This is a genomic window from Streptomyces sp. NPDC057271, from assembly GCF_042668715.1.
Classification (GTDB): Bacteria; Actinomycetota; Actinomycetes; order Streptomycetales; family Streptomycetaceae; genus Streptomyces.
In genome coordinates this window covers 54,159-107,229 of the sequence record NZ_JBHUYJ010000014.1, presented here as the reverse complement: position 1 = coordinate 107,229, position 53,071 = coordinate 54,159, and the positions used below count along the sequence as shown (strand labels likewise).

39 protein-coding genes and 4 pseudogenes are annotated in these 53,071 nt (G+C 72.2%); 18 read left to right on the top strand and 25 right to left on the bottom strand.

Annotated elements, in window-relative coordinates; genetic code table 11:
* Positions 1-7,911, bottom strand: a 7,911-nt coding sequence (locus ACFUJR_RS10120) for an amino acid adenylation domain-containing protein (RefSeq protein ID WP_383178041.1), incomplete at its 3' end; no start/stop codon positions are given.
* 143 nt (positions 7,912-8,054) lie between these two features.
* Positions 8,055-8,939 carry a sterol desaturase family protein gene (locus ACFUJR_RS10115; protein WP_383178044.1) on the bottom strand — a complete coding sequence of 295 codons (885 nt, stop codon included), beginning with the start codon at positions 8,937-8,939 and terminating at the stop codon, positions 8,055-8,057.
* A 191-nt stretch (positions 8,940-9,130) separates the two neighbouring features.
* On the opposite strand from ACFUJR_RS10115, the gene hppD reads away from it, so the two are divergent.
* The 3 genes from hppD (at position 9,131) to ACFUJR_RS10100 (ending at position 12,656) form a co-directional block, all read left to right on the top strand.
* The gene (hppD, locus tag ACFUJR_RS10110) at positions 9,131-10,243 is read left to right on the top strand and encodes a 4-hydroxyphenylpyruvate dioxygenase (protein WP_383178047.1); all 1,113 of its coding nucleotides are present in this window, start codon (positions 9,131-9,133) and stop codon (positions 10,241-10,243) included.
* Complete coding sequence (locus ACFUJR_RS10105; protein ID WP_383178050.1) at positions 10,240-11,592, top strand: PLP-dependent aminotransferase family protein; 1,353 nt, start codon at positions 10,240-10,242, stop codon at positions 11,590-11,592. The genes hppD and ACFUJR_RS10105 overlap by 4 nt, the downstream gene beginning before the upstream one ends.
* Positions 11,593-12,278: 686 nt before the next feature.
* Positions 12,279-12,656, top strand: coding sequence for a hypothetical protein (locus ACFUJR_RS10100; RefSeq protein ID WP_383178053.1), 378 nt, complete (start codon positions 12,279-12,281; stop codon positions 12,654-12,656).
* Here the strand turns inward: ACFUJR_RS10100 and ACFUJR_RS10095 are convergent.
* Positions 12,653-13,378: an IS630 family transposase gene (locus tag ACFUJR_RS10095; RefSeq protein WP_383450304.1), complete on the bottom strand. Its 726-nt coding sequence runs from the start codon at positions 13,376-13,378 to the stop codon at positions 12,653-12,655. The genes ACFUJR_RS10100 and ACFUJR_RS10095 overlap by 4 nt on opposite strands.
* A 21-nt stretch (positions 13,379-13,399) precedes the next feature.
* Here ACFUJR_RS10095 and ACFUJR_RS10090 point away from each other — a divergent pair.
* Positions 13,400-13,675 (top strand): annotated as a pseudogene (locus ACFUJR_RS10090) (integrase core domain-containing protein); the annotation flags it as partial.
* A 228-nt stretch (positions 13,676-13,903) separates the two neighbouring features.
* Here ACFUJR_RS10090 and ACFUJR_RS10085 read toward each other — a convergent pair.
* Complete coding sequence (locus ACFUJR_RS10085; RefSeq protein WP_383165391.1) at positions 13,904-14,779, bottom strand: undecaprenyl-diphosphate phosphatase; 876 nt, start codon at positions 14,777-14,779, stop codon at positions 13,904-13,906.
* 286 nt (positions 14,780-15,065) lie between these two features.
* Between ACFUJR_RS10085 and ACFUJR_RS10080 the strand changes: the two are divergent.
* Positions 15,066-15,460: pseudogene (locus ACFUJR_RS10080) on the top strand (steroid 3-ketoacyl-CoA thiolase); the annotation flags it as partial.
* 475 nt (positions 15,461-15,935) lie between these two features.
* On the opposite strand, the gene ACFUJR_RS10075 reads toward ACFUJR_RS10080, so the two are convergent.
* Entirely contained in the window at positions 15,936-16,721 is a 786-nt protein-coding gene (locus ACFUJR_RS10075; protein ID WP_383165389.1) for a TVP38/TMEM64 family protein, read from the bottom strand.
* Positions 16,722-16,789: 68 nt separating this feature from the next.
* On the opposite strand from ACFUJR_RS10075, the gene ACFUJR_RS10070 reads away from it, so the two are divergent.
* The 3 genes from ACFUJR_RS10070 to ACFUJR_RS10060 all read left to right on the top strand — a co-directional run bounded on the left by ACFUJR_RS10070 (position 16,790) and on the right by ACFUJR_RS10060 (position 20,102).
* Entirely contained in the window at positions 16,790-17,497 is a 708-nt protein-coding gene (locus ACFUJR_RS10070) for a DNA alkylation repair protein (protein ID WP_383165387.1), read from the top strand.
* A gap of 264 nt (positions 17,498-17,761) precedes the next feature.
* On the top strand, positions 17,762-18,931 hold the full coding sequence (gene tuf, locus ACFUJR_RS10065) for an elongation factor Tu (RefSeq protein ID WP_383165384.1): 1,170 nt from the start codon (positions 17,762-17,764) through the stop codon (positions 18,929-18,931).
* Positions 18,932-19,256: 325 nt separating this feature from the next.
* Positions 19,257-20,102, top strand: a complete 846-nt coding sequence (locus ACFUJR_RS10060; RefSeq protein ID WP_383165381.1) for a spermidine synthase — start codon at positions 19,257-19,259, stop codon at positions 20,100-20,102.
* A gap of 3 nt (positions 20,103-20,105) precedes the next feature.
* Here ACFUJR_RS10060 and ACFUJR_RS10055 read toward each other — a convergent pair whose 3' ends face one another.
* On the bottom strand, positions 20,106-21,458 hold the full coding sequence (locus ACFUJR_RS10055) for an MFS transporter (RefSeq protein ID WP_383165378.1): 1,353 nt from the start codon (positions 21,456-21,458) through the stop codon (positions 20,106-20,108).
* A 168-nt stretch (positions 21,459-21,626) separates the two neighbouring features.
* Positions 21,627-22,715: a hypothetical protein gene (locus tag ACFUJR_RS10050; protein ID WP_383165375.1), complete on the bottom strand. Its 1,089-nt coding sequence runs from the start codon at positions 22,713-22,715 to the stop codon at positions 21,627-21,629.
* Between the two features lie 107 nt (positions 22,716-22,822).
* On the opposite strand from ACFUJR_RS10050, the gene ACFUJR_RS10045 reads away from it, so the two are divergent.
* Positions 22,823-23,284: a DUF4442 domain-containing protein gene (locus ACFUJR_RS10045; protein WP_383165372.1), complete on the top strand. Its 462-nt coding sequence runs from the start codon at positions 22,823-22,825 to the stop codon at positions 23,282-23,284.
* A 48-nt stretch (positions 23,285-23,332) separates the two neighbouring features.
* Here the strand turns inward: ACFUJR_RS10045 and ACFUJR_RS10040 are convergent, their stop codons facing one another.
* The 3 genes and pseudogenes from ACFUJR_RS10040 to ACFUJR_RS10030 all read right to left on the bottom strand — a co-directional run bounded on the left by ACFUJR_RS10040 (position 23,333) and on the right by ACFUJR_RS10030 (position 27,337).
* Positions 23,333-24,604, bottom strand: coding sequence for a VWA-like domain-containing protein (locus ACFUJR_RS10040; RefSeq protein ID WP_383165369.1), 1,272 nt, complete (start codon positions 24,602-24,604; stop codon positions 23,333-23,335).
* Positions 24,601-25,845: an AAA family ATPase gene (locus ACFUJR_RS10035; protein WP_383165444.1), complete on the bottom strand. Its 1,245-nt coding sequence runs from the start codon at positions 25,843-25,845 to the stop codon at positions 24,601-24,603. The genes ACFUJR_RS10040 and ACFUJR_RS10035 overlap by 4 nt, the downstream gene beginning before the upstream one ends.
* Before the next feature lie 78 nt (positions 25,846-25,923).
* Positions 25,924-27,337: pseudogene (locus ACFUJR_RS10030) on the bottom strand (hypothetical protein).
* A gap of 197 nt (positions 27,338-27,534) precedes the next feature.
* On the opposite strand from ACFUJR_RS10030, the gene ACFUJR_RS10025 reads away from it, so the two are divergent.
* Positions 27,535-28,218, top strand: a complete 684-nt coding sequence (locus ACFUJR_RS10025; protein ID WP_383165366.1) for a DedA family protein — start codon at positions 27,535-27,537, stop codon at positions 28,216-28,218.
* A 77-nt stretch (positions 28,219-28,295) separates the two neighbouring features.
* Here the strand turns inward: ACFUJR_RS10025 and ACFUJR_RS10020 are convergent, their stop codons facing one another.
* The gene (locus ACFUJR_RS10020) at positions 28,296-28,823 is read right to left on the bottom strand and encodes a gamma carbonic anhydrase family protein (protein WP_352189481.1); all 528 of its coding nucleotides are present in this window, start codon (positions 28,821-28,823) and stop codon (positions 28,296-28,298) included.
* Between the two features lie 120 nt (positions 28,824-28,943).
* Here ACFUJR_RS10020 and ACFUJR_RS10015 point away from each other — a divergent pair, with 120 nt between their 5' ends.
* Complete coding sequence (locus ACFUJR_RS10015) at positions 28,944-29,687, top strand: acyltransferase (protein ID WP_383165362.1); 744 nt, start codon at positions 28,944-28,946, stop codon at positions 29,685-29,687.
* A gap of 86 nt (positions 29,688-29,773) precedes the next feature.
* Here ACFUJR_RS10015 and ACFUJR_RS10010 read toward each other — a convergent pair whose 3' ends face one another.
* Positions 29,774-30,643 carry an EamA family transporter gene (locus tag ACFUJR_RS10010; protein WP_383165360.1) on the bottom strand — a complete coding sequence of 290 codons (870 nt, stop codon included), beginning with the start codon at positions 30,641-30,643 and terminating at the stop codon, positions 29,774-29,776.
* A 117-nt stretch (positions 30,644-30,760) separates the two neighbouring features.
* Here ACFUJR_RS10010 and ACFUJR_RS10005 point away from each other — a divergent pair, with 117 nt between their 5' ends.
* Together ACFUJR_RS10005 and ACFUJR_RS10000 are read left to right on the top strand one after the other, a co-directional pair.
* Positions 30,761-31,333 (top strand): XRE family transcriptional regulator, encoded by a 573-nt coding sequence (locus ACFUJR_RS10005; RefSeq protein WP_361597495.1) that lies wholly within the window; start codon positions 30,761-30,763, stop codon positions 31,331-31,333.
* A gap of 76 nt (positions 31,334-31,409) precedes the next feature.
* On the top strand, positions 31,410-31,535 hold the full coding sequence (locus tag ACFUJR_RS10000; RefSeq protein WP_383165452.1) for a hypothetical protein: 126 nt from the start codon (positions 31,410-31,412) through the stop codon (positions 31,533-31,535).
* Between the two features lie 7 nt (positions 31,536-31,542).
* On the opposite strand, the gene ACFUJR_RS09995 is transcribed toward ACFUJR_RS10000, so the two are convergent.
* Positions 31,543-31,968 carry a CoA-binding protein gene (locus ACFUJR_RS09995; RefSeq protein ID WP_383165357.1) on the bottom strand — a complete coding sequence of 142 codons (426 nt, stop codon included), beginning with the start codon at positions 31,966-31,968 and terminating at the stop codon, positions 31,543-31,545.
* 205 nt (positions 31,969-32,173) lie between these two features.
* On the opposite strand from ACFUJR_RS09995, the gene ACFUJR_RS09990 reads away from it, so the two are divergent.
* From ACFUJR_RS09990 to ACFUJR_RS09980, 3 genes are all read left to right on the top strand, one after another.
* Positions 32,174-32,800 carry a YigZ family protein gene (locus ACFUJR_RS09990; RefSeq protein WP_383165354.1) on the top strand — a complete coding sequence of 209 codons (627 nt, stop codon included), beginning with the start codon at positions 32,174-32,176 and terminating at the stop codon, positions 32,798-32,800.
* Positions 32,801-32,899: 99 nt separating this feature from the next.
* Positions 32,900-34,078, top strand: coding sequence for an exonuclease SbcCD subunit D (locus ACFUJR_RS09985; protein ID WP_383165352.1), 1,179 nt, complete (start codon positions 32,900-32,902; stop codon positions 34,076-34,078).
* Positions 34,075-37,092, top strand: coding sequence for an AAA family ATPase (locus ACFUJR_RS09980; RefSeq protein WP_383165350.1), 3,018 nt, complete (start codon positions 34,075-34,077; stop codon positions 37,090-37,092). Before ACFUJR_RS09985 ends, ACFUJR_RS09980 begins: the two co-directional genes overlap by 4 nt.
* 6 nt (positions 37,093-37,098) lie before the next feature.
* Here ACFUJR_RS09980 and ACFUJR_RS09975 read toward each other — a convergent pair whose 3' ends face one another.
* From ACFUJR_RS09975 to ACFUJR_RS09930, 10 genes and pseudogenes are all read right to left on the bottom strand, one after another.
* Positions 37,099-37,545 carry an Lrp/AsnC family transcriptional regulator gene (locus ACFUJR_RS09975; RefSeq protein ID WP_383165442.1) on the bottom strand — a complete coding sequence of 149 codons (447 nt, stop codon included), beginning with the start codon at positions 37,543-37,545 and terminating at the stop codon, positions 37,099-37,101.
* Positions 37,546-37,682: 137 nt separating this feature from the next.
* Positions 37,683-39,386 (bottom strand): DUF885 domain-containing protein, encoded by a 1,704-nt coding sequence (locus ACFUJR_RS09970; protein WP_383165347.1) that lies wholly within the window; start codon positions 39,384-39,386, stop codon positions 37,683-37,685.
* Between the two features lie 450 nt (positions 39,387-39,836).
* On the bottom strand, positions 39,837-41,243 hold the full coding sequence (locus ACFUJR_RS09965; RefSeq protein WP_383165344.1) for a GNAT family N-acetyltransferase: 1,407 nt from the start codon (positions 41,241-41,243) through the stop codon (positions 39,837-39,839).
* A 76-nt stretch (positions 41,244-41,319) separates the two neighbouring features.
* Positions 41,320-44,067 (bottom strand): DUF6493 family protein, encoded by a 2,748-nt coding sequence (locus tag ACFUJR_RS09960; RefSeq protein WP_383165341.1) that lies wholly within the window; start codon positions 44,065-44,067, stop codon positions 41,320-41,322.
* A complete protein-coding gene (locus tag ACFUJR_RS09955) occupies positions 44,064-45,512 on the bottom strand; it encodes an SWIM zinc finger family protein (RefSeq protein WP_383165339.1) in 1,449 nt (482 codons plus the stop codon). Before ACFUJR_RS09955 ends, ACFUJR_RS09960 begins: the two co-directional genes overlap by 4 nt.
* Positions 45,513-45,658: 146 nt before the next feature.
* The gene (locus ACFUJR_RS09950) at positions 45,659-47,248 is read right to left on the bottom strand and encodes an alkaline phosphatase D family protein (RefSeq protein ID WP_383165336.1); all 1,590 of its coding nucleotides are present in this window, start codon (positions 47,246-47,248) and stop codon (positions 45,659-45,661) included.
* A 167-nt stretch (positions 47,249-47,415) separates the two neighbouring features.
* Positions 47,416-47,787 (bottom strand): hypothetical protein, encoded by a 372-nt coding sequence (locus tag ACFUJR_RS09945; RefSeq protein WP_383165450.1) that lies wholly within the window; start codon positions 47,785-47,787, stop codon positions 47,416-47,418.
* 214 nt (positions 47,788-48,001) lie between these two features.
* Positions 48,002-48,181 (bottom strand): annotated as a pseudogene (locus ACFUJR_RS09940) (helix-turn-helix domain-containing protein); the annotation flags it as partial.
* A gap of 1,349 nt (positions 48,182-49,530) precedes the next feature.
* On the bottom strand, positions 49,531-49,926 hold the full coding sequence (locus ACFUJR_RS09935; RefSeq protein ID WP_383165334.1) for a hypothetical protein: 396 nt from the start codon (positions 49,924-49,926) through the stop codon (positions 49,531-49,533).
* 186 nt (positions 49,927-50,112) lie between these two features.
* A complete protein-coding gene (locus ACFUJR_RS09930; RefSeq protein WP_383165332.1) occupies positions 50,113-50,244 on the bottom strand; it encodes a hypothetical protein in 132 nt (43 codons plus the stop codon).
* A 59-nt stretch (positions 50,245-50,303) separates the two neighbouring features.
* Here ACFUJR_RS09930 and ACFUJR_RS09925 point away from each other — a divergent pair, with 59 nt between their 5' ends.
* Complete coding sequence (locus ACFUJR_RS09925) at positions 50,304-50,471, top strand: hypothetical protein (protein WP_383165329.1); 168 nt, start codon at positions 50,304-50,306, stop codon at positions 50,469-50,471.
* Between the two features lie 116 nt (positions 50,472-50,587).
* Here the strand turns inward: ACFUJR_RS09925 and ACFUJR_RS09920 are convergent, their stop codons facing one another.
* Together ACFUJR_RS09920 and ACFUJR_RS09915 are read right to left on the bottom strand one after the other, a co-directional pair.
* A complete protein-coding gene (locus ACFUJR_RS09920) occupies positions 50,588-52,021 on the bottom strand; it encodes a PLP-dependent aminotransferase family protein (RefSeq protein WP_383165326.1) in 1,434 nt (477 codons plus the stop codon).
* 71 nt (positions 52,022-52,092) lie between these two features.
* A complete protein-coding gene (locus ACFUJR_RS09915; RefSeq protein ID WP_383165447.1) occupies positions 52,093-52,242 on the bottom strand; it encodes a hypothetical protein in 150 nt (49 codons plus the stop codon).
* On the opposite strand from ACFUJR_RS09915, the gene ACFUJR_RS09910 reads away from it, so the two are divergent.
* The coding region (locus ACFUJR_RS09910) for an EamA family transporter (protein ID WP_383450299.1) at positions 52,241-53,071 on the top strand (831 nt) is incomplete at its 3' end. The two genes, ACFUJR_RS09915 and ACFUJR_RS09910, sit on opposite strands and share 2 nt — an antisense overlap.

The window sequence follows — 53,071 nt, the reverse complement described above, 5'->3', positions numbered from 1 at the left end:
CGGGCCCTCCAGGTCCAGTCGGATCCGTGAGGTGTAGACGTCGGAGACGCCACCGTCGTACAGAGAGTGGAAGAGAATCCCCTCCTGCAGCGGGGCGAGGGAGAGAACATCTTCGGCGTCGGGGTAGCGCTCGAGCAGCGCCTCGAGTTCCGCCTGGTGAAGGCCGGCAAGAGGGAAGTCGGAGGGGGTGTGCCCACCGACCCCGGGCCGGCCCGCTGCGTCCGCGAGGGTGCCCAGGGCCTGGAACCAGGTGTCGGCGAGGCCCCGTACCCACTGCTCCGAGAGTATGCCGTCGGCCCATGTCAAGGTGACCGAGAGCTGCGGCCCGTCTGTGCCCTCGATGGTGATGGCCCTGACTTCCAGGGCATGAGCCAGCGCGGTTCCGGGGTGCGCGTCCGCGGTGAGGGCGCTTCCCTCGGTTGCCAGCGTCCAGCCATGGGTGTCCTGGGGAGTGGTGGCGCGCCCAAGGTAGTTGAAGCTGATCTGCGGCTTGCACGCGTCGGCGAAAAGCTGCGTGGTCTCGGGGTTGAGGTGGCAGAGCAGGCCGTAGCCGACCCCGCTGCCGGGTACGGCCCGCAGCTGTTCCTTGACCCGCTTCACCGCTTCCGTCAGAGCGGCTGGATCGTCGGGACGGACCTCGCCGGGATCAAGGCGTACGGGGTGAACGGCGGTGAACCAGCCCACCGTGCGGGTGAGGTCGAAAGGGCAGTTCTCCTCGTCGCGGCCGTGGCTCTCCAGGTCGAGGAGAAGGCCGTCGCCGCGGGGCTGGAGGTGGTTGACCGCGGTCGCCAGGATGGCGAGCAGGATGTCGGGGGCCGTGCCGTGGAACGCAGCGGGGAGGGCGCCCAGCAACGGTCCGGTGGTCTCGGCGGGCAGGATGCGGTTGAGCGTCCTGACGGTGGCACGGGTGTCGCGCACCGGGTCCAGCAGGCGGCTGCCCAGCGGCGGTTCGCGGCGCTGAAGGAGATCGCTCCAGTAGGGCACTTGCACCAGCAGAGCAGGGTCCTGGGCTTGTTCGTGCAGATGCCCGGCCCAACGGCGGAAAGAAGTGGCGACCGGTTGAAGCCGCGCGGGGCGGCCTGCCCTGGCGGCGTGCCAGGCTTCGGCGAGGTCCGGGAGGAGTATCCGCCAGGACACCCCGTCGACCGCCATGTGGTGGATCGTCAGGAAGAGAAGTCCGGGCCGCTCGGGCCCTGGGTCGAACCACACTGCCTGCAGGACGGCACCGGTCTCGGGGCTGATACGCTGCGCCGCCGCCGAGGCATCGGCGGCCAGGACGGCGTCGAGGGTCTCTGGCGCCAGGGCGGCCACGGACACCCGGCGGACCAGTGCGCGTGCGTCCACCGCGCCTGCCTCCAGTACGTTCAACTCCCCGTCGCCCGCTCGGGAGAGCCGGAGGCGCAGGATGTCGTGATGGTCCAGCAGGGCCTGCACGGCCGTGGTGAGGTTCTCCTCGCCGAGCTCCGCGGGGACGTGCAGGAGCACCGACTGCTGCACCCCGTCCACAGGACCGCCCCGTCGCACCATGGAGCGCATGGCAGGGGTGAGCGGCACGGGTCCGGTGCCTGCGGTGTCATGGGAAGGCGCCGCGCCCTCGCCGCTCTCGCCGCAGGCCTCGGCCAGAGCCGCGACCGTCTGGTGGGCGAACACGTCCTTGGGTGTGAAGACGGCCCCGGCCTGCCGGGCGCGGTTGACCAGCTGGATGGAGGTGATGCTGTCGCCGCCCAGCGCGAAGTAGTTGTCGTCGATCCCGACCTGCGCCACGCCCAGGACCTCGGCGAACAGCCGGCAGAGCAGCTCCTCGCGAGCGTTGCGCGGACCGCGGAACTCAGTTCGCGTGGTGCTCTCGGGGGTGGGCAGCGCTTGACGGTCCAGTTTCCCGTTGCGGGTCAGGGGAAGCGCGTCGAGGGTGATGAGGACGGTGGGCACCATGTACTCGGGCAGCGCCGCCCCCACATGCTTTCGCACGCCGTCGATGTCGGGCTTGCGCCCAGGAGCGGGGACGAGGTAGCCCACCAGTTGCTTGCCTCCCGCGGCAGTGGGCTGAACGACCACCGCGCTGTCCGCGACGTCCGGGTGGTCGCTCAGCACCACCTCGATCTCCATGGGTTCGATACGGAACCCGCGGATCTTGACCTGACCGTCCGCGCGCCCCACATGCTCCAACGTCCCGTCGGCATGCCGGCGGAACAGGTCGCCCGTCCGGTACATCCGGCTGCCGGCCGGACCGTACGGATCGGCGGTGAAGCGCTCGGCGGTCAGCCGGGACATTCCCAGGTACCCCCGGGCCAGACCATGCCCGGCCACATACATCTCACCCACCACGCCAGGGGCCACCGGCTGGAGATGCTCGTCCAGCAGATACATCCGCAGGCCATCGCGCGGCCTGCCCAACGGCGTGGTCGAGCCGGGCGCGTCGTGCGCGGTCATGGTGTTGGCCGTCGCGAACATCGTGGTCTCGGTCGGCCCGTACCCCGCCGTCACCCGCGCCCCGGGAACCTGGGCGAGTACCGCGCACACCGCGGACGGCGGAATGGTGTCCCCACCGGTGAAGACCTCACGCAGCCCCGCCAGACAACCCGGATCCTCCTCCGCGACCGTACGGAACAGACCGGCGGTCAGATGCAGCCGTGTCACGCCGTGCTCCGCCACGGTCCGCCGGATCTCGGCAGGGACGACCTCGCCCGGCCGAGGCAGCACGATGGTGCCCCCGGTCAGCAACGGCACCCAGATCTCACATGTCGAAGCGTCAAAAGCATGCGGGGCGTGGAACAGGATCCGCTCCGGCGACGGACCGCGCCAGCGGCTGTCCAGTGCCAGGCCCAGAACTCCACGATGTGTCGTCGCGATGCCCTTGGGAACACCCGTCGTACCTGACGTGTACATCACGTAGGCCGTCTGCTCCGGGTGCGGCCATGCCGTCGGCGGACGTGGGTCAGCCTGCGACGGCGTGGCCGTCAGGTCCAGGATCTGCACATCGGCCGGGAGCATGCGGGTGTCAGCGGTCGAGTCGGTCAGCACAAGGCGCGCTTCGGCCTGGTCGAGTACGGAGCGGATACGTGCTGCTGGGCTGCGCGCGTCCAGCGGCACGTAGGCGGCACCGGCCCTCAACACCCCGAGCATTGCCACCACCAGCTCGGGTGAACGCTCCATGAGGAGCGCCACATGGTCTTCCGGCAGCACGCCCAGCGCGGTCAGCCTGCCCGCCAGCTGGTCCGACCGCTCCGCCAGCTCAGCGTAGGTGAGTGCGCCGCCGTCCCAGGCGACGGCCGGCTCCCGGGGGTTCCGGGCGGCCTGCGCCGTGAACGCCTCGGACAGGCCGATCTCCGGCAGGTCTCCCTCGGAGGCGCGCCACTCGGCGGACATCCGGCGACGCTCCTCTTCCGAGAGCACGTCCAGCCGGCCGATGGGCGTGGTCGGCTCGCTCGCGGCGGCCGTGAGCAGTCGCACCAGACGCGCCGCGATGGCCTCCGCCGTGTCCGGGTCGAACAGGTCGGTGCTGTACTCCAGCGTCGCGGCGATGCCGGCGGGAACACCGTCGTCCGTGTACCGCTCGGAGACGTGGAACTCCAGATCGAACTTGGCCACGCCGGCGTCGGGGTGCACAACACCCGTCTCAAGGCCGGGGAAAGCCAGGTCTGAGAGCGGCGTGGCCGGCGGCGCGGTGAGGGAGACCTGGAACAGGGGATGGCGGGACAGCGAACGGGCGGCGCCCAGGGCATCGACCAGGCGGTCGAAGGGGTAGTCCTGGTGAGCGTAGGCGGCCAGCGCGGTGTCGCGCGCCCGCTCCAGCAGTTCGGTGAAGGCAGGGTTGCCGCTGGTGTCAGTGCGCAGCACCACGGTGTTGACGAAGAAGCCGACCAGATCCTCCAGCGCCTGGTCCGTGCGTCCCGCGATGGGCGTCCCGAGAGGGATGTCGGTGCCGGCACCGAGCCTGGTGAGCAGAGCCGCCAAGCCGGCCTGTACGGCCATGAACACGCTGGCGCCATGGCTGCGAGCCAGCGTGCCGAGTGCCTCATGGACGGCGGCCGGGATCTCGAACGGCAGGGTGGCGCCGCGGTGGGAGGTCTCGGCGGGCCGCGGACGGTCCGCCGGAAGCGGCAGGACCTCCGGCAGGCCGTGCAGCTGCCGGCGCCAGAAGCCGAGTTGTTCGGCGCCCAGGCTGCTCGGGTCGTCCTCGTCGCCCAGCAGCTGCCGCTGCCACAGGGTGTAGTCGGTGTACTGGATGGGCAGCGGCTCCCATTCGGGGGAGCTGCCCGCCGCCCTCGCCGTGTAGGCCCGCGACAGGTCACGGGCCAGCGGGACGCCTGAGGAGCCGTCGCCCGCGATGTGGTGCACCACTACCAGCAGCACATGTTCCTGGGCGTCGAGCCGGAACAGAACCCCGCGAAGCGGCAGGTCCTGCGCCAGGTCGAAGCCGCGGCGGGCTCCCCGCTCCAGCTCCTCGGCCAGACGACGGCCGTCGGTCTCGACCAGCGGAAGGTCGATCCGGACGGATTCGGCGGCGCGTACCACCTGACACGGTTCCCCGTCCTGCTGTGTGAAGACCGTGCGCAGGCTCTCGTGGCGGCGGGCCAGGTCGGTGAGGGCGGCCTCCAGCGCTTCGCGGTCCAGCGGGCCGGTGAGTCGTAGCCCCAACGGCACGTTGTAGGTGGCGCTGGGTCCCTCGAGCCGGTGGAGGAACCACAGGCGCCGCTGAGCCGGGGAGAGCGGGACGCGTTCGGGCCGGTCCATGGGCGAGACCGGTGGCCGGGGCCGGGTGCCCGGGCCGTCCAGCGCGGCCTGTTCCAGGTGCGGGACCAGGCCGGCGACCGTGGGCGCCTCGAAGAGCGTGCGGATCGGCAGCTCAACACCGAGCAGTGAGCGGAGCCGGCTGATCAGGCGTGCCGCAAGCAGAGAGTGGCCGCCGAGCTCGAAGAAGCTGTCGTCGATGCCGACCTGTGTGCGGCCCAGGATCTCCGCGTACAGCTCGCAGAGCGTTTCCTCGAGCGTGGTCCGCGGACCACGTCCGGTACTGCCGGCTGAGAGGTCGGGGGCGGGCAGAGCCCCGCGGTCGAGCTTGCCGTTGGACGTCACCGGCAGCGCTTCCAGGAAGACGAAGGTCGACGGCACCATGTGGTCGGGAAGGACACATGCGAGATGCGCCTGCAGATCCACCGGCTCCACTGGTGCGGTGGGCTGCTTGCGCACGACATAGGCGACCATACGCTGGTCGCCCGGCCTGTCCTCGCGGGCGACGACGGTCGCGGCGCCCACCGCCGGATGTCCGGCCAGCACCGATTCGACTTCGCCGAGTTCCACCCGGAAGCCGCGGATCTTGACCTGGTGATCCGTGCGCCCCAGGTACTCGATTACGCCGTCGACTCGTTGACGGGCGAGGTCGCCGGTCCGGTACATGCGGCTCCCGGGCGGCCCGTAGGGGTCGGCGACGAACCGCTCGGCGGTCAACGCCGACCGGTCCAGATAGCCGCGGGCCAGCTGGACACCCGACAGATACAGCTCGCCGGCCGTCCCGGACGGTGCCGGCCGCAGCGCGCTGTCGAGAACGTACAGCCGGGTGTTCCACACGGGCCGGCCGATCGGAACCGGACCGCTCACCCCGCGCGCGCATTGCCAGGAGCTGACGTCCACCGCGGCTTCGGTCGGGCCGTAGAGGTTGTGCACGGCGGCGGGCAGCGTGTCGTGGCAGCGTTCAACGAGCTCGCGGGGCAGTGCCTCACCGCTGCACACCACTGCGCGCAGGCTGGTGCACCGCGCGGCCTGCGGCTCCTCGGCGAACACGCGCAGCATCGAGGGGACGAAATGAGCCACGGTCACCCTGTGGCGCTGAATCAGCTCGGCCAGATAGGCCGGGTCCTTGTGCCCCTCGGGTCGGGCCAGTACCAGCGTCGCCCCTGTGAGATGGGCAAGGAACAACTCCCAGACCGATACGTCGAAGCTCACCGGCGTCTTTTGCAGTACCCGGTCTCCGGCTCCCACGCCGAGGGCCTGCTCCATCCACAGCAGACGGTTGACGATCGCTTCATGGGTGACGGCAACGCCTTTGGGACGGCCGGTGGTCCCTGACGTGTAGATCACATAGGCCGGGTGCCCGGGCAGGAGACAGGAGCCGGCTCCGTCAACCGGTGCGGTACCGTCCTGAGGACCATCGTCCGGGGCGTCGAGCAGCACCCGCGGGATCCCGGCGGTGTCCGGAAGCACCTCGGCAACGCCGGAAACCGTCAGCACGCACACCGGAGCGGAGTCGGCGATCATGTACGCGATGCGGTCGGCCGGGTACGAGGGATCCACCGGCACATAGGCAGCCCCGGCCTCCAGCACCGCCCGCACAGCGACCAGCAACTCCACCGAGCGCGGCAGCACCAGCGCCACACGGCGCTCCGGTCCGGCACCCAACGCCACGAGTCGCCGCGCCAGCGCCTCCACCCGCGCCTGCAACTCGGCGTAACTCACTTCGGCGTCCTCGAACACCACGGCCCGGGCGCCGGGAGTGCGCGCCGCCTGGGCACGCAGCAGCTCCGGCAGCGTCGTGGGCGCCGTCTCCACCTCGGTGCGGTTCCACCCGGCCACCGCCCGCTCCCGCTCGCGGGGCGAGACCAGGTCCATCCGTCCGACGGGCGACTCGGGATCGGATGCCACCAAGGCGGTCAGGAAATCCAGGAAACGGTCCTGCAGTGTGGACAGTTGCTCCTCGGTGTAGAGCGCCGGGCTTGCGTCGAAGTCGACCCGCAGCTTCTCCGACTGGCCCGGGCGACCGCCGTAGAAGACCATGTACAGGTCGTCGACCGGCCCGTTGGAGAGGTTGTGCATCGCGCCGGGCACGTCGCCGAACCGCAGATCGTAGTCGAACGGCATGATGTTGACCGTCGGTCCGTACAGCCGCCTGCCGCTGCCGGTGATGCCGAGGTCGTGGCGGAGTTCCTCGTGCCGGTACCGCTGGTGTTTGAGCACGTTCTTGATCTCGGTGGCCGCTTGGCGGGTGAGGTCGAGCACGCTCATGTCGGGAGTCACCGACAGCCGTAGCGGCAGCACGTTGCTGACCATGCCGGGCACGTTCTGCGATGGGCCGCTCAGCCGGGCCGACACGGGGAAGCCGAGCACGATGTCCCGAGCGCCCGTCATACGATGGAGGTATGCGGCGGCTGCGGCGGTGATCACCCTGGGCCAGCTGGAACGGGCCAGACGGGCGATGGCGCGCAGGCCCTTGGTGACGGAGGCGTCCAGGGTCACCGTCCGGCGGTGCATGCGGTGCGCGGCGGGAGCACTCTCCTCGGTGAAGCTCACCGGCTCGGGGCGGTCGGCGAACCGCGCGCGCCAGTATTCCGCGTCCTCGGCGTGGTCAGCCGAGGCGTGGTATTCGGCGTCCTCCTCCAGCAGTACGGACAGCGGCGGCAGGGCTCCCGCTTCGGGGTCGGCGCGCGTCAGCAGCGCCGTGTAGATCTGGGCGACCCGGCGAGCGAAGACGGCGGCACCGAAGGCGTCCGTAGCGATGTGATGGGTCATCAGATAAAGCAGGCACCGGTCCTCGGCCACCCGGAAGAGCCTGAAGGTGGACAACGGAACGCGGTCCATGGCTCTGGGCTCGGTCATGTCGGCATGCATCCACGCGATCGCGGCCGATTCCGGGTCGCGCTCCGCGCACAGGTCGCTGTAGGACAGCGTCCATTCGTCCAGCGGCTCGACGAAGAGTCGGAGTTCGCCGTTCTGCTGTCGCACGCAGCAGCGTGCCGCTTCGCTCTCTTCCATGCACCGGCGGATGGCCAGCTCCAGCAGCTCGCGGTCCAGCAGGCAGGGTATGTCGATGTACACGCCGATGTTGTACGCGGGGCTCCGAGGATCGAGCTGCTGCCCGAACCAGATACCCCGCTGCCCTGCGGTCGGCGCGATCCCTGTGTTGCGGGCGTTCTGCATCGCTACTCCACGGGTGTGTACGAGTGATTCATGGTGGCCCGAAGACTGCTGATGATGTGGTTCTGGGTGGATCTGTGCACGCTCTCCCGCAGCGATTCCTGAAGGCGTGGATCGGCGTGGTCGACGGCCTTACCAGGGCCGAGTCATGTCTCCCGGTCATCGCGAGGGACGACGAAGGCGTCCGTCAGGGCCGGGTATCCCTTGCTGCCCGGGAGATGGACGAAGACCCGGACGCGATGGCGCCAACCACGTGTGGCGGCGATGTCACGCCCGATGGCCACCCACTCGTGGGTGGCGACCCGCCACGGGTTGTATGTGTCGATGTTCTTGCGCAGGCCGTACACCGGGCGGACGGTCTCCGGCGCGAAGCTGCCGAAGACCCGGTCCCAGACGATCAGGATGCCGCCGAAGTTGCGGTCCAGATAACCACCTTGGGAAGCGTGGTGCACGCGGTGGTGCGAGGGAGTGTTGAAGACGTACTCCACCGGGCCCGGGAGTCGGCCGATCCGCTCGGTGTGCAGCCAGAACTGGTAGACGAGGTTGACCGTGGCGCAGAACGCCAAGGCGGCGGGGTGCACTCCGGCCAGGATGATCGGTATGTGGAAGGGGAAGGAGAAAGCGCCGAACCACGGTGACCGCACGGCGGTGGAGAAGTTGAAGTAGCGGCTCGAATGATGCACGACGTGTGTCGCCCAGAGGAAGCGCACGACGTGATGGCTGCGATGCTCCCAGTAGTAGCAGAAGTCCTGTGCCAGCAGGATCAGCGGTAGCGTCGAGCACAGCACCGGCACCCGCAGCGGAGTGACCGTATACAGCGCGGAGTACACCACCAGAGGCGGGATCCTCCACAGCAGTCCGAACGCCAGAGTGCCTGCTCCCATGGTCATGCTGGTCGCCGTGTCCTTGGCGGAGTAGCCCAGTTCCTCGTCATCGGAGTGGAATCGGTAGGAGAGCCACTCCACGACGATGAGCAAGAGGAAGGCCGGTGCGGCCCACACGAGGATCTGAGGCAGCTCGGTTTCGGACACAGAGCACGCTCCTGCGGTTGGCCTGAAGGGTTCCACCGTGGTTCGAGGTCGTTAGTGACTGCACACGCGCTGTTACAGCCATGGGTTCAACAACGCCCAAAGAAGAACGCCCATGTCGTCGAACCAGGTCGTATGACTCGACGTGCAGGAGATCACTGGCTGGAACCCGACGGTACGTGGAGGTGGTAGAGATGCGCGTTCTGTCATCGGAGGGCATCCTGCAGTCGCTGACTTTGAGCCATGCAGAGCTGTATACAGACGACTTGACACGCACGATGGCTCGCTTTGTCGAGGACTACGGCTTCGAGGCCGTCGCTCACCGGGCCCGGACCTCACCGGGCGGTGCGAGATCTGTCGTGCTGTGTCAGGGGAGTGCCACCCTGGTGGTGACCGAGGTGCAGTCGCCCGGCCATCCGGTCGCCGAGTACGTGAACCGCCACGGGGAGGGAGTGGGAGATCTGGCCCTGCGCACGGCTGACGCGCGGGAGGCGTTCCGGGTCGCCGTGGCACGCGGCGCTCGGCCGGTCCACGGCCCCATCGAGCAGGACGGCTTCGTCCTTGCGGCGATCAACGGGTTCGGCGATGTACGGCATACGCTGGTGCAGCCCCCGTCGGGCGGCCGGCATGATGCCCCGCTGCCAGGTTTCATCCCGGTGGCCGGCCAGGGTGCCGCCAGTTCTCCGGGGGAGAGTTCGGGCCTCACCGCCATGGATCACTTCGCGGTATGCGTGCCCCCGGGCACGCTGGACGAGGCCACCGGCTATTACGCTGACGTACTCGGCTTCGTCGCGATCTTCGAGGAGCGCATCGAACGCGGTGACCAGTTGGTGGACTCCCGGGCCATCCGTAACCGGTCTGGCGACTGCACCTTGACCATCCTTTCGCCCAGACCCGGCCACGCCCCCGGCCAGATCGACAGCTTCCTTGAGGCGCACCGGGGCGCCGGGGTCCAGCACATCGCCTTCTCCACGCCGGACATCGTGCGGTCCGTCTCACTGCTGCGCGATCGCGGTACCGAGTTCCTGACCGTACCCAACAGCTACTACGATCTGCTCGGGCAGCGGCTCACAGTGAAGGGCCACACCCTCGACGAATTGCGTGAGCTGAACGTGCTGGCCGACGAGGATCACGACGGGCAGCTGTACCAGCTGTTCAGCAGATCCACGCATGTGCGACGCACTCTGTTCTTCGAGATCATCCAGCGGCTCGGAGCCCGGGGCTTCGGCGGCGGCAACGTCAAGGCCCTCTACGAAGCAGTGGAAACGGATCAGTCGGCCGGCGCACGGGCAGGAGTTACGCGTTGACCACCACGGCATCCGATCGCGAGGCGGCGCTTCTTCAGCTGAACGACCTGCACCCCTCACTCAATGCCCCGGCGCTGTCCGCGATGACCTTCCTCAACGAAGTGGCCGAACGGTTCTCCGGCGCGGTCTCGTTCGCGGCCGGCCGACCGTTCGCGGGCTACTTCGACGTGGAGGACATCCACCGGCATCTGCGCACGTACTGTGAGCACCTGAGATCTGAGCGGGGATTCGGCGAGCAGCAGACTGCCGCCGCCTTGCTCCAGTATGGTCACACCAATGGTTTGATCAACGATGTGATCGCCCGCCATCTGCAGAACGACGAAGGTATCTCGGTCAGTCCCGATGCCATCGTGGTGACCGCGGGGTGCCAGGAGGCGATGTACCTCACGCTGCGCGCGCTCCGCCGCGACGAGCGGGATGTTCTGCTCGCCGTCACCCCGACGTATGTGGGGATCACGGGCGCGGCACGATTGGTCGACATGCCGGTCTTGCCTGTGGCCGACGGCCCGGACGGCCTGGATTTGGCGGATCTGGCCGCTGTGGTGCGGCAGGCCCGTTCCCGGGGGCTGCGGCCCCGCGCCTGTTACCTGGTGCCGGACTTCTCGAACCCCACCGGGGTCAGCCTCTCTCAGGAGACCCGCACGGCACTGCTGTCTCTGGCTGAGCAGGAGGACATCCTGCTCCTCGAGGACAACCCGTACGGACAGTTCACCCTGGACGGCCCACGCCGCCCGACGCTCAAATCCCTGGACACGACTCAGCGTGTGATCTACCTCGGCTCGTTCGCCAAAACCTGCTTCCCCGGCGCGAGAATCGGTTATGCGGTGGCGGATCAGCCGGTCGTCGATCCCGGTTCGGGTATCGGGTGCCTCGCGGACCACCTCTCCAAGATCAAGAGCATGGTCACCGTCAACACCTCGCCCATCACCCAGGCTATCGTCGCGGGCAGACTTCTGGAGAACGGCTACAGCCTGGTGGCGGCCAACCAACGGGAGACCGCGGCCCACCGGGGTAGGCTGCGGCGGCTCCTGCGGGGCTTGGCGGAGCGCTTTCCCGAGCCGGCCGACGGCAGCCCCGCCCAGGTGCGGTGGAACACGCCCGACGGTGGCTTCTTCGTCGTGGTGTCAGTGCCCTTCACGGCGACCGACTCGCTTCTGGAGCACTCCGCCCGAGTGCACCGCGTCCTGTGGACACCGATGCACCACTTCTACGACAACGCGCCCCCCATGCGCAGGCTGCGCCTGTCCTGTTCCGCGCTGTCTCTTGAGCAGATCGACGACGGCCTCGACCGACTCGCGTCCTTCATCCATCAGCACACGCCACGGGAGCAAAAGGAGTCAGACGTCTGACGGCTGGCGGAGCGGGTCGATCAGCAACTGGTGTCCTGAATCAGATATTTGGCGTTGGTCTGGTGGGGTCTCTCCGAGCAGTACGAGCAGAGCCCGGGCTCACTCGGAGCGATGGGCGAGCACCTCATGCAGCTTGAGTCATGGATGCACTCTCGGTGAGCTTTCTTTCATCCTGTGCTGGTGGGTGAAATGGGCTGGTCAGCGGGTGTGGTGACGAGGCAGGGCCCCTCGTCGCTGGCGTGGTGATTTCACTCATCACACCGGCGACGGCTACCGCTACGACCACGCCCACGTCTCCGGCCCCCTCGCCGGGTGCCTGGCCGACTGCCACGAGCCGCGCACCGACGAGGACCGGTTCACCGACCACTCTGCCCTGACGGTTGCCCTGGCGCTCACCGCCACGGCGCCGTTGGACGTGACCGACCCGGCCGCCGTGGATGCCGGCGCTGTTCTGACCCTGCTGCAGGAACCACCCGCGGAGAACGGCATGAAGGATGACACTTGGGACTACGTGACGCGGCTGCGGAAGTGGCTCGACGCGGACGCGGCCCCGACGTCGGTGGAGGGCGCCCGGCTCCTGCGAGTGCTCAAGATCAGTGAGGAACTGGGCGAGGTCGTGGAGGCCCTTCACGGGGCGCTCGGCGCCAACCCGCGCAAGGGCGCGTCGCACGGCTGGGGGGGAGGACGTGGCGAAGGAACTCGCGGACGTCATCGTGACGGCCATGGTCGCCCTGGAAACCGTGAGCGAGAACGGCGCGACCGTGGTGGAGCGGCAACTCCAGGGCCGCGTGGAGGAGGAGATCACGGCGGCCGGGGGCATCCGGCTCCTCCGGGTCCTCGCGATCAGCGGCGACATGGGCGCCATCGCCACCGCCGTGTACGGCGCGCTGGGCACCGGCCCACGCGGTGAGAAGGTCGAGATCACGCACACGTGGGAGGACGTGGAGGCGCGCTTCGGCCGGCTCATCCTCACTGCCGCCGCCGCACTGGACGACGTCACCGGCGATGCCTGGGACACGCTGGACGAGCGGCTGTGTTTCCTCGTGGCGAGGGTCGCGGCCTAGTGACCTGGTTCGGATATCCTGTCGCAGTAGCGGCAGATGCGGTCGAGGATCTGGTCGGCGGTCTTGGTCCATTTGAAGGGCCGGGCCTGGTCGTTCCAGACCTTGATCCAGTCTTCGAGTGCGGTCTTGAGGTCTTCGAGTGAGCAGAACACTCCGCGTTCGAGGCGGCGTCGTTCCAGCTCGGCGAACCACCGCTCGACCTGGTTGATCCACGGCGAGTAGGTGGGAGTGAAGTGCAGCTGGAACCGGGGATGCGCAAGGAGCCACCTGTGCACCACCGGCGCTTTGTGGGCGGAGAGGTTGTCGCAGATGACGTGGACCGCCAGGCCCTTGTCGGTCTGGCGGTCGATCTCGTCGAGGAAGTCGCGGAAGTCCACCGCCCGGTGCTGGGCGGACAGCTTGCTGATGACCTTGCCGGTCGCGGTGTTCAGGGCGGCGAACGGGTCGACGGTGCCGTGGCGGACGTAGTCGAAGCTCCGCCGCTCGGGCACTCCCGGGATCATCGGCAGCACGGGCGCTGTCCGCTGAAGGGCCTGGATCTGGGGTTTCTCGTCGACCGCGAACACCGCCGCGTTCGCCGGCGGGGCGAGATACAGACCGACGACGTCACTGACCTTGTCGATCAGGAACGGGTCGGGGGAGATCTTGAACGTCTCGGTCCGCCACGGCTGCAGGCCGAAGGCGTGCCAGATCCGCAGCACGCTCGCGGGCGAGATGCCCACGACCTTGGCCAGTTCCCGAGCTACCGCTCCCACGACTGGCGCGACCTGCTGGCGGCAGCCGGGATCACCCACAAGCGAACCCGGCCCTACCCGCCCCAGACCAACGGCAAAGTCGAACGGCTGAACCGGACCCTGCTGGACGAATGGGCCTACGCCCGCCCCTACCGGTCAGAACAGGAACGACGCGACGCCTTCCTCGGCTGGCTGCACACCTGCAATCACCACCGCGGACACACCGCGCTCGCAGGCAAACCACCTGCCAGCCGCGTCCCCAACCTCACAGGGCAATACACCTAGACCGGACATGAGCCCCAGCTGACCCGCTGCACCCTCTGCGCGGAAGGGCCCGCACGGCAGCGCGGGCCCTTCCGCGTCATCCCCTACTTTGCGGAGGCACACGTCCTAGTGGGGTGCATTCCGCCTCCCCGGTGGGAGGTGAGTGGGAGACAAGTGGGAGATGATCATGGTGTGGTGCTGCAATCAGGCGCTAGGAAATGCAAATAGCGCCACCTGTGCGGCCCTGGTTCAGCCGCCGGATTCGCCCGCGTGCGGGCTCAGGGTGTCCGTGCCGACCAGGATGAAGATCAGGATGCCGAGTGCGATCCGGTAGATCACGAACGGCATGAAGCTCTTGGTCGTGATGAACTTCATGAACCAGGCGATGACGGCGTAACCGACGACGAACGCGATGATCGTCGCGAAGATCGTCGGACCCCAGGACACATGGCCGCCCTCGGTGGCGTCCTTCAGCTCGAAGAGGCCCGAGGCCAGCACGGCGGGGATGGCGAGCAGGAACGAGTAGCGGGCCGCCGCCTCGCGGGTGTAGCCCATCAGCAGACCGCCGGAGATCGTCGCGCCCGAGCGGGAGACACCGGGGATCAGTGCCATCGCCTGGCAGAATCCGTAGATCAGGCCGTCCCGCACGCCGAGGTCCTTGAGCGTCTTGCGCTCACGGGCCGCACGGTGCCGGCCACCGGCCTCGTCGCGCGCGGCGAGCCGGTCCGCGACACCGAGGACGATGCCCATCACGATGAGCGTCGTGGCGATCAGCCGCAGATCGCGGAACGGGCCCTCGATGTGGTCCTTCAGTGTCACCCCGAGCACGCCGATCGGGATCGAGCCGACGATGACCAGCCAGCCCAACTGCGCGTCGTGGTCGCCGCGCATCGACTTGTCGCGGAGCGAGCGGAACCACGCCGAGACGATCCGGGCGATGTCCTTGCGGAAGTAGATCAGGACCGCCGCCTCCGTACCGACCTGTGTGATCGCGGTGAAGGCCGCTCCGGGATCCTCCCAGCCGGCGAACGCGGCGGTGAGGCGGAGGTGCGCGCTTGAGGAGATGGGAAGGAACTCCGTCAGCCCCTGGACGAGTCCGAGGATGAATGATTCGAACCAACTCATGGGGCTAGGGCCGTCCCGAATGTGCTCGTGCGGTCAGAAGGGGCGGTCGGATCGGAGATCGACCGCCGGTCGTTGCGCAGCGTACCGTCCCTGGGTGAAGCCCTTGATCTCAGGTCTCCACAAGGCCCTTCGTCGTCCGGCCGGGTGACCGCGCATGGGGGGTCAGGCCGGCGGAGTCGGCCTCGTCGCCGCATCGGGCGCAGACGACGCGCGCTCTGAGCGCCTCGCCTCAACTGTGCTCCAGGAGCACCGGGCGGTCCTCGCCGTTCAGGTGGCGATCGCCGCCGGGACCGCCGCGCGCCTCGGCCCGCGGCCGCTCGCCCGGCTCCCCAGCTTCGCCGTGGCCGGTTCCGATCCGCTGCTCATGCTCACCGGCGTCATCCCCGCCGCGGAGAAGGCGCTGCGCCGGGCCGGGCTCGGCCTGGACGAGATCGATCTCTTCGAGATCAACGAGGCGTTCGCCTGCGTCGTGCTCGCCTGGCAGCACGAGATCGGTGCGGACCCGGCCGGGGCGACGTCCACGGCGGCACCATCGCGCTCGGTCACCCGCTCGGCGCGAGCGGCGCCCGCCTGACGGCCACCCTGGTCCACGCCCAGCGCGCGAGGGGCACGCGGTACGGCCTCCAGACGATGTGCGAGGCGGGCGGCCGGACGAACGCGATGATCGCCGAGGCGCTCTGAGGGCGGAGACGTGGGCCGATGGCAGGCACGGGGGCCGACCGAGGCGTGGAGGCGCGGGGAGTCGGCGCCGGGCCCCCGATCCCGGCACGTCCGCGCCCGGGGGGCCTGGCCAGGGAGGGAAGGGTCGGGTCGCCGATCCCGGCACGCCTGCGCCCGGGGGGCCTGGTCGGGGGTGACGGGTCGGGTCCGTGCCCGGTGGGCCTGGTCGGGCGTGGAGGGTCTGGCCGGTGCCGGGGGATTTCGGTCAGGGGCGGAGGGTCTGGTCCGTGCCCGGGGGTCCGGGTCAGGGGTGGAGCGTCTGGTCCGTGCCCGGGGGTCCGGGGCAGGGGCGGAGGGTCTGGTCCGTGCCCGGGGGTCCGGGTCAGGGGTGGAGCGTCTGGTCCGTGCCCGGGTGCCGGTCAGGTGGGCCGGGCCGGGTGTCGTCCGGCGGCGGGTGTGCGCGGCGCGGCCGGCGGCCAGGCCGCGGCTCCCGGCGTCAGCCCGGCTTCCGGGCTCCTGCCGGCTCCAGGGGTCGCTCCCGTGCGGGCACGGCGGGCGACGGCGCGGCTCCCGCCGCCCCCCGGGCCCGCAGACCGTGGCGCTTGCGCCAGGCCACGACCCCGGCGACCAGGCCGGACACGACGATGAAGCCCATCGGGACGAGGAACGCGGGCGACGTCGGCGAACCGGCCTGGCTGCCCGCCATCACGTACGCCGCCGTGTTCGGGATCGATCCGAGCCCGGTGGCCAGTAGGAACGGCGCGTACCCCATGCGGGAGACCGCCGCGCAGTAGTTGGCCGCCGCGAACGGCACCCCGGGGAAGAGCCGGATCGCCAGCATCGAGCGGAACCCGTGCCGGCTCAACTGCCCGTCCGCGGCGGTCAGCCAGCGGCCCCGCAGCAACGGTCGCAGCGCGTCCTGCCCCAACAGCCGCCCGAGCGTGAACGAGATGCCCGCCCCGAGGACCGTCCCGGCCAGCGCGGCCGCCAGACCCGCCTGCGTACCGAACAGCGCGCCCGCCGCCAGGTTCAGGATCGGTCGCGGTACGAAGGCGGCGGTGCACACGCCGTACGCCAGGCCGAACAGCACCACCGCGCCCGCGCCGCTCACCTGCGGCGGCCAGCCGGCCGCGAGCAGCCGCTGTGGCTCGTACAGGACCACGGTGGTCGCCGCGGTGAGGAGCAGCGCCGCGAGCACGGACAGCCGCGACCAGGGCGAGAGCAGAGCCCGGGAGCAGCGCAGAGCGAGGGAGCCCGGCGGCCGGGTGACGGGGTCGAGCATCCGGGGAGAGTAACCGAACCACCGATGTGATCGCCGTGAGGTCCACCCTCCGCCGTACTGTGAGCCGTATGACGTCCGCGCCGCCAGCCGTCCCCGCCAGCGCCCTCGCCGACACCGTGCTCGGGCGCCTCACCGAGGTCTACCCCACCGCCGGTGACCCCTTCCGGGCCCAGGAGATGGTGGCGTACATGAAGGGCGTCGCCCCTTTCCTCGGCATCCGCAGCCCCGAGCGGCGCGCCCTGTCCCGTACCGTCCTGGAGGGCACCCCGCGCCCCGACGAGGCGGACTGCGCGGCCGTCGCGCTGCGCTGCTTCGCCCTCCCGGAGCGCGAGTACCACTACTTCGCCGTCGACTATCTGCGCCGCCACGTCAGGCGCTGCTCCTCCGGCTTCCTGCCCGTCGCCCGGCATCTCGTCACCACCGAGTCCTGGTGGGACACCGTCGACCACCTCGCCGCTCACGTCGTCGGCGGCCTCGTCGCCGCCGACCCGGGGCTCGCCGAGCGGATGGACGAGTGGATCGAGGACGACGACCTCTGGATCGCGCGCACCGCGCTGCTCCACCAACTCCGCTTCAAGGGCGCCACCGACACCGAGCGGCTGTTCGCCTACTGCCTGCGCCGGGCCGGGGACACGGACTTCTTCCTCCGCAAGGCGATCGGCTGGGCCCTGCGCGAGTACGCCAAGACCGGCCCCGACGAGGTGCGCGCGTTCGTCGACCGGAACGGGGAGAGGCTCGCCCCGCTCTCCGTGCGCGAGGCGCTCAGGCACCTCTGAACTCCCCCTCGGTAGAAATTCGTTCGACGGCGGGCCCGCGCCCCGGGATGATCGTGGGCATGTTCCGGTACGCCTTCCTCGCAGCACGGACCGCAGTCGCGGCCGCGCCGAAGGCTGCCGGTCTCCTCGCTTCCGGCACGGCAGCCGCATTCGACGGCGCCCGAAGCTGACGCTCCCCGGATCGTCCGGCGGACCCCCCAGGGGGAGGGTCGGTCCGGCCCCGGGGTCCCCTCAGACGCTTCGAGCTCAAGGAACGAGCGAACCATGTCCAAGACGGCGTACGTGCGCACCAAGCCGCACCTGAACATCGGCACCATGGGCCACGTCGACCACGGCAAGACCACCCTCACCGCCGCCATCACCAAGGTCCTCAGCGAGCGCGGGACCGGCACGTTCGTGCCCTTCGACCGGATCGACCGCGCGCCCGAGGAGGCCCAGCGCGGCATCACCATCAACATCGCGCACGTCGAGTACGAGACCGACACCCGCCACTACGCCCATGTCGACATGCCAGGTCACGCCGACTACATCAAGAACATGGTCACGGGCGCCGCTCAGCTCGACGGGGCGATCCTCGTCGTCTCCGCGCTCGACGGGATCATGCCGCAGACGGCCGAGCACGTCCTCCTCGCCCGTCAGGTCGGCGTCGACCACATCGTCGTGGCGCTCAACAAGGCCGACGCCGGGGACGACGAGCTGACCGACCTGGTCGAGCTGGAGGTGCGCGAGCTGCTGTCCGCGCACGGCTACGGCGGCGACTCCGTCCCCGTCGTCCGGGTCTCCGGGCTCAGGGCCCTGGACGGGGACCCGCGGTGGACCGCCTCGATCGAGGCGCTCCTCGACGCGGTGGACACGTACGTGCCGATGCCGGTGCGCTATGTGGACGCCCCGTTCCTGTTGTCCGTCGAGAACGTGCTCACCATCACGGGCCGCGGCACCGTCGTCACGGGCGCGGTCGAGCGCGGGACGGTGCGGGTCGGCGACCGTGTGGAGGTGCTCGGCGCGGAGACGGAGACAGTCGTCACCGGCGTGGAGACCTTCGGCAAGCCCATGGAGTCCGCCGAGGCCGGTGACAACGTGGCCCTGCTGCTGCGCGGTGTCGCGCGCGACACGGTCCGCCGCGGGCACGTCGTCGCGGCACCCGGCAGCGTGGTTCCGCGCCGGCGGTTCACCGCGCAGGTCTACGTCCTGTCGGCGAGGGAGGGTGGTCGTACCACCCCCGTCTCGACCGGCTACCGGCCGCAGTTCTACATCCGGACGGCGGACGTCGTCGGCGACGTCGACCTGGGCGAGCGGGCTGTCGCGCGCCCGGGGGACACGGTCACCATGACCGTCGAGCTCGGACGTGACGTACCGCTGGAGCCCGGCCTCGGCTTCGCGATCCGCGAGGGCGGCCGCACGGTCGGCGCGGGCACGGTCACGACGGTGGACTGACGGCACGCGTACGGACGGGGCCCGCACTCCGCACCCACGGAGTGCGGCCCCACACGCTGGACGGGCCCACGGCCGCCCGGGCCGGACGGGGCCTACCTTCGCCCGGGCCGGGCGGGCCCACGGCTGCCCGGGCCGGACGGGGCCGGGCCGCTGCCTCCGTCGGACGGACCCACCGTCGCCCGCGCCGGACGGGGCCACGGCCGCTGCCTCCGTCGGACGGGACCCACCCTCGCCGGGCCGGACGGGACCCACCCCCGCCGCGCCGGACGGGCCCGGGCCGCTGCCCGCGCCGAGGCGGTCCGTGGTCTGTGGGCACAATGAGAGCGTGAACGAGCAGATACCCGTCATCCGGGACGTCGACGGCGGCACCGCCCGGCTCATGCCCGATGTCGACCGGGAGCGGGCCTGGCTGCTCACGGTCGACGGCGCACCGCAGTCGTACGTCGACCTGGACGATCCGGCGTACCTGGAGTTCGAGTACGCGCGCCGGCTGGCCCACGTCCTCGACAGCGCCACCGACGAGGGCGAACCGCTCGCCGTCCTGCACCTCGGCGGCGGGGCGCTCACCCTGCCCCGGTACGTCGCGACCACCCGCCCCGGCTCCCGCCAGGACGTGGTCGAGGCAGACCGGGGCCTGCTCGACCTGGTCACCGAGCATCTGCCGCTGCCGGACGGCTCCGGTGTCGCCGTGCACGGCGACGACGCCCGGGCCTGGCTGGAGAGCGCGCCCGCCGCGTCGGTGGACGTGCTCATCGCCGACGTGTTCGGGGGTTCGCGCGTCCCCGCGCATCTGACCTCCGTGGAGTACGCCCGCGAGGCCCGGAGGGTGCTGCGGCCGGGCGGGATCTACGCGGCCAATCTGGCCGACGGGGCTCCGTTCGCCTTCCTCCGCTCCCAACTGGCCACCTTCGCGGCCGTCTTCCCGGAGCTGGCCCTGATCGCCGAGCCCGCGGTGCTGCGCGGCCGCCGCTTCGGCAACGCCGTCCTCGTCGCCTCCGACCGGGAGATCGACACGGCCCGCCTGGCCCGGCGTGCGGCAGCGGACGCGTTCCCCGCGCGGGTGGAGTACGGCGACACCCTGACGCGTTTCACCGGCGACGCCCGACCGGTGAGCGACCCGGACGCCGTGCCGTCTCCCGTACCGCCGGAGGGGGCGTTCAGCGTGGGGTGACGGTCAGCGGACCGTGCCCGCGTCCTTCCCCGTGGGCACGGAGACGGGCGCGGGTCCGGGCAGCGCCACGGAGCCGGGCTCCGGCAGGGGAGTGGTGGGGCCGGAGGCGATCTGCTTCGGGCGGCGCGTCAGGTTCCGGACGTCCGGGACGAACAGCACCAGCGCCGTCACGACCACGATCAGCACCGCCGAACCCCACAGCGCCTGACTCCTGCCGAAGACACTCTCCGCCGGGCCCGCGAGCGCCGTGGACAGCGGGAGGATGGCCGTCGATCCGAACCAGTCGTACGCGGCGACCCGGGACAGCTTCTCCTCCGGGATCTCCTGGTGCAGCGTCGTCATCCACGCCACGCCGAACACCTCGATGGCGACCCCGCTGACGAACATGGCCGCCGAGAGTCCGACGACGTCGAGCGGCACCGCCAGCGCTGCCGAGGGCAGGGCGATCGGGAAGACGCCCAGGGTGCCGACGAGCAGCATCCGGCGCGGCTTCCAGCGCATCATCAGCAGCGCGCCGCCGAGCGTGCCGACGCCGAACGCGGCGAGCGCGAGCCCCCAAGGCCTGGCTCCGCCCAGTTCGTCCCGTGCGACCAGCGGTCCGTACACCGACTCGGCCGCGCCGACCAGGGCCACGACGATCGAGAACTGGGCCACGATCGACCACAGCCAGGGCCGCCCGATGAACTCCTGCCAGCCCTCGCGCAGATCGGCGAGCAGTCCGCCGCCCGCCTCGCGTTCGCGAATGTGACTGACGTCGAGGAAGGCGCGCAGCGCCCCGGCGACGGCGAACGCGGCCGCGTCGACGGCGAGGACCCAGCCGGGGCCCACGGCGGCGATCATCGCGCCGCCGAGCGCGGCCCCGCCGATGCCCGCGCCGTGCATCGCCATGCGGAAGAGCGCGAAGGCGCGGCTGGCCTGCTCGCCGCTGACGCTGGACATCAGCATGCCCTCGGCCGCCGGACTGAAGAAGGCCTGACCCGTTCCGCACAGCGCGGTCAGCAGCATCATCTGCCACAGCTGCGGGTCGCCGGCGAGGACGAGAACCGCGAAGACACCCTGCGATAGGCAGTTCAGTGCGTTGGCGGCCACCATCACGCGGTGCCTGGGTATCCGGTCGGCGACGGCGCCGCCGATGAGGAGGAAGAGAACGAGCGGCAGTGTCCGGGCCGCCGCGACGAGACCCACGTCGCCACCGTCGCCGCCGGTCTGGATCACCGCGAACGCCGCCGCGATCAGGGCGCCGTGGGTGCCCAGGTTGGTGACGATCGCGGCGGCGGTCAGCAGGATGTAGTTGCGGCCGGCCCATTCGGGGCGGCGGGAGCGCGGGGTGTGGGGGGAGGCGGCGACGGTACTCACTCCGGGACTATCCCCGGCGCCGCCGCCTCCTGCCAAACGAATTGCCCGTCAGCTCGCCGGCCGGCCGCTCGTTCTCCAGCCGCCTCCGCCCATACGCCGCCCGGACGCCGTCCATACGCCGCCCGGACGCCGCCCATACGCCGCCCGGACGCCGTCCGTACGTGCCCGTCAGGCTCCGTCCGGGGCCAGCCGCACCGTCGAGAGGATCTTCTGGATCGTGGCGTCCGCCAGCTCGTCCTTGACGCCGTCGGCCCCGTAGAGCACGAAGGACGAGAAGTCGCCCTTGGCGTTCTTGAAGGAGAACGCGAGGGACTTGCCGTCAGACTCGCACCTGTTCCGCTTCTTGATCCCCGGGGCGGTCGCCGTGGCGACGTGGCCGGCGAGTCCGGACTTGGTGGTGTACGGCACCGCCTTGGTGATCTTGATGGTGCCCTTGGGCATGTGCTGGGCGTACCCCGCCCACACCCAGTGGCCGGCCTCGTTGAACGACGCCTCGGCGGTGTCCTTGGCCCCCTGGCCGCCCTTGGTGCCGGCGCTGCTCAGACCCCAGCTCTCCTCGGAGCCGTCCTTGTTCGTGTCGAACGTGCACCACTTGCTCTTGTACCGCACGGGCGCGGACATGGTGACGACCGGAGAGCCGTCGCCCTTCTTCTCGTCCTCGAAGAACGTGACGGAGCCGGGCTTCAGGAGCTCCCACTCCGGAGGTACGTCGAAGAGCGTGCCGTACTTCGGGTTGTGGACGACCTTCCAGCCCGGAATCGTCGGCTGCAGCGCGGCGTCGTCGCGCGGGTTGTCGAGCGAGGGGGAGGCGGAGGGGTCGCCGGAGGGGGTGGCCGAGGCCGTGGCCTTCGGGTCGTCGCCCGCCTGCGTCTTCTTGTCGTCGTCGCCGCCGAGGACCAGGAACCCGGTGACACCGGCGGCGACGACCACGGCGGTCGCGGCGACGATGGCGATCAGAGTCGTCTGCTTCTTCTTGCCGTCGCCGGACCCGCCCTGGGGCGCGCCCGGGACCGCGTACTGCGGCACGGTCGGCTGCTGGTACGGGTTGGGCTGCTGATATCCGGGCTGCGCGGGCTGCTGGGGGTAACCCGGCTGCGTGGGCGGCTGGGCCGGCGGCTGCTGCGGATACCCGGGCTGCTGCTGGTAGCCGGGCTGTTGGTACGGGTTGGGCTGCTGGTACCCCGACTGCTGGTAGGGGTTCTGACTCTGGTCCTGCGGGTTCTGCTCGCCCCCGGGCGGCTGCTGTCCTGGCCACATGGCCAGTAACCATAGAGGTGCGGCCGGAACCCTGCTACGTCCGCCCCGTGAGGGTGTGGTGCAGGCGGGGATGGCCTTCTCTGCTACCCGTGGGTAGCATCGCCGCCATGAGCGCAGACCAGATGTCCGTCGGCGAGATGCTCGCCGCGACCGTTCCCATGGCCAGGACCCTGAACCTCGAGTTCCTTGAGACCACTTCCGAGCGTGCCGTCGTCCGCCTGCCGGACCAGGCCGACTACCACAACCACGTCGGCGGCCCGCACGCCGGAGCCATGTTCACCCTGGCGGAGTCGGCCAGTGGCGCGATCGTCCTGGCCGCCTTCGGCGACCAGCTGAACCGCGCGGTGCCGCTCGCGGTCACCGCCGAGATCGGCTACCGGAAGCTGGCCATGGGCGTCGTCACCGCCACCGCCACCCTCGGCCGTCCGGCCGGGGAGGTCGTCGCCGAACTCGACGCGGGCGAACGCCCGGAGTTCCCGGTCCACATCGCGATCACCCGCGAGGACGGCGCCGTGACGGGCGAGATGACGGTCGTCTGGACCCTGCGCCCGAACGGCCAGGGGAAGTAACGCACGACGAGGCGCGCCCCGGGCCGCAGGCCCCGCCACGGACCCCGACTAGCCGATGGTGACGACACGGGCCCAGGGCGGTGGGCCGTTCCGGGTGTGGTCGGGGTCCCGCTCGTCGTACGAACGGGCACGCCTCGTGCGCGGGAAGAGGCCCACCACCGTCCGACACGGAGGCGAGGCGCTGGGCCACGGGGTCTGGCCGTCCGTCAGGGCGACGATCACGTCCGGGCGGGGATGCGAGCGCAGGGCCCTGGCGAACCCCTCGCGCAGATCCGTACCGCCGCCGCCCACGAGCGGAATGCCCTCCGCACGGCACAGCGGGTGGGCGACCCGGGCCGCCGCGTCGCACGACACCACGGTGACCAGGTCGCGGCGGCCGCCCACCGCCCGGGCGATCGCGGTGACCTCCAGGAGCGCGCTGCCCAGTTCGGCGTCGCTGACCGAGCCCGAGGTGTCGATGACCACGGAGACCCGTGGTGGATTCCGCCGCAGACTCGGGAGCACGATGCCGGGCAGGGAGGTCGAGCGCCGGGAGGGACGGCCGTACGTGTAGTCGTCGCCCGCGCCCGGCCCCGAGGCCGCCGAGCGGAGCGCCGCCCCCAGCAACTCCCGCCACGGCTGCGGCGGATGGAACGCCTCCTCCGCCCACCGCCGCCACCCCTTCGGGGCGTCCCCCGGTCGGCCGGAGATGCCCTGCGCCACCCGGAACCGCACCGCGTCCCGCTCCTGCGCGCTGAGACCGTGCGCGCCCTCCGGCCCCAGGTCCCACTCCCTCGGGCGTCCGTCCGCACCACTGCCGCAGTCCAGCCAGGCGAGCCCCTGCGTCCACGGCCCGAGCCGGAACTGCCGCAGGTAGTCCTCCATCAGCTCGCCCTCCGGCAGGTCCAGGGACGCGGGCACGACAGCGCCCTCGGGAAGGACGAGACCGTCGCCGAACACGTCGTCGTTGATCTCCAGGTCCGCGGCGATGTTCATCCGCAGCCGCTCCCCGGGGCCGGTCAGACCGCGCTCGCGCGCCACCCGGTCGCCGCGCGCGTGGTGGTCGCGCAGCAGATGGGAGACCTCGTGCACCCACACCCCCGCCAGCTGCTCCACCGGGGTCCGGTCCACGAATCCGGGTGAGACGTAGCACCGCCAGTGCCGGTCCACCGCCATCGTCGGCACCTGCCGCGACTCGACCGTGTGCAGGGCGAACAGGGCCGTCGCCAGGAAGGGCCGGACCCGGGCGGCGTGCAGCCGGGCCGCGTACAACTTGTCCCGATCCAGGCTCCCCACATCCCGCGCCACCGCATCGGGCGCCCTCACCGGCTCGCGCGTCATCGGCCGCCGCCCTTCGTGGACAGGGCCGCCCGAGCGGCGCGGGCCGCCGCGTCGTCCGCACGCCGTGACACGGAGACCACCCCCGCCAAATTCTCGATAGCCGCCGGAACGTCCCAGTCCCCCTGGCGCAGCGAGGCGAGCGTCGTGGCGGGGACCACCACCAGGTCCGGCGCACCGGTCTCCAGAGCCCGCACCAGAACCCGCCAGGCCGCGTCCCACCGGGCCCTGTCCGGACGCCCCCGGACCGCCGCCACCACCCCGTCCAGTACGGCCTGACGCAGATCCCCCCGTTCGGGGAGCTCGGCCGCCGACGGGTCGGCGAGCAGCACCTCGGGGTCCGGGAGGTCCAGACGGTCCAGGCTCGCCAGCAGTTCGAGGCCCGGGCCGTCGCCCACCGCGCCCCGGACGAGCTGGGCCAGTACGTCGCGGGACGAGCCGGCCGCCTCCGCGAAGGCGATCAGACGGACGGTCATCTCCCAGCTCCGGGGCGACGGCCACGGACCGCCCCGCCGGGTCTCGCTGCCGGGCAGCCGGTGCACGAGCGCGGGCCGCGCCGTCAGGAGCCCGCACACCGCTCGCCGGGCGAACTCCACGGCATCCGGCAGCTTCTCCGGATCGAGCCGGGGCAGGGTCGCCCGGGGCCACGTCCCGCCGAGACCGCGGACGACGACCTCCTGGTCGTGCGCCCACTGGAGATGGACGAACCGGTTGGCCAGGGGAGGGCTCAGTTCCCAGCCGTCGGCGGCCGACGACCGCGGATTGGCGGCGGCCACGATCCGTACACCGGGAGGCAGCCGGAGGGAGCCGATCCGCCGCTCCAGGACCAGCCTCAGGAGCGCGGCCTGGACGGACGGCGGCGCCGTGGACAGCTCGTCCAGGAACAGCAGCCCCCGCCCGGCCCGGACCAGACGCACGGCCCAGTCCGGCGGGGCCATCGGAACACCCTGCTCGGCGGGGTCGTCGCCGACGACCGGCAGCCCCGCGAAGTCGGACGGCTCGTGCACGCTGGCGATGACCGTCGTCAGCGGAAGGTCCAGCTCCTCGGCCAGGCGCGTCAGGGCCGCCGTCTTGCCGATCCCCGGCTCGCCCCACAGGAGCACCGGCAGGTCGGCGGCCACGGCCAGCGTCAGAGCCTCCAGCTGGGGGTCGGGTCGCGGTTCGGTGGTGGTGTGGTTCAGCAGGGCCAGCAACGAGCCGGCGACATCGAGCGGGGAATCGGGGGCAGGGGCGTACCGGGACATCGTGGTCATGGGTGATCACCTCGGGGTTCGTGGGAGAGAAGAGAAGCGGGTACGAAAGACGGAGCCCCGGGCGCGGAGTCAGCGCGCGTGGCGGGGGTGCGGGCGGTAGCCGCGCGGTCGGGAAGGTGCCGGACAGGCCCGGTGCGGCGCGGGTACGGCCATGCCGGCCCTGAACAGTCCGTAGGCGATCCGCCGTTCGGCCGCCGCCTCCAGCGCATCGCGCAGCGCGCCGCCGCGAAGCACGGCGCCGGGGCCGAGCAGACCCTCGACCACGACCAGCGCACCGGCGATGTCACCGTGGTGCAGCCGCTCCCGGACACCGACGAGGCACTCCGGGCGGCGGTGCGCCTCGTCGATCGCCCGAAGACAGGGCAGCGGGGTGCCGCTCAGTGCCATGAGCAGTTCCTTCCCGGCGGACCTCGTCCGCGTCGTGGTCCAGGGCGGCCAGTACGCCGTCGACCAGGCCGATCCGGTGCCGGGCGCCCCGGCACTCCACGAAGCGCTCACGCGCCACCGGGTCCTCTCGCGGGGACGACGTACCGGACGGCACGTGGTCCGGTACGAGTGCCGAGGCGACCAGCGGGTGGAGCCGGTCGGCCTCGATGGCACCGGCGCGCAGGAGGTCCAGATCGGGCAGTACCCAGGTCGCCGCGTCCGGCAGCACGGGCACGCAGGAGCCGCCGCCGTCGGGGGAGACCGAGGCGATCCGCCACGCGGACGCTGTGGCGCCGCCCCCGGTCACGTCCAGGAGCAGTCGGCGCCGGGGCCCGACGCGTACGGCGACAGGCCCGTCGGACCTGCGCTCCGCCCGCAGCAGATGTCCGGCCTCGGCCGCCCACCGGTCGACGGCGCAGCGACAGCCCTCCGGCACCAGAGACGGAACCGGGACCGGCACGTCCGACGCCGGCGCGTTCGGGGCCGGTGGCGGAGAGCGGTCGGCACCCGAGCGGATCCGCAGCTCGCCGGCCCTGCGCGCGTCCCACAGGTGGCGGTGCAGGTCGAGGCGGAACCTCCGGCTGGGATGCGGGTGCGGATGGCCGCGGGCGGCGGTCTGCGAGAACCCGTCCCACAGGGCGAGGGCGATCCGCTGACCTCCGTCCGCCCGCGCCGGCGGGGTCCGGGCCACGAGATGGACCGGGCCCGCGCGACCGGGCTCGTCCGCGTCGTACCGCGCCAGCGGGATCGTCAGTCCCGGGCGCAGCAGACCGTGCGGAGCGATCCTCGGCATGTGCCAGCGCAGCAGGTCGGGGGCCAGGTGGCGGAGATCGTCCCGGATCCGGGCAGCGAGGTCCCGGCCATGGATCCGCGCCACGGACCGCAGGTCGAGATCGACGTCGACGCGTGCGGCGGCGCACGCCCCGGCCCAGTCCCCGGCCTCGCGGCGGGCTGTCGCGGTCTCGATCATGGAGGGCGGCACGGCGAACTCGCGCACGCGCGGCCAGAAGGAAAGGTAGGAAGGGGTGGAATCCCCGTACGCGGTGCGAGTGGACATCAGCACTCACCTTGCGCGGACGGAACCCCCCAACTCTGTACGGAGTGAGTCGTCATCGCCGCGGAGCGTATCGCCCCCGGCACCCGTCGACCAGTGGTTTACCTCCGCGACAGGCGGCCGGGTGTCGTCGCGCGACCAGGTAGGCTGCCCCGGCGTGCGCGACGCGGCGCGCGCCTTCGACACGGGAGGAATCCGCGTTGCACGTCCAGGAGTGGCTGGAGACGATCCCCGCGGGCGCGATCTACGCGCTGGTGGGTGTGGTGATCGGGCTCGAGAGCCTGGGGATCCCGTTGCCCGGCGAGATCGTCCTCGTCAGCTCGGCCCTGCTCGCCTCCCAGCATGGCGACATCAACCCGTACGTCCTCGGCGCCTGCGCCGTCGCCGGCGCCATCATCGGCGACTCGATCGGGTACGCGATCGGCCGCAGGGGCGGTCGTCCGCTGCTGGCCTGGCTGGGCAAGAAGTTCCCCAAGCACTTCAGCGAGGCCAATATCGCGCTCGCTGAGCGGTCCTTCGAGAAGTGGGGCATGTGGGCGGTCTTCTTCGGCCGTTTCGTCGCCCTGCTGCGGATCTTCGCCGGACCGCTCGCGGGCGTCCTGAAGATGCCGTACTGGAAGTTCCTGATCGCCAACGTCTTCGGAGGCATCCTCTGGGCGGGCGGCACGACCGCCGTCGTCTACTCGGTGGGCATCGTCGCCGAGGCGTGGCTCAAGCGCTTCTCGTGGCTGGGTCTGGTCCTCGCCGTCCTGGTCGGCGTGACCTCGATGCTCGTCCTGAAGAACCGCGCGAAGAACGCCGCGGCCCAGACCGGGACGCAGCAGGCGACGAAGACGGAGAGCGAGCCGGCCGTGGAGCCGGTGCCGGTGACGGTGGCGGACTGAACCGACCGGGAGATCCGCGCGGACGTACGCGCAAGGGCGCGGTGGCCTCATGGCCGCCGCGCCCTTCTCCGTGATCCTCAGTCCTGGAAGGCCTCGGCGTGGCCCTTGGCCAGGTGCAGGTACATCTCCGCGTTGAGGCGGATGCCCGCCTGCTCCTCCTCCGTCAGAGGGCGCCGGACCTTGGCCGGAACACCGGCCACCAGCGAACCCGGCGGGATCTCCATCCCCTGCGGGACGAGCGCCTGCGCGGCGATCAGCGACCCGGCGCCGACACGGGCCCCGTTGAGGACCGTGGCCCCCATGCCGACCAGGACGTCGTCCTCGATGGTGCAGCCGTGAACGGTCGCGTTGTGGCCGACCGTCACACGGTCGCCGATCGTGACCGGGAAGCCCGGGTCGACGTGGACGGTGCAGTTGTCCTGGATGTTGGAGTCCTCGCCGACGACGACGGGGCCGCAGTCCGCCCGCAGCACCGCGTGGTACCAGACGCTCGCGCGGGCGCCGAGCGTGACATCGCCGAGCACGACGGAGGTCGGCGCGGTGAAGGCCGTCGGATCGACCTGCGGCTCCTTGCCGCCCACGCCCTTGATCAACGCCTCTGTCATGGTTCGCTCCCGGTCCCTCGTGATTGCGTCACGCCTGCACGGCACCCTAGCCGTGGCCCATGACGGACATCACAGGGCACCCCGCCGATCAGGCACGACGGGGCCGACTACCGTGTGCGGGTGCCCAGGAACAGAAACACGTTCTCCTCTCTCACCGCCTGGCGGCGCCGCGTTCTCGCCCGCGCCCTGCAGGGCGGGTGGCGCTGGGTGCAGGACGCCGGTGCCGTCACCGCCGAGAGCCCCGGGCGGATGCGATTCAAGCGCCTCGGCGCGGGCACCCGGCTGGCGTTCCCGCAGGGGACGGTCTTCGGTGAGCGGTGGATCGAGATCGGCGAGTGCTGCATCATCGCCGAGCAGGTCACGCTGACCGCCGGCATGCTGCCCGGACTCGACCTCGGACCCGACACGGTCCTGACCCTGGGCGACGGCGTCGTCCTGGGGCGCGGCAGCCATGTCATCGCCGACGCCCGGGTGACGATCGGCTCGGACACGTACTGCGGGCCGTACGTCTACATCACCTCGACCAACCACAGCTACGACGATCCGGACGAGCCCGTCGGCAGGCAGTGGCCGCGCTCCGAGCCGGTCGAGATCGGCCCCGGCTGCTGGCTGGGCACGGGCGCCGTGATCCTGCCCGGCGCCAGGCTCGGCCGGAACGTGGTGGTCGCGGCGGGCGCGGTCGTACGGGGAGAGGTCCCGGACCACTCGGTGGTGGCCGGCGCCCCGGCGAAGGTGGTGCGCAGCTGGGACCCGGAGCGGGGCTGGCAGCCGCCGTTGCGGACGCCGGCGCCGGTGCCGGTCCCGGACGGGGTGACGCACGAGCAGCTCGCGGCACTCGCCACCTGGGGCCTCGCGGAGGGCTGACCGTCGCGCAGGCCGACCGGGGCGCCGGAAGGGCGCCCCGCGGAGAGTGTCCCGCGGAGGCTGTCCCCGTCGGTCCGGCCCGTCCGTCAGCCCGTCGCGAGCAGTACCGTGCCGACCAGGGCGAGGCCCGCGCCCGCCGCCTGGACCGCGCGGAGCCTCTCCTTCAGTACCCCGCGGGCGGCCATCGCCGTGACGACCGGGTAGAGGTTCGCCAGCACCGCCGCGACGGTCACCGGCCCGTTCTGCGCCGCGATCGAGTACGTACCGTTGGCGGCGACGTCCGCGAGGCCGACGAAGGCGAGTGCGGGGAGGGCCGCCCACACGACGCTCATCCCGCCGCCGCCCTCGGGCAGCGCCCGTCCGCCCCGCTTCACGGAGACGTACAGCGCACCGCCGCCCACCGCCACGTTGGCCACCCGCTGGACGAACAGGGCGAGGAACAGCCCGGTCAGGCTCGAGGACGCCTCCGCGATCAGGGCCATCACCGAGCCGAACCCGAAGGCCGCGACCAGCGTGAGGAGCACCGCCTGGCGCTGCACGGGCGCGCCGCGCAGTTCGGGCCCGCCGGCGAGGAGGATGCCGACGATGGCCACACCGATCCCGGCGAACTGCAGGAGCCCCGGCCGGTCGCCGACGAGGAGGCCGACCGAGACCGGGACGACGACCCCCAGCGAGCCGAGCGGGGAGACGACGCCCATCGGTCCGAGCGCCAGGGCCTTGTAGAAGGCGAGCATCGCGACCGGGCCGACGAGTCCCGCAGCGACGGCGTACCAGAGTTCGGGACTCACCTCGCGCCAGGCCCCGGTGGCGATCACGATCGCCCCGAGGACGACGACCGCGATCGTCTGCGAGATCACGAGCACCGTGAGCGCCGGCATGCGCCGGGTCAGCAGCCCGCCGCCGAAGTCGGCCAGGCCCCAGAGCAGGGCGGTGGCCAGGGCGAACAGCGCAGTCATGGATCCTCGCAGGGTGGCGGTCTCGCAGTACAGTGCGGTGGACAGCTGGGTACACCGCGGTGGACCACACCGTAGTTCAGTCTGTTGAACTCTGTCATCCAAAATATTGGACGGAATGTGTCGGACCTCGATCAGCTCACGCAGTCGCTCGCGCGGAATCTGAAGCGGTGGCGCAATGAGCGCGGTTTCACGCTGGACGCGCTCGCCGCACGGGCGGGCGTCAGCCGCGGCATGATCATCCAGATCGAGCAGGCCCGGACCAACCCCAGCGTCGGCACCACCGTGAAGCTCGCGGACGCGCTCGGCGTCTCGATCACCACCCTCCTCGACTACGAGCAGGGCCCCCACGTCCGCCTCGTCCCGCCCGGCCAGGCCGTGCGTATGTGGTCCACCTCCACCGGCAGCCACACGACCCTCCTCGTCGGCACCGAGGCCCGAGGCCCGCTGGAACTCTGGTCCTGGACGCTCATGCCGGGCGACGGCAGCGCCTCCGACCCGCACCCCGACGGCACGACCGAACTGCTGCACGTCACGGCGGGGGAACTCACCCTCGTCGTCGAGGGGGAGGAGCACCGCATCCCGGCCGGCACCTCCGCCGTGTTCGAGGCGAACGTGCCGCACGCCTACCGCAACGACGGTACGGAGACGGCCGAGATGACGATGGCCGTCTCCATTCCGCCCGCACGCTGAGACGTCCACGTCGGGGGAGCGCCCCACTTGTCGTCGGCCTCCCCGCCGACTGGCCCCCCTCGTGGACGCCACCGTCGTGGATGTTGATTGGGTGCTCGTCGGCAGCGGACGGCGGCGCGGCAAGCTCATCCTGCCGGGCAAGGCCTTCGCCGAGCTGCCCGGCGCCGTCGTCCTGGAGGCTCTCGGCGTCGGCGCCGGCTGAGCGGCGCTCAGCCGAGGTCGGGCCGCGGGTCGAGCAGCGGGATCTCGATGGCGGGGCAACGGTCCATGACCATGTCGAGCCCCGCCCCGTGGGTCCGCGCGTACGCCGCCTCGTCGATCACTCCCAGCTGGAACCACACCGCCTTGGCGCCGACGGCCACCGCCTCGTCGGCGACCTGCCCCGCGTGCTCGCTGTTGACGAACACGTCGACCACGTCGACCGGGAACGGGATGTCGGCGAGGGTGGCGTACCCCTGCTCGCCGTGGACCGTCTCCGCCTTCGGGTGCACGGGCACGATCCGCTTGCCGTAGCGCTGGAGCACCGCCGCGACACCGTAGGCCGCGCGCGATCGGTTCGACGACAGGCCCACGACCGCCCAGGTGTCGCCACGGGCGGTGAGGATGTCGCGGATGGTCTCTGTCTCGCTGCGCACGTTCTGCCTCCGGTTCGCCGGCGTACACTCCCGCACGCAGAACGAGCACCGACCGCGTGGGATTCCCGCCCGGGTGACTCCGGTAACACTCGGCGCGGGCTGATCCCCGGCCCTGCGGGCCCTGCCGCTCGCGGACCTCGGCCGGGAGCGCCAGGAGCGCTCGGCGGGGGACGGCGCGGCGTTCCCGGCCGCATAGGGTGGCGGGATGCAGGAGCAGTACCGCACGCTCGCCCGCGAGGGCGTGCACGAGACCGAGATCAACCGCTCGCGCTTCATCTGCGCGCTGGCACCGGTGGCCACCGAGCAGGAGGCGCAGGACTTCGTCGCGCGCGTCCGCAGGGAGCACCCGACGGCCACGCACAACTGCTTCGCGTACGTCGTCGGAGCCGACGCGTCCGTCCAGAAGGCGAGCGACGACGGCGAGCCCGGCGGTACGGCCGGTGTCCCCATGCTCCAGATGCTGATGCGGCGCGAGGTGCGGTACGTCGCCGCCGTCGTCACCCGCTACTACGGCGGCGTGAAGCTCGGCGCGGGAGGTCTGATCCGGGCGTACGGCGGAGTGGTCGGCGAGGCCCTCGACGCGCTCGGCACCGTCACCCGGCAGCGCTTCCGCCTCGCCACCGTCACCGTCGACCACCAGCGCGCGGGCAGGCTGGAGAACGACCTGCGGGCGACGGGCCGGAGCGTGCGACACGTGCGCTACGGCGAGGCGGTCGCCATCGAGATCGGACTCCCGGACGCCGACGTGGATGCCTTCACGGCCTGGCTCGCCGATGTCACGGCCGGCACCGCGCGCGTGGAGCTGGGCGGCGAGGCGTACGGCGATGTGTGACCGCCCGGACCGGGTGAACCGGCTGCGCGCTGTCCCGCGCTCCCCCGGTTGTCCCGAAGCCCCGGCCACTGTCCGACCCCACCGATACGCTCCTCGATCATGAGGTTCCTGCATACGTCGGACTGGCACCTGGGGCGGTCGTTCCACCGGGTGAGCCTGCTCGACGCCCAGTCCGCGTTCCTGGACCACCTGGTGGCCACGGTGCGCGCGCGTGACGTGGACGCGGTCCTGGTCGCCGGGGATGTCTACGACCGGGCCGTGCCGCCGCTCACCGCCGTCGAGCTGTTCGACACCGCCCTGCACCGGCTCGCCGAGGCCGGAGTGCCCACCGTCATGATCTCCGGCAACCACGACTCGGCCCGTCGCCTGGGCGTGGGCGCCGGGCTCATCGAGCGGGCCGGCATCCATCTCCGTACGGACCCGGCCGGCGTCGGGGCCCCCGTCATGCTCGACGACGCCCACGGATCCGTCGCGCTCTACGGCCTGCCGTATCTCGAACCGGCCCTCGTGCGCGAGCGGTTCGGCGCCGGCAAGGCCGGGCACGAGGCGGTGCTCTCCGCCGCCATGGACCGCGTCCGCGCCGACCTCGCCACGCGCCCCGGCGGCACCCGGTCCGTCGTCCTCGCGCACGCCTTCGTCGCCGGCGGCGAACCGAGCGACAGCGAACGGGACATCACGGTCGGCGGAGTCGCCGCCGTCCCCGCCGGAGTCTTCGACGGCGTCGACTACGTCGCCCTGGGCCATCTGCACGGCAGCCAGACCGTCACCCCGCGCGTCCGCTACTCCGGCTCACCCCTCGCGTACTCCTTCTCCGAGGCCGACCACCGCAAGAGCATGTGGCTGATCGACCTCGGCGCCGACGGGACGATCGAGGCCGCCGAGCGCGTCGACTGCCCCGTGCCCCGGCGCCTGGCCCGGATCCGCGGCCGGCTCGACGACCTGCTCGCCGACCCCGGACTCGCACGGCACGAGGAGTCCTGGGTCGAGGCGACCCTCACCGACCCCGTGCGGCCCGCCGAGCCCATGGCCCGGCTCGCCGAGCGCTTCCCGCACACCCTCAACCTGGTCTTCGAGCCCGAGCGCAGCGAGAGCGACCCGCTCGCCTCGTACGCCCAGCGACTGCGTGACCGCAGCGACCGGCAGATCGCGGAGGACTTCGTGGCCCACGTGCGAGGCGGCGCCGGACCCGACGACACCGAACGGACCGTGCTGTACGGCGCCTTCGACGACGTACGGGTGGACAGCGCGGTACGGGAGCGAGAGGCGGGCGCCCGGTGAGACTCCACCGCCTCTCCGTCACCGCCTTCGGACCGTTCGGCGCCCCGCAGGAGATCGACTTCGACGCGCTGTCCAGCGCGGGCCTCTTCCTGCTCCACGGCCCCACCGGCGCGGGTAAGACCTCCGTCCTCGACGCCGTCTGCTACGCCCTGTACGGAGCCGTGCCCGGCGCCCGGCAGTCGCCCGGCACCTCGCTGCGCAGCGACCACGCCCCCGTCGGCACGTACACCGAGGTCACCCTCGAACTGACCGTGGGCGAGCGGCGGTTGGAGATCACCCGGCGACCGGCCCAGCCGCGCCCGAAGAAGCGCGGCGGCGGCTTCACCACCGAGAAGGCCCAGAGCTGGCTGCGCGAGTACGACTCCGGCACCGGCGAGTGGGCCGCGCTCAGCCGCTCCCACCAGGAGATCGGCGAGGAGATCACCCAGCTCGTCGGCATGAGCAGGGAGCAGTTCTGCCAGGTCGTGCTCCTGCCGCAGGGCGACTTCGCGCGCTTTCTGCGAGCGGACGCGGAGGCGCGCGGGAAGCTGCTGGGACGCCTCTTCGACACCCGCAGGTTCGCGGCCGTGGAGGAGCGGCTCGCCGATCTGCGGCGCGCGGCCGAGCAGCAGGTACGGGACGGGGACGAGCGGCTGCTCGCGCTCGCCCACCGGATGGCGCAGGTCACCGGCGGGGCCGTCGTCGACGAACGGCCGGGCGAGCCGGGACTCGCCCAGGCCGTCCTGAGTCTGGCGGCCGTGGCGCGCTCCGAGGCGCGCGAGGCCCTCGACATCGCCGACTCGGCCGTTCTGGCTGCCGAGTCGAGGCAGGCCGCCGCCCGCCGGGTGCTCGACGCGGAACGGGAGTTGGCGGACCGTCAGGCTCGGTACGCGGAATCGAGGCGGCGGCAGGCCGTCCTGGAGGCGAGCAGGCCGGAGTGGGACCGCGCGCAGGCGGTGCTCGACCGGTCCCGTAAGGCCGATCTCGTCGCTCCCGCCCTCGATCTGCGCGCCGACGCGGAGCGCGAGCACGCGGCCGCGCGCGCTGCCCGGGAGAACAGCCGGAGCCGTCTGCCCGCCGATCTCTCCGACGCGGGCGCCGAGCAGCTGTCCGCCCTGGAGCGGCGACTGCGCGAGGAACTGGGCGGGCTCGAGTCCGCGCGGCGGGCGGAGCGGCGCAGCGCGGAGATCGCCGCGGAGCGTACGGATCTGGAGCGGCAGGCCCGCGCCGACGAGGAGATCCTCCAGGACGCGGGCGGCTGGCTCGGCGGTTGGGAACCCCGCAGGGCGGAGCTGGCCGCCCGGATCGAGGCCTCCCAGGAGGCCGCCGCGCGCGCCGAGCAGCTGGCCGGCCGCCTCGAACCGGCTCGCCGGCGGCTGTCCGCCGCCCGCCGCCGGGACACGCTCGCCGAGCAGACCGCCACCGCCGACTCCCGCCTCACGGCCGCCCGTGAGCGCCGTAACGAAGCGCACGAGGCGTGGCTCGACGTCAAGGCCCGCCGCCTCCAGGGCATCGCCGCCGAGCTGGCCGCGACCCTTACCCCCGGCGCGCCCTGCCAGGTCTGCGGCTCCGCCGAGCATCCGGCCCCCGCCCGCACGGGCGCCGACCACGTCGACCGGGCCACCGAGGACGCGGCCTACGAGGCCTTCACCCGTGCGGAGGAGGCCCGCACGGCCGCCGAGCGGGACACGGCGGCCACGGCGGAGGCGTGGGCGGCGGCCCGCGCGGAGGTGTCGGCGGGGGCGACGGACGCACCGGAGCCGACGGTCGACGAACTGGTCGGCGAGGTAGGTGAGTTGACGCGACTGCACGCCGACGCGCACGCCCTCGCCGCGCAGACGCACGGCGTGCGGGAGGCGCTCGCGCGGGCGGAGCGGGAGTACGAGAGCCGGGTGCGGGCGCAGCGGGAGGCCGAACGGCGGGTTGCCGCGCGGACCTCGCAGCGGGAGGCTCTCGACCGGGAGCAGACGGCCCTCGACGCCGAGGTGGCCCGAGGACGCGGCGGGTCCGGGAGCGTCGCCGAGCACGCCTCGCGGCTTGAGCGGAAGATCGCCATCCTGATCGAGGCCGCCGAGACCGTACGCGCCGTCGACCTCAGCGCCCAGCGCCTGAAGGAGGCCGACGACCGGCTCGCGGACGCCGCCTTCCGCGCCGGGTTCGACACCCCCGCCGAAGCCGCCGCCGCGCTCCTGGACGACGCCGGACACCGCGCCCTCCAGCACCGCCTGGACGTCTGGCAGGCCGAGGCGGCCGCCGTCGCCGACCGGCTCTCCGAACCGGAGACCCGGGCCGCCGCCGAGCGCCCTGCCGCCGAGCCGGAGGCCGCCGAGGCCGCGCACATCGCCGCCGAGCGCATCCTGCGGAACGCCACCTCGGCCCTCGCCGCGGTCCGGGACCGCGACGCCGAACTGGCCGAACTCTCCCGGCAGGCCGAGGCCGAGGTCCGCGCCCTGGGACCACTGCGCGAGGAGTACGACCGGGTCGCCCGGCTCGCCGGCCTCACCGCGGGCACCTCAGCGGAGAACGAACGGAAGATGCGCCTGGAGTCGTACGTCCTGGCGGCCCGCCTGGAACAGGTCGCGGCCGCCGCCACCGCCCGGCTCCAGCACATGTCGTCCGGCCGCTACACCCTCGTACACTCCGACGCCCGCTCCGGAGGCAAGCGCGCCGGCCTCGGCCTCCATGTCGTCGACGCCTGGACGGGCAACGAGCGCGACACGGCCACGCTCTCCGGCGGCGAGACCTTCTTCGCCTCCCTCGCCCTCGCCCTGGGCCTCGCCGACGTCGTCACCGACGAGGCGGGCGGCGTCCGGCTCGACACCCTCTTCATCGACGAGGGCTTCGGCAGTCTGGACGACCAGACCCTCGACGAGGTCCTCGACGTCCTGGACTCCCTGCGCGAACGGGACCGCAGCGTCGGCATCGTCAGCCACGTCGCTGACCTGCGACGACGCATCCCCGCGCAGCTCGAAGTGGTCAAGGAACGGACGGGGTCGGCGGTGCGGCTCCGTACCGGAGGGGGCGCCGGTGGGTGACGGGGGTCAGCGGCTGACGGCGCGGCGAGGGAGCGGGGAGGAGTAGACGACGCTCGTCGTCACCGAGCCCAGCGTGCCGATCCTCCCGGAGATCTCCTCCAGGTGCTTCATGGACCGCGCGGCGACCTTCAGTACGAAGCAGTCGTCGCCGGTCACGTGGTGTGCCTCCAGGACCTCCGGGGTGGCGGCGAGGAGGTCGTGGAACGGCTTGTAGTTGCCGTTCGGGTAGCGCAGCCGGACGAAGGCCAGGATCGGGAGCCCGAGGCGTTCCTGGTCGATCACGGCCGTGTAGCCGGTGATCACCCCGGCCTCCTCCAGCCGCCGCACGCGCTCGGTCACCGCGGAGGCCGACATGGAGACGGCACGGGCCAGCTCGGTGAAGCTCGCCCGGCCCTGGGCCTGGAGGGCGTCGAGGATGCGCCAGTCGGTGGCGTCCGGGGTGTACTCGGTCATGGCGGTCATGACCGAGATGGTGCAGGGGGATCCCCGGCCGATCAAGCGATTCCCGGGGAGTTCTCACGGTCCGGGACGCGGACCGGGCGGGATTCCCCGCCGGTCCGTTCCTGTGAGGGACGCCGCGGCGCAGGCTGTCAGAGGCGTGAGATCTCCTCCACCAGGTCGTCCAGGCCCAGGGGGCCCTGCGACAGGGCCGCCATGTGCCACGCCTTCGCGTCGAACGCGTCGCCGTGGGCCGCCTGCGCGTTGGCGCGCCCGAGCAGCCACGCGCGCTCGCCCAGCTTGTAGCCGATCGCCTGCCCCGGCATCGAGAGATAGCGGGTCATCTCGCTCTCGACGAACGCCGGCGGACGGCTGCTGTGCCGCTGGAAGAACTCCTGCGCCAGCTCCGGCGTCCACTCCTCGCCCGGGTGGAACGGCGAGTCCGCGGGGATCTCGAGCCGCAGGTGCATGCCGATGTCCACGATCACCCGGCAGGCGCGCATCATCTGCGCGTCCAGGTAGCCGAGGCGCCGTTCGGCGTCGGGGAGGAAGCCGAGCTCGTCCATCAGCCGCTCCGCGTAAAGGGCCCAGCCCTCCGCGTTGGCGCTGACGCCGCCGATCGTCGCCTGGTAGCGGGAGAGCTGGTCGGCGACGTGCACCCACTGGGCGATCTGCAGGTGGTGGCCCGGCACGCCCTCGTGGTACCAGGTCGACACCAGGTCGTACACGGGGAAGCGGGTCTGGCCGTCGACCGGCAGCCAGGTGCGGCCGGGCCGGGAGAAGTCCTCCGACGGGCCGGTGTAGTACGGGGCGGCGGCGCCGCCGGGCGGGGCGATGCGCGACTCCACCTTCCGTACCCGCTCGGCGAGTTCGAAGTGGGTGCCGTCCAGCGCCTCGATCGCCTCGTCCATCAGGTTCTGCAGCCAGACCCGGACCTCTTCGACGCCCTCGATGTGGGTGCCGTGGACGTCGAGGTGGGCGAGCGCCTCCCACGGGCCGGAACCGGGCAGGATGCGCTCGGCCTCGGTACGCATCTCGGCGAGCAGCCGGTGGTACTCGGACCAGCCGTACGCGTAGGCCTGGTCGAGGTCCAGGTCGGTGCCGTTGAAGTAGCGCGACCACCGCTGGTACCGCTCTCGGCCCACCGTGTCCGGTGCGCCGGCGACCGCCGGGGCGTACACGTCGCGCATCCAGTCCCGCAGCACGACGACCGCCTCGGTGGCGCCACGGGACGCCGAAGCCAGCTCCGTACGCAGCTCGGGGCGGAGGGATTCGGGAGCCGCGGCGGCGAACTCCTCGAACCAGCCCCGGCCGTCGCCTTCCCCGCCCGCCCACTCCGTCAGCTGGCCGACGAACGTGGCGGTCGGCCGCGGTCCGCCCAGGAGCTTGCGCTCCAGGCCGAGCTCCAGCGAGGCGCGGTAGCCCTCCAGTGCCTTCGGAACCGCGCGCAGCCGCTGCGCCACGGCCTCCCAGTCCTCCTCGGTCCCGGTCGCCATCACGGTGAACACCATGCGCACGCTGTGTGCGGGAGACCGCATGTTGCTGACCGCGCAGAGACCCTCGTCGGCTTCGTGCACGGCGAGTTCGGCCGTCAGACGCTCCCGCAGAAGCCGGGCGCAGCGTCGTTCGGCGTCGCTGTCCGCGCCGGGCAGCCGCTCGGCCTCGTCGAGCCGGGCGAGGGTGCCGCGGGCGAGGTCGGCCACCGCTTCCTGGCCGGCCGGCGAGAAGTCGGGAAGGAGGCCGGCGCTCGCTTTGACTCCCAGGTACGTACCGGTGATCGGGTCGAGTTCGATGAGAGCGTCGACGTAGCTGTCGGCGACCTGGCGGGGGAGCGCGCTGCTGGAAGTCTCTGGCATGAGGTTCATCCTGGGGCCTCCACGGTCCTCCCGTCACCCTCAATCGATCTCACTAGGCTGACAAATGAGCGCTCGGAACGGGTGGTCCGTACCGGTTCCGAAGGGGCGCCCGGCCGGGGGGCGACGCGCGTCACCCGCGCTTGCGCGCGCCGGACGGGCCGATCAGTTCGCGCCGGGGCGGACGCACTCGGCTGGAAGGGCGGCTTCACGCCCCCGGCCGAGTTTGGCCGGATCCCGTCGGCGGCGGTCCCCGGCGGAGCGGCGGCGGGCGCCTCGCCCACCTCGGTGGCGAGCTCAGGGCGGGCGGTCCGGGTGCCGGCCGGCGGAGGCGCAGAACGTACGACTCCGGCGGGGGCGGTAGGAGGGATCCGGCCACGGACCGTGGGGTGCTTTTCCGACACCCGGGTGCGTGCGGCGCTGAGGTGTTCGGCTGCTGCGGCCCTGTGTCCGTCAGCGCTCGCCGACGGGGAGACGGCTCCGGGTCGGGGCCGAGGAGAGGCGGGCGGTGATGACCAGAGTTCCCTCCTCGATCTGGTAGTCGAGGGGGAGGTTCAGGGCTCGCATCGCGGCCACCATGCCGGTGTTGGATGACTGGGTCACTGCGTAGACGCTCTCACAGCCTGCCTCGACGGCCATCGCGACCAGCCGGGCGAGGAGTTCGGAGCCGATGCCCCGGCGCTGCCAGTCGTCCTCGACCATCAGGGCCACCTCCGTCTCGTCGCCGTCCCAGAGCAGATGCCCGAGGGCGACCAGCCGGCCGGAGGTCGTCTGCACGGCGAGGGTTCGGCCGTAGCGGGGACTGAGCAGGTGGTCGAGATAGCGGTCGGCGTCGCCGACCGGGCCGTGGTACCGCAGGCCGAGGGTCCGTGCGGAGCAGCGGTCGTGCATGGCGCGCGCGGCGACGAGGTCCCGCTGGTCGGCGCGGCGGACGGTGATCTCGTTCCCCTCGGGAAGGGTGAGGACGTCCTGGCTGCGGGGGATGCGCGGACCGAGCCGGGCGTCCAGCTCGACGAGAGCCCGGGCGCGGGCGAACTCGGTCGGGGTGAACGGCAGATAGGGCCGCTCGATCGTGATCACGCCGCCGTTCGGGTCGCGCAGGCGCATCACCGTCTCCTCAAGGACTCCCTCGACGGGCGCGGTCTCGCCCGTGGGGCGGCCGCTGAGGGAGACGGCGGGAAGCGAGTGGATGGAGCAGCGGCCGAGGAGCTGGCGCAGGGCGAGCGGGAGTTCGGCCGCGTCGAGCGCGGTCCGGGTGGCGAGTCCGAGCAGTCGGGTCGGGGTGTCCACGAGGTCGTGGGCGTCGGCGCGCTCGATCCAGGTGTGGGTGCCGCCGGCTCCGGAGATCTCCCGGGTCAGTTCGCTCGCCTGGAGGCGTGCGGGGGCGCGCAGCAGGAACTCGTCGACGGTGCCCTCGGCCAGCGGGTGGGTCTGGAGGGTCAGGATGTCCACACCCTGGTGGGCCAGCGCCGTGCACAGCGCGGCCAGGCTGCCCGGGGTGTCGCGGACCGTCGTCCGCATCCGCCAGAGCGTCGTCTCGACGGGCTCGGCCTCACGTGAAGCGGCCCCGCCCGTCCGGGCGTCGGTGGCCGCCGGCAGCGGGGTCGGCCCGCTGCCGCCGGGATGGCCGACGGGCGGGGCATGGCCGTGGCGCCGTGCCCACCAGGTGTGGAAGGTGGCCGTGGCGATCAGTGCGATCGCCGAGAACACGAGCATGTACGGACCGTCGGCGCCGCGGACGACGGTCTTGGCGATGGTGTCGGCCACCACCACGGCGGTGAAGAGGGCGGCGAGTTCGATGAGGTCCCGCCGCCAGTGGTGGGGGCGGCGGGAGCTCTTCGCGGAAGTCACATCGGTCATGACCTCACTGTGACTCAACGGTGTTGCGTGATCACGAACGCTTTGTGACTGACGGGTTAAGCGCCGATCTGAGGGCTTAGTGGTCGTTTTCGGCCATTTGTGCCGTCTCCTGATCGGCCCGCTGGGAGGAAGCCGACGCAGGCGCCCGGAGCGCCTTCCGCAGCCGCCGGGCCTGGACGACGAGCTGCGACGAAGCGCGCCGGTCCGCCGTCGCGTCCAGTCCCGCCACCTCCCCGGCCGCCCCGCACCGCTCCACGCAGTCGGCCGCCACGGCCAGCAGCTCGCCCAGCCCGCGCGTCGGCTTCTCGGCCGTCAGCAACGCGGGCAGCAGGGGTGCCAGGACCGACCATGTCGTGCCGTACGCGCCCGTCGCCGCGGCCGTACGGGCCGCGTCCGCCAGGCGGTTGGGTTTGACGGTGCCGTCGACGACCAGACCGGCGAGCGTCCCACCCAGCCGGCCGGCATCCAGTTCGCGGCGCGCGGCAAGCACGAGCAGGGTGTCCACGGCGTTCAGCCGGTCCTCCGGGTGCCGGCAGCCGAGCGCGAACGCCAGGGCGAGATGTGTCGCCTCCCCGACGGGGCCCTCGGCCTCGGCCAGGGCGGTCATGCCCCAGGAGGCGCCGCGCTCGTCCCACTCGACCGCGCCCGCGAGCACGGGCAGCAGCCAGCACGCCAGGGTCTCCCGGTCGTCCGGTACCACGCCCGGCCAGTTCCGCCGCTCCTCGCCCCAGTGGTAGCAGGGTTCGGGGGCCTTGGTGTCGGCGCCGCCCAGCCACCGGAACACGGGTGGGAACTCCTCCCGTACCGCCCGGCGCTCTCGGATCTTCAGGACGATGCGGTCCGCCAGCCGCTCGGGACCGCCCTTCGGGTCCCGTTCCCGGGCGAGGAACCGCAGACCGGGGGCGAGGGCGGCGTCCGCGCGGAGCCAGTCCGCGAGCCGCTCCCCGGCTCGGGTCCCCAGCGCCGAGGCGTCGACGGCCGCGGCAGCCGCGGAAGGGCCTGCCTTACGGACGCGCAGCAGAGCCTGCGCGAGGTCGACGGGGGCCGGATCCACGCCCGCGTCCCGGTAGGCGCGCAACCGCTCCACCAGGACGGACGGCTCGATCGCCCCGGTGTGCCAGGTGGGCGCGGCCAGGAGCAACGGCAGCCGGTCCGTGCCGACGAGGGCGGCCACCTCCCACAGACGTGCGTCGACCACCGCGTCCAGGGCCCCGTGCACACAGGAGGAGGGGGCCGGTTCGCTCACCCGGGCGTCATGGATACGGGACGGGCGGACCCGGCCCATCAGCGAGGCCATCACCACGTTCACGCCGTAGGTCCCGTAGACGAACTGGTCCGGGGCCTGCTCCTCCTCGCCCGCCCACCAGGCGTCCGCGAAGGCCACGGCCAGGGCGGCCTCCAACTCCTCGCGGTGACGGTACGCATGGTGGACGAGCCCGTCGAGGGCGCGCTCGAACTCCTCGGGCGGCGTCGCGCCACGCCCCTTGGAGACGGTCACGAGATCCTCGACCAGCTCGGCGACCGTGGCGGGCGGGGCCGCCACCCGCCTCAGCTCCGGCGCGGACGGCAGAGTCTCCTCGTACGGATGGTCGTCGACGGGACCCGTGGGACCGAACAGCTCCTCGGCCGCCTCGCGATGCGCCGGGCTCAACATCGCCGCGGCGCTCGACAGTTCCTCTTGCACCTGCTCGTCCACCCGGGTGAGATACCGTCCGACGACCTTCAGCGCCCGCTCCTGGATCCCCGTGTCCTCGTGCCCGAACGCCTCCGCGACCACGGGCAGCAACGCCGTCGCCGCGCCCGGGTCTCTCCGCAACTCCTTGCTCAGAAGCGTCAGCTGTGTCCGCACGAGCTTCTTCTCCGTACGGAACAGCACCTGACCGGACATCTCGGCCAGCTCCGCCGTCGACAGTTCGCCCTCGGCCGCGAGTCCCGCCAGGACCTCCTGCGCGTACGCGGCGACCGGTGACGGCGCGTCCGCGGCCATCCCCGTCCAGTCCGCCGTCCGGCCCCGCCGTTCCCCCGGCGTCGGGTCCAGGAGCCGGAGGAGGGCGAGCGGGAAGCGCAGATCCCGCGGCCGACCACCGCGCAGCAGCCGCGCCACGCAGCCGTCCACCAGGGACGTGCGGTCCAGCACACCCTCCTCGGCGAGCTTCACGAGTGCCGTCGGCCAGTGCGTGGGGGCGTCGGGGCCTACGGACCAGGTGAGCCGGTCCGGGGTCTCGGCCATGTCGAGGACGCGGGGGACCAGCACCGGCGTGTGCGGGTCGGCGCGGAGCTCCTCCAGGAGCCGTCGCCCGCTCAGCGAGCCGGTCCAGCCGAGGACGTAGCCGTCCGTCGTGGGCACGGGGCAGCCCGAGCGCGCCACCAGCTCGCGCACCAGCCGGAAGTCGCCCTCCGCCACGGCCGGGCGCTCGGCGAGCCGCCGCGCGACATCGCCCACCCAGGCCGGATCACGGTCGGCGAGCACGTCCAGGACGAACTGGCTCGTGCCACGGGCCCGGTCGTTGAGGTCCCGGCCCCCGATCCAGGCGGCGGCCGCCGCCGCACCCGTGTGGCACCCCGCCCCGGCGACCCGCAGCGCCTTCTGGACCGGCACCTGCTCGTTCCACCGGCTCCAGCCCCAGCCGCGGACCTCGGTCCGCAGGGCCTTGAGCTCCACGAGGGCCGTCCTCCGGTCGCCCGGGTCCAGCTCCTTCAGCAGTCCGGGGACGGCTTCGACCCGCCCCGCCCGTACCGCGGCCAGCAGCCTGTTCACCGCACGTCCCTCCCGTGCCGCGGTCAGTCGCGCCTTCAGCGCGGTCTGGTCGAACGCGACGCTCATCGCGCACCGCCGAAGGACTCGGCTCCGGCCGTCGACCCGGCGGCCGTCCGAGGTACTGCGTCAGCCGCCCCGGCACCTGCCGTCGCCCCGGCCACGGCGCTCCGACGGGCCATCCGCACCGCGAGCGCGTGCTTGCACGGGCCCCGTCGGCCCCGGTAGTCCGCCCACCACTGGCAGGTGCAGGTCAGCCCCCCGCCCGACTCCCGTACCTGGTAGCGCCGTTCCCCCGAGGCGACCGTCGCGAGGGCTCCGTCGAGGGCGACCGCTCCCTCCGTCACGAGGGCGCGAGCCGCCACCAGCCGGGGATTGTGCCGTTCGGCGCGGTCCGCGTCGTACGGCAGCTCCCGGTGGAAGTAGGCCGCGTCGGCCACGTCGTACCCCACACGCCCGGCGGTCCCCAGCCGGGTCAGCGCGGCCCGCACCCGGTCCACGGGAAGGCCCGACCGGTCACCCAGCTCGGCCAGGTCGATCTTCGGCTCCCAGGAGAGCAGGACCGAGATCAGTTCGGCGTCCTGAGCGGCCTCCTCCGTCGCCAGCGCCTCCAGGACGCCGCCCTCTCCGGAGAAGCCCCGCGAGGCGTCGGGCGAGAGGGTGAGCGTCAAGCGCATTCCGGGCAGCGTCACCTCCCAGGCGCTCGCCGTCGCGACACCGTCCGGCACCGGCCCGTACACCCGCAGCGCCGTCGCGTGGCGCAGCACCCGCTCCAGCGCCGCCAGCCGGTCGGGCCCCGGCAGAGCGACGGCTCCCGCGACCGGCCGGGTCGTCGGCCGCAGCGTCCGGCCGGCCTGGACGACCCAGAGCGGCCCCCGCCGCCCCGCGCCCTGCGAACGCGGCAGCGAACGCAGAAACCGCACCGCCTCCGCGCCCGTCAGCTCGGCCCGCAGATCGAAGCCGGCCGACGCCACCTGCGCCTCCGCGAAACCACGGAGCCAGCGGTCCGGCAGCGGGACCTTCTTCTCCACGACCGCGCCCTGGAGCGTCGTCACCGCCAACTCCGCCGGGCCGACCCGCAGATGCAGCGGCTCGCTTCCCGTCATCCGCGACAGGGCCTCGCGCAGCGGGTTGTTGACGTCCACGTTGGTGGTGCCGTGCCCCGTCGTGGCGCCGTCGAGCCCTTCGCTCAGCACGTCGAGCCGGGCGTACACCCCGCCGCAGCCGGAGAAGGACTCGAACCGCAACCGGTCGCCGTTCCCCGTCACGACCGGGTCGAGCGAACCCGGACGTATCCGCTGGTAGTAGCGGGCGGCCGCCACGTCCGCCACCGCCAGCAGACCCCGCGCGGCGATCTGCGGGGACGTCAGGAACCCGGTGAAGAAACGGGGATGCGCCTCGGCACCGGCGGGCGTGAGGCCCCCACAGGTCTCCAGGCCGAGGAGCCGTCCGTCTGCGGAGGAGCGCAGGGCGGACGGGCGTGAGTAGGCGAGCGCCTGTACGGATCGCGTCATGACGGAAACGCTAGGACCCACCACTGACAATCAGCCCTGCACGCTTCCAGGGGGCGAACCTGGGGACGGACCGCCCGCGCCCCGCCCCGGCCTCGCCCCCGGCCCCGCCCCGGGCCCCGCCCCCCGGGCTCGGGGACCCCCGGCTCCTACTGGCCGACGCGTCCCGGCTGCAGGACCTTGCTGAACAGTACCGTCCCGCCCTCCGCCCGGAGCCGGACCGTCAACTCCCCGCTGCCGCCGTCGATGTCGACCTCGCCGAAGTACTGCGGCGACTCCATCGGCGACAGGTTCGCCCGCTCCGGAGCCCGTACGAAGACCCGCTCGGGCCCGAAGGTGGCATCCAGCGCGTTGGCCGGGAATCCGCCCGCGGCCAGCGGCCCCGAGACGAACTCCCAGAACGGCGCGAAGTCCTGGAACGCCGCGCGCTCCGGCGCGTAGTGCTGCGCGGAGGTGTAGTGCACGTCCGCGGTCAGCCACAGCGTGCCGGTGATCCGGCGGTGCTTGATGAACCGCAGCAGCTCCGCGATCTGCAGCTCACGGCCGAGCGGGGCGCCCGGATCGCCCTGGGCGATCGCCTCGATGTCCGCCGAGCCGTCGGGGACGACGAGCCCCAGCGGCATGTCGGCGGCGAGCACCTTCCACACCGCCCGCGAGCGGCTCAGCTCCCGCTTGAGCCAGGCCAGCTGCTCCGCGCCGAGGATGCCCGTCGTGTCGTCCGCCTGCCGGCCGGGGGAGTTGGGGTTCCGGTACGAGCGCATGTCCAGGACGAAGACGTCCAGCAGCGGGCCGTACCGCACCACCCGGTGCATCCGGCCCTCGACGTCTCCACCGCGCGCGTGGAGCGTGGAGACGGGGAAGTACTCGGCGAACGCCCGGGAGGCGCGGGCCGCGAGGACGTCCACGTCCTTCTCGGTGTAACGGGCGTCGTCCAGGATCTGGCCGGGGTACCAGTTGTTGCGGACCTCGTGGTCGTCCCACTGCACGACGGTGGGCACCTGCGCGTTGAACGCGCGCACGTTGTGGTCGAGCAGGTTGTAGCGGAAGTTGCCGCGGTACTCGGCCAGGGTCTCGGCGACCTTCGACTTCTCCGGCGTCGTGACGTTCCGCCAGATCCGGCCGTCGGGCAGTGCCACGCTGGGCTGGATGGGGCCGTCGGCGTAGACCGTGTCGCCGCTGCACAGGAAGAAGTCCGGGTTCAGCCGGCGCATCTCCTCGTACGCCCGGAAGCCGCCGATGTCCGGGTTGATGCCCCAGCCCTGCCCGGCGATGTCGCCCGACCAGAGGAAGCGCACCCCCTCGCGCCGCCGCGCCGGGGCCGTACGGAACGTGCCGACGACCGGCTCGCCGGTACGGCGCGGGTCGTCCGGGTCGGCGAGGGTGACCCGGTAGTGGATCTGCTCGCCCGCGGGCAGCCCGCGCAGCGCCGTCGTCCCGGTGAAGTCGCTGCCCGTCCCCAGCAGGGGACCGACATGGCGGTGCGTACGGCGGAACGATTCGCTCGACGACGTCTCCACGATCATCCGCGCGGGCCGGTCCGAACGGACCCAGACCAGACCCGAGGAGGCGGTCACATCGCCCGTCTGCACCCCCCACGCGGCCCGCGGACGCCCCGAGAGCGCCAACGCCGGGGCGGCGGCCGCGGCGCCGCCGAGGGTGAGGGCCGCCGACGCGGCGAGAGAGCCACGCAGCACACTGCGGCGGGCGGGGGACGGGCCGTCGGGGACGGAGCTGGACATCGAAGCGCCTCCAAGTGCGGTACGGGGCAGGTGCGTTGCGTCGCCCCATGCCTAACGGCCGGGGGCGGCGCGGACACGAACCCGGGGTGAACACCCCGGAGCGCCCCCGTTCGGGCCAGGTGTGGCACCCAGGGCCGGGATGGAGCCGTACGGCCGAGGCGAGCTCGCTACGTGTCATTCGGTGACAGCTTCGGTCGCACAGGGTCTCCAGGTACGAAGAAGCTGAGATTGATGCGGGCTCCGGGGGCGGTGACGGGTTCGGCGAGGCAGGTCGTGAGTGTGCCGGGTCCGTGAACGGCGTGGCGGATGGGAAGCTCGGAACCGTCGAAGTAGGGGATGGGGGCCGCGGCATGCTCTCGATAGAGCGGTCCGGTCACGGGGTTGTTGAGGACGTCGTACGCGAGACGACCGAGCACGGGATTCTCCGGGCGCAGCTCCACGCTGTGCTTCAGGTGGGGCATCATGGCCGGCGCCCAGTGGGTCTCCCAGTGCATCAGGACATCGGTGCGGGCCTCGGGCTCCAGAAGCAGCCAGCGCATGACGTTGGCGGGAACCTGTCCACGAGGGAAGACGCCGGAAGTCCTCGTTGTGGACGACGATGTTCCATTCAGCGTCGTTGATGTGGGCCAGCGCACCGTGGATGTGGTCGGCGACCCGCTGCCAGGCTTCGGCTACGGACGTCCCCGAGCTGCTGTGCAGGGCGTGAGGCGGGCTCTCCTTCCGGGTGACCAACCACAGAAACGCCCAATCCTGTTCGTCCAGGCGCAGTGCCCTGGCGACCGCGGTGAGGAGGTCAGCACCGGGGTTGGCGTGCTGACCGTTCTCGAACCGGTTGTACGTGCCCGGGGTGCGCGTGAGCAGCACGTCCATCTGCTCCTGACTCAGACCGGCAGCCCGCCGGCCGGGACCGGGCCCTCGCTCGGGGAACCCCATCTCCACAGGGTCGATCGCGGCTCGGCGCGCTTGGAGGATCTTCTTGAGGCGGCCTCGGTCACCGGCTGACAACTTCATACGGCACCTTTCCACTCGGGCTGCGCCCGGGCAGCAGCCAGGCCTGCGCAATTGTCTGCATGCACAGACCCTGGAAAAGATGATCACATGGCGCGAGAGTCGCCTTCGGTGTCCCTCGCCGCCCACGCCGTGGCGCATCGGTGGGACCGTCGCGACCCCACAGGAACGACGGTCCGGCCGGGGCACCACGTCCGCTCCGCTGGGGGCCGGTCTGCGGACAGGTTCCACCGTCCCCCAGCGCCCGGCCCCTGGCCGGCATATGCCGAGGGCCCGGCAGGCAAACTCCTGGAGATCATCTTCATGTATTCGAGACCGCACCGACGAGGCGTGCTCGCCGCTACCGTCTCCGTGCTGACGCTCGGGGCGCTCCTGTCGCCGACGGTGACCGCGAGCGCCTCCCCCTCGGCACCCGAGGTTCCGGAGCCTGCCCGGATCGACCTGGTTCTCGACCTGTCCGGGTCGATGAACGACAACGACGCCGGCGGCCAGACCCGTCTCGCCGCCGCCAAGCAGGCGGTCACCCGGATCATCGACACGGCCCCCGAACAGGCTCCGCTGGGACTGCGCGTCTACGGGGCCACCTATGCCGGAGAAGACAAGAAGAAGGGCTGCTCCGACACTCAGCAGGTCCTGCCGGTCACCCCGATGGACCGGGCGGCGCGTACCGACGCCAAGAAGCGGGTCGCGGGGTTCAAGGCGGTCGGGTTCACACCGATCGGCGTCTCGCTGCGCGAAGCCGCCAGGGACCTCGGCACGAGCGGCAAGCGTCGCATCGTCCTTGTCTCGGACGGCGACGACACGTGTGCGCCGCCGCCTCCGTGCGAGGTGGCCCGCGAACTGAAGGCGCAGGGCGTCGACCTCGCCGTGGACGTGGTCGGGTTCAAGACGCCCTCCTCGGCGCGTGCGCAGCTGAAGTGCATCACCGACGTGACCGACGGGTCGTACGCGGACGCCGACGACGCCGACTCGCTGACCGACAACCTGGGCACCCTGTTCCGCAAGGGGTGGCGGACCTACCACGCCACCGGAAAACCGGTCGCGGGCTCCCTCGACGGCTGCCAGGACGCTCCGCTGGTCACGCCCGGCCAGTACCTGGACAGGTTCACCGGGGGGCGCGACCTCTACTACAAGGTCAAGAAGCGGCCGGACCAGCTGCTCCAGGTGAGCGCCACCGCCGTCGCCGAGCAGGGGTACGGGCGCGGCTCCGTCATCACCGTCGCGGCCGGCCCTCCGGGGGACGGCGAACCCTACGAGAGGCTGCGGGAGTTCGATCAGTCCATGGGGTGGGCGAACATCATCACCGCCGGAGGCCGCAGCAAGCCCGGAGCGGGGAACGAGAAGCCCGCGCCGGACGACACCGGCTGCATCATGGTCGAGAACGACATCACCGAGTCCGGCGACAAGCCGATGCCCGTCGAGCTTCTCGTCGGCATCGCCGACAGGACGACGCAGGCGGCCGGCGCGCGGACTCCGAAACCCCGCACCGGGGCCGACGCCGAGGGCGGGTTCTCCTTCAACAGCGCCACCCCGATCGGACCGGGCACCCACCGGCAGTCCATTGCCGTCGGCGAGGCCCCCTTCTGGCGGGTGGAACTGCAAGCCGGCCAGAAACTGACGGTCAAGGCCGGCGTGGACATCCGGGCCGACTTCCCCAACTCCGTCACCACCGGGTGGAGCGTCGACCTCTACAACGCGCAGCGTGAGCAGACGCAGTGCAACGAGAACGGCGGCGCCACCGAGCTCTTCGCACGCAGGACCGGGCACATCGAGCGGGTCTACGGGCCTTGGGAGATCACCGAGCAGGACGGCACGACGGGCTCCGGCTCCAAGGGATACGACGTGCCCGGCACGTACTACATCCAGGCGCAGGTCGCCGAGCCGGACGACGAGGCGAAGGGCATCGTCGTGCCGATCTCGCTGACCGTGGACATCTCCGGCGCACCGCGCTCCGGAAACGGCCCGGTGTTCTTCTTCGGTGACGACACCTCCGCGGGCACCTCGCCGTCCGGTGCCGACGGGACCGGCGATCAGAGCGGGACCGGCGATGAGGGCGGGACCGGCGGACAGGGCGGGACCGGGGGGCGCGACGGCTGCCACGAAGGACGACGACTCGCTGGTGGGCAGGCTCGTGCTGCCTGTCGGTATCGGCGCCGGGGTCCTCCTGCTCGGCGGCATCGCCTTCTACGCCCTCAGGCGCCGCGGGGGCGCCTGACAGCCGCGCTCGCGCGGGTGAGACGACCAGGCCGAACGCTCCGGCCGACGTCCAGCTCACCCGCGCGGGGCCGCGGTCACTTACTCCCGCCGTACTTCCGGCACAGCACTCGCGGGCTACGCAGGGCGCTGCCCGGTCCCGGTTGCCGCGCCGCCGCACGCCTCCGCCGTCAGGCGTACCCCTCGGCCGATCTCGGACGGCGTCAGATGGGCGTAGCCGAGGACCAGCCGGACCGTGCCGTCCGCCGGGCACGCCGTGCCGAACTCCTCCAAGGCACGCAGCGCCACCCCCGCCCCCGCCGCGCGCTCCACGAAGCGTGCCGTGGGGCCGTATCGCTCCGGCACGCGCGCGATGATGTGCAGACCGGCCGCGATGCCACTCACCGAAGTGCCCGGAAAGGACTCCGCGAGCGCCGCCACCAGGGCGTCCCGGCGCTCCCGGTACGCCCGCTGGCAGCGTCGCAGCTGCCGGTCGTAGGCGCCGCGCGTCACGAACTCGGCCAGCAGCGCCTGGTCCAGGGCCGGATTCCCGAGGTCCATCGTCCGCTTGCGCTCCACGACCTCGGCGAGCAGCTCCCGCGGTACGAGCATCCAGCCGAGCCGGAGCCCCGGGGCCAGGGACTTGCTCACCGACCCGGCGTAGACGACCCGCTCCGGATCGAGGCCCTGGAGGGCGCCCACCGGAGCCCGGTCGTAGCGGAAGTCCCCGTCGTAGTCGTCCTCCAGGACGTACCCGTCCACCGCCCGCGCCCAGTCGAGCAGCGCGGCACGGCGCGCCGCCGAGTACGCGATGCCGGTCGGGAACTGGTGGGAGGGCGTCGCCACCACCGCCCGTACCCCCGACGCGGTGAGCGGACCCGGCAGCAGCCCGTCCTCGTCCACCGGCAGCCACACCGTGTCCAGGCCGGTGGAGGCGAACAGCCGCCCGTGCTCCGGGCTGCCGGGGTCCTCGATCCCGACGGTCCGCAGCCCCCGCGCCCGCAGCACGAAGCCGAGCAGCGTCGACGCCTGGGCGACCCCCGAGCACACCACCAGGCGTTCCGGATCGGCCACCGCGCCGCGCCGCCGTGTCAGCATCCCGGCGAGCGCCGTCCGCAGCTCCGGCAGCCCGCGCGGGTCGGGGTAGCCGAGTGCCCGGTGGGGCAGCGCGGACAGCACCGAGCGCTGGGCCGACGCCCACGCCGCGCGGGGGAAGAGCGCGAGGTCGGGGGTGCCGGGGCGGAAGTCGACCCGTACGCCCGGCGGGCCCGGAGCCACGTCCCGGACCGCCCGGTCCGTGGACGCCCGCACCGCCTCCCCGACCCAGGTGCCCGAACCGCGGTCGCTGCGCAGGTAGCCCTCGGCGGTCAGCTGCTCGTACGCCTCCGTCACCAGGCCGCGCGAGACACCGAGATCGGCGGCCAGTTCACGGCTCGACGGCAGCCGGGTCCCGGCCGTCAGCCGCCCGGTGCGGACCGCCTCCCGCAGCGCCTCCTGAAGCGCCCGGCCGCGCCGCCTGGCCGGTGCGGCGGCCGCCGGGAGCAGCAGCTCCCAGGCCGGTGTGGGCCGCATACGAGATGTCCCCCTGATCGCGGTGTCCGCGCCGCGCCCGCGGCCGGTCGGCTGTGGTCACGCGGCCGTGGTCACTCGGCGCGGCGCAACGCGGTGGAGAGTACCTTCACCGTGGCCGTCGCCTTCCCCTCCGGCCTGCCGCGATGCGCGAAGTGGTCCCCGATGATGTGGGCGAAGTGGTCCTTAAACCGGGCCGGTGCGCTTTCTAGCGTCGGGGGCATGAACGCGAACTCCCTGCGAGGAGCCCTCCTCGTGACCGTCGCCTATGCCCTCGTGGGTGCCTCCTTCACCGCCAACAGCCTTCTGGGCGACTACCCGTACGCGGGGGGCCAGGCTCTGCGCTACGGCGCCGCCTGCCTCCTGTTGCTGCCCCTGCTCGGACCCGGCGGGCTCGCGCCGCTGCGGGGACTCGGCCCGCGCGGATGGTCCCGGCTCGCCGTGCTCGCCGCCGTCGGCATGGTCGGCTTCAACCTCGCGGTCCTCGCCGCGGAACGTACCGCCGAACCGGCCGTCCCCGGCGTCCTGGTGGGCTGCGCCCCGATCGTCGTGGCCGTGATCGTCCCCCTCCTGGAGGGGCGCAGGCCGAGCCGGCCGGTCCTCTACGGCGCGCTCCTGGTGGCCGCCGGGGCCTTCACCGTCCAGGGGTGGGGACGCACCGACCTGGCGGGCCTCACCTACTCCGTGGGGGCACTGGCGGGCGAAGTGGGGTTCACCGTCCTCGCCGTACCGGTGCTCCGTCTGCTCGGGCCGAAGCTCCTGACAGCCGCTGTCTGCGGGATCGCCGCCGTCGAGTCGGCGCTGCTCGGTCTTGCCGTGGACGGCGGCGCGTTCCTGCGGACGCCGACGGCCGTCGAGACGGGCGCGCTGGTGTGGCAGGCCGTCCTGGCCACGGTCGTCGGGTTCGTCCTGTTCTACATGGGCGTCCAGCGGATCGGCATGGAGCGCGCGACCCTCCTCACCGGCGCCATCCCGGTCGCCGCGGCCGGGACCGCGGCGCTCGTCGCGACCGGCGGCTTCGGCGTCCCGCAGGCCGCCGGCGGACTTCTCGTC

Coding starts and splice junctions, on each gene's coding strand:
- ACFUJR_RS09985 (WP_383165352.1), top strand. CDS start 32,900: ATGAGGTTCCTGCATACGTCGGACTGGCACCTGGGGCGGTCGTTCCAC.
- ACFUJR_RS10070 (WP_383165387.1), top strand. CDS start 16,790: ATGACGTCCGCGCCGCCAGCCGTCCCCGCCAGCGCCCTCGCCGACACC.
- ACFUJR_RS09920 (WP_383165326.1), bottom strand. CDS start 52,021: ATGCGGCCCACACCGGCCTGGGAGCTGCTGCTCCCGGCGGCCGCCGCA.
- ACFUJR_RS09915 (WP_383165447.1), bottom strand. CDS start 52,242: ATGCCCCCGACGCTAGAAAGCGCACCGGCCCGGTTTAAGGACCACTTC.
- ACFUJR_RS10085 (WP_383165391.1), bottom strand. CDS start 14,779: ATGAGTTGGTTCGAATCATTCATCCTCGGACTCGTCCAGGGGCTGACG.
- ACFUJR_RS10035 (WP_383165444.1), bottom strand. CDS start 25,845: ATGTCCCGGTACGCCCCTGCCCCCGATTCCCCGCTCGATGTCGCCGGC.
- ACFUJR_RS10075 (WP_383165389.1), bottom strand. CDS start 16,721: ATGCTCGACCCCGTCACCCGGCCGCCGGGCTCCCTCGCTCTGCGCTGC.
- ACFUJR_RS09990 (WP_383165354.1), top strand. CDS start 32,174: ATGCAGGAGCAGTACCGCACGCTCGCCCGCGAGGGCGTGCACGAGACC.
- ACFUJR_RS09960 (WP_383165341.1), bottom strand. CDS start 44,067: ATGAGCGTCGCGTTCGACCAGACCGCGCTGAAGGCGCGACTGACCGCG.
- ACFUJR_RS10045 (WP_383165372.1), top strand. CDS start 22,823: ATGAGCGCAGACCAGATGTCCGTCGGCGAGATGCTCGCCGCGACCGTT.
- ACFUJR_RS09925 (WP_383165329.1), top strand. CDS start 50,304: ATGAGGGCGGGACCGGCGGACAGGGCGGGACCGGGGGGCGCGACGGCT.
- ACFUJR_RS09975 (WP_383165442.1), bottom strand. CDS start 37,545: ATGACCGAGTACACCCCGGACGCCACCGACTGGCGCATCCTCGACGCC.
- ACFUJR_RS10010 (WP_383165360.1), bottom strand. CDS start 30,643: ATGACTGCGCTGTTCGCCCTGGCCACCGCCCTGCTCTGGGGCCTGGCC.
- tuf (WP_383165384.1), top strand. CDS start 17,762: ATGTCCAAGACGGCGTACGTGCGCACCAAGCCGCACCTGAACATCGGC.
- ACFUJR_RS09965 (WP_383165344.1), bottom strand. CDS start 41,243: ATGACCGATGTGACTTCCGCGAAGAGCTCCCGCCGCCCCCACCACTGG.
- hppD (WP_383178047.1), top strand. CDS start 9,131: ATGCGCGTTCTGTCATCGGAGGGCATCCTGCAGTCGCTGACTTTGAGC.
- ACFUJR_RS09970 (WP_383165347.1), bottom strand. CDS start 39,386: ATGCCAGAGACTTCCAGCAGCGCGCTCCCCCGCCAGGTCGCCGACAGC.
- ACFUJR_RS10020 (WP_352189481.1), bottom strand. CDS start 28,823: ATGACAGAGGCGTTGATCAAGGGCGTGGGCGGCAAGGAGCCGCAGGTC.
- ACFUJR_RS09955 (WP_383165339.1), bottom strand. CDS start 45,512: ATGACGCGATCCGTACAGGCGCTCGCCTACTCACGCCCGTCCGCCCTG.
- ACFUJR_RS10040 (WP_383165369.1), bottom strand. CDS start 24,604: ATGACGCGCGAGCCGGTGAGGGCGCCCGATGCGGTGGCGCGGGATGTG.
- ACFUJR_RS09945 (WP_383165450.1), bottom strand. CDS start 47,787: ATGCGCTGGCTGCTTCTGGAGCCCGAGGCCCGCACCGATGTCCTGATG.
- ACFUJR_RS09950 (WP_383165336.1), bottom strand. CDS start 47,248: ATGTCCAGCTCCGTCCCCGACGGCCCGTCCCCCGCCCGCCGCAGTGTG.
- ACFUJR_RS10050 (WP_383165375.1), bottom strand. CDS start 22,715: ATGTGGCCAGGACAGCAGCCGCCCGGGGGCGAGCAGAACCCGCAGGAC.